Origin of the sequence: Dietzia cinnamea NBRC 102147 (assembly GCF_001571065.1) — a bacterium.
Lineage (GTDB): Bacteria > Actinomycetota > Actinomycetes > Mycobacteriales > Mycobacteriaceae > Dietzia > Dietzia cinnamea.
This window is the reverse complement of record NZ_BCSW01000004.1, coordinates 57672-114128: the sequence shown is the minus strand read 5'-3', so window position 1 is coordinate 114128 and position 56457 is coordinate 57672. Positions and strand designations below refer to the sequence as shown.

The following is a 56457-nucleotide window of genomic DNA, read 5'->3' as shown; positions in this document are numbered from 1 at the left end:
GGGATTCTGTTGATCCGGTACTCGGCGAATGAGAATGCGTTCACCAGGTTGGACCATCGCCGCTCGGGGGTCAACGGGGCGGAGTACGACTCGATCAGCGCCTGCGTCGCCGGACACTGGAGCGCCACCTCGGCCTGGTTGACCCAGTTGACGTCGATCCACCGCGGGAAGTTGACCGGGTTCTCGATCACCTGCCTCTGCGCGAGCACCCAGTCGTACGGCAAGAACTTGTCGTGCCCGATCCGCCCGTCCTCCATCCGATCCGTGTGCGCGGCGAGCGGCGAGGCCAGGCCGACCGTGTCGTACACGCCCACGTCGAGGGGCAGGTTCATGCTGGTCATGCCCAGGTTGAGGAACACGACGGTCTTGACGGGGTCCTCGGGCAGTTCGAACGGCGCCAACCCGGGCATCGGGTGGTCGTAGGCGACGACGTCCCAGCGGTCCTGAAAACCCGGCACCGGCAGGAACACCGCCCCCGTCTCGTTGCGGGAGACGTCGCGCACGAGCGCGCGCATGCGCGGGAAGTCGAGGTAGTCGTCGGCGAGGAGCGGGTGTCTGTGCCCCGTGCGCTGGATGTAGAACTGCCGCTCGTCGACGATGCCGGCCGACGTGATGGACTCCGGCTCCTCGCGGAAGGGGTCCTCGACGACCTGGACGGTGACCGCCCATCCGATGACGACGAGCCACGCGGCCGCGGTCACGGGTACCGCCACCCGCCGCACGGAGGCGTCCGCGGACCCGCGGGCGGGCCCTACGGGCAGGGGCACCACCGAGACGGGCAGGAGGATCAGGAACAGGGACGGCAGCAGCACGCGGCCGTGCATGAAGTCACCGCCGACGCGGGTGACGTACAGCAGCATCACCAGGGCCACGACGAGGAACGCGACCGTGACGACCGGGGTGGAGCGGACCCGCCCCCGCAGGCGGAGCAGCCGGCCGCCCTCGTCGTCGTCACCCTCTCCTGACCCGGAATCCGATACCGCCGGACCGGATTCGCTACCCCTGTGAAGGGAGCGGATCCCGAGTCGGAGTAGCGGATGTCCGGACGACGCACCGGCCGCGCGACGTGGGGCCGTGCGGGCCCACAGGGCCACGAGGCCCGCGACGAGGACGGCGACGAGCGGCAGCAGCAGCACGTACGGCGCGAGCAGATCCCACAGGTACTCGGCGCCCTTGTCCCACTTCGCCCCGCCGGCGTCCTTGGCCACGGCCGTGAGCGGGTACGGCAGCGCGTAGTAGGACATCCGCCAGAGCTGGTAGACGACCGGCACCGTGCCCGCGATGACCACGAGCCAACCCAGGTGCCGCCACGACTGGCGGGACGCCGCCATCATCGCGAGGAACACCGCCGCCGCCAGCGCCATCTCGGGCCGCACGAGGGGCCCGAGGCCGGCGATGAACGCGATCGCCGCCGTCCCCGGCGCGGGCAGGCCGAAGCGGCCCTCGCGATGCGGGGACCGGGCCCAGAGCTGCAGGCCCAGCCACATGACGCCGATCCAGCAGATCACCAGCCCGGTCTCGAGTCCGGAACTGGCGAAGTCGCGGGCCGGCGGCAGCATGACATAGACGAGGACGCCGAACGGCAGGAGCAGCATCGGCCCGCCCGCCGGGGCGCGTCGGGTCCCGCGGTACATGACGCGGGCGCCCAGCATCGCGCACGCCACCGCCAGCATGCTCAGCGTGAGCGCCAGGCCCAGCGAGACCAGCTCGAGGCGGTAGCCGACGACCTCATGGGTGCCGTAGATGAGATAGGTCCACAACGTGGAGGTGTTGGACTCGACCCGCTCCCCCGCGTTGAACACCGGGCCGTTGCCGGCCACGAGGTTGCGGACCGTCCGCAGCACGATGAGACCGTCGTCGGCGATCCACCGCCGCTGCCATGCGCCGGCGAAGAAGATCGCCACCACCACGGCGAGCCCGGTCCAGAAGACCGCGTCGCCCCGCCCGCGTCCGACCACGTCGCGGTGCTCGGCCCGCGGCTCGCCGGATCCGGCCCCGCGCTGGTCGCGACGACCGTCACGGCGCTCCGCCGTCACCTCCGACATCGTGTGCCCGCCGAGATCAGGCCAGCGACGGGACGATGTAGACCCCGATCACCACGGTCAGGACCCACAGCGCGGCGAGGACCTGCAGGACCCGGTCGCCCAGCGCGATGTCCTCGGGCTCGCCCGCCTGCGCGGCGTCGACGTCGACCGCATAGCGCAGGACGGCGATGGTGAACGGCACGATCGAGATCTGCAGCCAGATCGCCGCACCGCTCGGCTGGGTGGGGTCCGAGCCCCGGTCGTACGCCCACAGCGCGTAGCAGAGCACGAGCACGGTGGCCGACAGCGTCCACACGAACCGCAGGTAGGTGGGCGTGTAGCTCTCCAGCGCCTTGCGGATCTTCGCGCCCGTCTTCAGGTGCAGGCTCAGTTCCGCGTACCGCTTGCCCGCCGCCATGAACAGCGAACCGAACGCCATGACGAGCAGGAACCACTGCGAGATCTCGACCTCGGCGGCCGCACCGCCGGCGACCGCGCGCAACAGGAAGCCGGAGGAGACGAACGCGATGTCGAGCACCGGCTGGTGCTTGAGCCCGAAGCAGTACATGAGCTGCAGCACGATGTACACGGCCACGACGATCGCCAGGGCCGGGTGCGCGAACAACACCGAGATGACGAGCGCGGCGACGATGAGCACCACCGCCATCGCGTAGGCGAGCCCGACCGGCAACACGCCCGCCGCGATGGGCCGGAAGCGCTTGGTCGGGTGCGCGCGGTCCGCCTCGACGTCCATCGCGTCGTTGATGAGGTACACGCTCGAGGCGGCCATGCAGAACGCCACGAACGCGATGAAGACGGAGAACAGGACGCTGCCGTCGGTGAGTGTCTGCGACCCCGCCGCGGCGGGCGCCGCGATGACGAGGACGTTCTTGACCCACTGACGCGGCCGGAGGGCCTTGATCATGCCGTCGAGCAGGTTCTTCGGGGGCGCGCCCCCGGACTCCTCGGCGGCCTCCTCGATGTCGTCGATCTCGTTGGCCGTGTGCGGTTCGGCGCCCAGGAGATGGTGTTCCGTCCCGCCCCGGGCGGCCGGCACTCCGGTCTGATCGGTCATCGCTTCTCCTCGGGAATCTGGGTGGCGCGCGGACCCGCCGCGCCGTCGCGCAGTGCCCCGGGCAGGACCTGCTGGACCGCGTCCGAGGGCCAGACCGCGCGGGTGAGGGCAGCGCAGCCCGCACCGACGGCGGCACCGGCGACCACATCCGAAGGGTAATGGACTCCGAGCACCAACCTGGACGCCAGCATCAGCGGCACGAGCGCCGGCGCGACCGGGACGCCGGACACCGACCCCGCGAGCAGGGCGAACGCGGTGGTGGAGGTGGCGTGGGACGAGGGGAAGCTCAGCTTGGAGGGGGTGCCCACCCCCACGGCGACGGAGGGGTGGTCCGGTCGGCGCCGACGCACGACGCGCTTGACGACGACGGACGTGGCGTGGGCGCCGAAGCTGCCGACACCGACCATGGCCCAGCGGCCACGGCGATCGGGGTCGACGACCATGCCGGCCGCCGCGATCGCCATCCACCCGAGGGCGTGCTCGCCGACGTGCGACAGCGTCACGGCCGCCTGACGCGACCCGGGCACGGCGAGCAGGCGCTTCTGCACCGCCGCCAGGAGCCGGACCTCGCCGGTGGGTACGGGGATCTCGACCGAACCCGCGGGATCAGGCATCGAAGACACGGCTCCAGGCCTCCTTGGTCACGAGTTCGCTGTGGGCGTCACGGTAGCGGCGCCGCATCTCGGGGAACCGTCGGAACAGCTCGCGGTGCAGGGCCGCCGACTCCTTGAACAGCGCGGCGGCCAGCTCGCGGTCGCGCTTGCGGTAGACCACCCCGCGGCCGTCGGCGGTGGTGACCGTGGCGCCGTCGACCCGGCTGAGCGAGTACCAGCGCGCCTCGATCGGCGGGAAGTTCGCCTGCGGCACCTCGTGGTGCCGCTTGTCGTCCTTGCTCAGGGTGTGCGCGAGACCCCTGGCCAGCGCGACGGCCTTGCGGACCGGGCCGCGGGGCTCGGAGTGGATCCCGGCCGGGCCGCCCGACGGCGCGGGCAGGTCGACGGCCGACGGGATGACCACGGCGTCCGGGAACTCCGCGCGCATCGCCCGCACCTTGGGCAGGGCGGTGGGCAACAACTCGTACAGGGCCTCGGGGCCGCGGAGGAAGTCGCGGATCGCCTCGATCTGGATGGCCACCGTCGAGTACTCGAGGCAGACCAGGTGCTTGACCAGCGCCTTGAGGCTGGACTGCATGATCCCCTTGTGGTCGCCGTCGTGGTAGAGCGACGCCACCACGAGGCGGTTGCGCAGGTGGAAGTAGGCCTGCCAGTCGATCGCGTCGTCCTTGTCCGACCACGCCATGTGCCAGATCGCCACACCGGGCATGGTGACCGTGGGGTGGCCGGCGCGTCGCGCGCGCAGCCCGTACTCCGCGTCGTCCCACTTGATGAAGAGCGGCAGCGGTTGGCCGATCTTCTCTGCCACGACGCGCGGGATGAGGCACATCCACCAGCCGTTGTAGTCCACGTCGATGCGGCGGTGCAGCGGCTTGGGGTTGTCGCGGTCCGTGAGCTGGTACGTGGAGAAGTCGTAGTCGTAGTCCGCGTGCGGGGCGGCGGTCCACATGAAGTCGTGGGCGCCCACCACCTCGCCCATCGTGTGCAAATGGCTGCGCTCCTGCAGGTTGAGCATCTGCCCGCCGACCAGCATCGGGACGGTGGCGAAACGCCCGAAAGCCAGCGCCCGCAGGATCGAGTCGGGTTCGATCTCGATGTCGTCGTCCATGTACAGGATGTACGGCGAGTCCGTCAGCCTGCGGGCCTCGTACATGATGCGGCTGTAGCCGCCCGACCCGCCGAGGTTCGGCTGGTCGAAGATGTGCAGCCGGTCGCCCAGGAACTCCGCCGCCTCCGCGAACCCGGGCTCGTCGCGGACCTTCCTGTCGCCCTGGTCCGGCATGAGGACCGCGTCGATCACCGCGTCGACCTCGGGGTCGGACGTCAGCGCGCGCAGCGCGGCCACCGCGTCACCGGGGCGGTTGAACGTGGGGATGCCGACGGTCACGCGGCGGTCGTTGGGTACCTGCACGGCCGGGTCGGGTCGACCGTCCGGGCCGGCGTCGGGGCGCGTGGCCGGGGCGTCGACGGCGGAGTACCAGCCGCCCGAGAGCAGCTCGACGTCCGTGTCGGAGGTGAGGTCGAACCAGATCCAGCCGCCGTCCTCGAACGGACCGAGGTCGCACACGAACTCGACCGTGGTGACCTGCCCGGCGCGACCCGGCTCGCCGACGACGTCCCCGGTGATCGCGATGCGGGAGCCGTCGATCTTCGAGCGGTACAGGTCGACGCGGCCCGCGCCGCGGACGGTCAGCCGCAGGACGACCTCGTCCAGGACCGTCCACCGGCGCCAGTAGGCCGCGGCGAACGCGTTGAAGTAGGTGGCGAAGGAGACCTCGGAGTCCGCGCCGATGCCGAGCGACGTCCGGGTGGACGAGTGGGCGCGGCGGGAGTTGGTGGGGGCCTCGTCGAGGTAGAGCGAGCGCACGTCGAGCGGCTCGCCGGCCCGCGGCAGGATGATCCGCTGGAGGCATTCCCGGCCACGTGGATCGGCGAGCGCGGCGACCGATCGCTCGACCTCGTCGACCAACTCGTGGTGGCCGTGATGTTCCATGTGTGCGTGTCCCCGTCCCGACGGCCGGGGCCGCCCTCGTTCACATTGCTGTGCCCTGTCGCACCTCCGCGCCCGCTGCGCCGCCGCCGGGGAGGCGCGGCTGCGGGACGAAAGCCGGGTCGATCGTACCCGTCGGGGCCGACACACCCCGCCCACCACGCGCCGGGGCCCCACCCGCGCGCCCAGGTGATTGACGCGGTCGACGCGGGTGATCACCTACTCCAGCGTCAGATGGTGGTTCGCACGGACCTCTTCCAGAATGCGCTCAACAGCGTCGACCAGCTGGGTCGCTGCGATGGACATGTCGGCCGTAGGAACCGGGGCACCACATTTGATGACGTCCTCGGCCAGAATGTGGGCGCGACGGGCCACCGACCCCTTCCCGGACTCGGCCCACGCCGCGTCCCAGGCGTCCATTCGGTCGAGGATGATCTGCTTATCGGCAAGCCCGACGACTTTGTCTGTCAATGCCAGCGCGATCGTGTCGACGACCTCACTCCGCTCGTCCTCGGACACGGACTGTCCCTGCCAGCGCACGGGGTTCTGCAGCATCGCGTAAAGGACACTCTGCAGTGCCCGCCGTAAGTCGCCGGCCGGCTTGAGGTCGCGGTATTCGAAGTCGGTCCGCCCGACTATCCGCCGGTTGAGCGCCTTTATCCTCGCCCAGTGTTCGGCTCGGAGGTCAGCTCCGGGCGCCGGCCTCTCCACGCCCAACCGGACGAGCCATTCCTCCTGAAATCGGGCCGTGGCTTTCTCGACGGCGATGACCACCCCCTTGCGGGCGATGACGATCTCGGCGTCCCCATGATCGCGTACCGGCTCGTCCCCCTCCAGCTCCTCACGCAAGCGCAAGAACTCCGTGGCCCCCTTGCGTCCAAAGATGTCCTTGGCGGTAAGGACCCGATCGAGCCGCCCCGCATAGTAAACGGAAGTGTCCAAGCGCCGACGCAGAGCTCGCGCGGCAGCGGCCCCGGCCGCGGACTCGATACTCGAGAGCGCGTTCTCCACCGATTCCCGGACGTGCCCGGTCCGAGCAGCGTAGCCGGTGAGGTTGGCCCCCTTTACCGCGTCGAGGTGGGTGAACAGGAGATGGAGCTTCGCCACACTCCCGGATTCGACTATTTGGGTCAACGCCGCCAGCGGCCCGGCCTGCATCGGCTGTTGCGCGTTGTCAACCACAAGAACCGAGTCGCTCTGTCCCACCTTCTTCACGAGCGAAGATGACAGCGACGAGATGGACGAAGGGGTGTGTCCGAGCCCCTCACTGTCGATGATCACCAGGCGGAGTGGTCGGTCGGACCAAGTCGGGACGAACGGGCCGCTCACGCGGATCCCGTTGACCACCGGGGTGAGAAGACGCCCGAATCCGGTCGCGGAGTTACCGTAGAACGTAGACAGTTCCGCCAGGAACTGGACCCGGTCGGCAGAGGTCTGGGTCCACATGAGCGGCCAGCCCTCGTCGTCCCACGTCAGGTACCCAAACGACAGTGCGGAGAAGCGGCTGGTCACCTCGCGGACCAGCATCGAGATCACCTCGCCGGTGATCGCCGAGTCCGCGACCGCGTCCTGAAGCGCCTCGTAAAAGGCGTCTTCGCCTTCCTCGGAGGCCTCTGACATTCCGATCCTTGGGAGGATCGACTGGACCATTGTCTGAACCCTGGCCACGGCGAGATCCACCACTTCTCGTGACTGAGAAACGTCGACCTCCACGAGCCCGGTGCCCGCCGCGATGGACATCTCCGTGCTCTCGTCCCCGGTTTCGCGGTTCGCCTCGTCCTCGATGACGTCATCATCGATTGCGTCATCGATGATGTCGTCGTCGTCCTCCACGATCGGACGGCCGAGTAGGTAGCTCAGGCGAAACCGTTGCCCCTCGTGATCGAGGAGCTTCATGTAGACGACGTCGTTAGCCGCACCCTCGTATACGGCTTGCGCTGCAGCCACGACATTGTCGAGCAGATGGTCCTCGACTTCGTCGCGGGGCATGAAGGTGACAGCCGCTCGGAAGAAGGGTTCGTCGCACGGGACGATCTCCGTGTCGGCGACCGTTGTCTTTGCGGTCGACGTGGACGGAAACCGTTCGGTGCGTGGGTTCGTCCCGAGCAGTTGCCTGACAACGGTCGTCTTGCCCGCGCCGGTGGTCCCCAACATGAGTACTCGGCGATACCCCGATTTGACCGTGGGGAGGGGCAAGACTTCTTCACGGAGGGCAGCGTGATCCATTCGTATAGATTATCTCGACATGTGTCAGGGTGGTGAACATTGCCTGCCACAGAGTTCTCGCGGGCCCTATGGCCGGTCGTCGACGCCACTGCACCCGCCACCGCCGACCGATCGCGAACAAGGCCATTGACCTAGTCTCGTCCCATGCACCTCACCGCTTCACCCCGCCGCCGCCCGACCGTCCGCACCGCCCTCGGGGTGCTCGCCCTCGCCACGCCCCTCGCGCTCGCCGGCTGCGCCTCCGACGACGCGGCCTCCGACGAGCAGGCGACCGGCGGCACCACCAGCGCGGCGCAGTCCGAGGGTCGCGAGTCCGGCGGCGAGGTCGAGTGCCCGCCCGCCGAGGGAACGGACGAGCGCACGACCTCGTTCGACTCGGCCCCGCCGATGTGCCTGACCCCCGGGGTCGACTACTCGGCCGTCATCACCACCGACGCCGGGCCCGTCACCGTGGACCTGCTCGAGGAGAAGGCACCGGAGACGGTCAACAACTTCGTCTTCCTCGCCCGCCACAACTACTACGACGGCATCACCTTCCACCGCGTGATCCCCGGCTTCATGATCCAGGGCGGCGACCCGCAGGGCACCGGCAGCGGCGGCCCGGGCTACGAGTTCGCCGACGAACTGCCCGCCGAGGGCGAGTACGAGATCGGGTCGGTGGCCATGGCCAACGCCGGCCCCGACACCAACGGTTCCCAGTTCTTCATCGTCACCGGTGACTCCGGCGTCTCGCTGCCGCCGGACTACAGCCTCTTCGGCACCGTCACCGAGGGAATGGAGGCCGTCACCGCGATCGAGTCCGACGGCAGCCCGCAGGGTCGGCCCCAGACCACGCACACCATCGAGTCGGTGGAGATCGTCGAGGGCTGACCCGGCGGGGCGGCGGGGCGGCGGGGCGGCGGGTCAGTACCCGCTCGACCCGCCGCCGCCCGAGAACGATGCGTTGGAGTAGCTCGTGTTGGTCGAGCTCGCCGACTGCGCCGCCTGCACGTCGTGGGCGTGCCAGCTCGACACGACGTAGTACGGGACGAAGCCGTTGTAGCCGTAGCCGGCGCGCCAGTCGCGGTCGTACAGCCGGGGCGCGTGGCGGTCCCCCGCATCCTTGGCCGTCTTCACATCCGACATCTCCCGCTCGCGGATCGCCTCCACGACGAGGCGGTAGTCCACCACCAGCCGCGCGTACCGGTCCATAAAGTCGGGTGCCTGCGTGTCGCGGGCCAGCTCGTCCGCCCGGGCGTCCAGCGCCCGGGCCTCCGCGGCCAACCGCTCGTCCTTTGTCCCCAGCGCGGCGGCGGTCATGTCCTCGTGCAGTTCGCCGAGCTGGCGGCGGCGCACGTCGGCGTCACCCTGCTCCATGCGGAACAGCTGGTCGATGTTCTTCTCCGCCGTCTCCATCTGGTCGACCGTCGTGTGCGCGAGCTCGATGTCGGTGGCCTTGGCCCGGAACTCGGCGTCGGTCGAGTCGGGCCGCAGGTCGCCGATCCGCCCCATCACGGTGTCCAGCGAGAGGAACCGGTCCCGGACGTCCGCCCAGTGGGACCGCAGCTCGTCGTCGGCCAGTGGGGAGGTGAGCGAGTTGGCGCGGACGTCCAACCCGGTGAGCTCCTGCGCGACCCGCCCGTATTCGCGGGAGACCCGGTCGTAACGCTCCCTCGCCGTCGTCGCCTTCTTCTTCCGGCTCGCCGCCACGCCCGCACCGATCGCGCCCGCGCCCACGACGCCCGCACCGCCCAGCGCCCACGGAAGCCAGGCCGGCGCCTCCTCGGGCTCCGGGCCCGTCACTGTCGGGTCGTTCGCGGCCTGCGCGCCCGCGAGCAGACCCATCGCGTGGTTCTCCCGCCGCATCGGGTCCTTCATCGCCTCCAGCGCGCCGTCGAGGTGCGGGCCCTCGAAGATGTCGAGGGCGCCGCAGACGTCGTCGCCGCAGTAGATGCCCACGTCACGCGCCTCGGTGTCGTTGGCCACGATGAGCGTGCCCGGCGCCCACTTTTCGCGGTCCTCGGCGACGAGGTCGGGCCGCTCGGACTGGGCGAAGCGCTCGACGGTGTCGTTGAGGTTGTCGCCGTCGTCGTCGAAGACCAGGTATTCGACACGCGTGACCTGCGGCGGGAATGCGATCCGCGCGGTCTCGGTGCGCAAGAGGTCCTGGTCGCCGGACGACAGGACGCCGGCCCGGTCGGTGACGCCCACGGCCACCTCGGCGGGCGCGGGTGCCTGGGCGGGCGCGGGTGCCTGGGCGCGGGCCGGCGCGAACGGCAGGAGGAACAGCGCCAGCAACAGCGCGGCCGCGACGCCGCACAGGACCGCCGCCCGGCCCGGGGCGGGGTCGACGGCGGGAGCGGACACCGTGCGGGGCAGGGGCCGGGCGATCGTGCGGGTCATGCCAGAAGCCTAGGCCCGCCCGGGAGGTCGCGCCGCCACTTCGCGGCAGGTGTCCGAGGCGACAGATACGCTCATGCGCGTGTTCCTCCTCGAGACGCTCATCGCCATCACGGTCGCGTTGACCACCGCGTTCGGCGGGCTTGTCGCCGAGGACCTCATCGCCCGCGACGCGTCGTGCACGATCTCCACGGTGTCCGACCTGTGGTCCGACACCTGCACCTCACCGTCCCGGCTGGGCTGGTTCTTCGGCACCCTGCTCGTGCTGGTGGTGGCGATGGCTCTGCGCGCGTGGCTCATGGCACAAAACGGCACCCTGTACTACCTGCGCCTGCTGCCGGCCGAGAGCGCGGATCGGATGCGTGCCGCCGTGGACGTCGCCAACGCCCGCAGTCTCGGTTTCCGGTCGGCGACGGGCTGGTTCGGCACCGCGAACGCCGTGGTGGATCTGCGCCGCGAGGTCGACCACATCTCCGACGAGCTCGAGCGGGCGATGAACGACGACGACGACGCGACCGGGTTCCTCCTGGCGCCCAACCTCGCGTTCCCGGCGGCGCTGGCGGTCGGCTACGACATCCTCCTGCGCGAGCGCACCCACCTGGCCGAGCTACCCGTGGCGGCCCGGAAGCGGCGCCTCCCGGGCGGGGACACCGGCGTGCGCACCGTGTATTTCGACGACGGCGACGACGAGTGGACCGAGCGCCGGTGGCGGTCCCGCCGCAGCCAAGCCGGCGCGGAACTGGCGATGGTGACCCTGCCCGCCGGGTCGGCGGTCGAGGCGCCGGCGGACCGGACCTCCGTGCGGCGGGTCTGGCTCTCGCTCCAGCTGGAAGGGGGCGGACCGGTCTCCGAGGTGGACGCGGGTCATCCGCTTCGGGAGGCGGCGGACCTCGTCGTCGTCGTGGGTCCCACCGAGGGCGCGAGCGGCGCCGAGGGAACCGGGCCCACCACCGCGAACGGCGTCGGCGCGGTCACGGACACCAGCGCGGCCACCGACGCCATCCTCCGCCCGTGGACGCTGCCCGCCGGGCGCTGGTACCCGGGCGCGAGCGGCCGGCAGGTGGACCGGCGGGCGTTCGCGCGGCTCGTGGAGGAGCTGTCCGGGGCGGTGGAGCAGGTGCTCGACGACTACCCGGAGGCGCACGTGCTGCTGTCCGGGCGGATGCCGCGGAGCGTGGCGTTCGCGCTGGGGTACGTCATCTCGCAGCGCAAGGACGACCGGATCGAGGGCAAGCGCGCCGCGCTGCACCCCACGCGCGCTGACGACACGCGGGCCGAACGCGCACAGGCACGGGCCGAGAACGAGGGCCTGAGCTCGCTGAGCCGCTTCTGGACGTCGGTCACGCCCGTGCTGGAGCACCTCGGCGAGGCCAAGCCGACGATCGTGCACGCGGCGCAGCGGGACGCCGCCGTCCACGAGCTCGTCGCCGACGCGCCCGCCGACACCGCACCCTCAGGCACCGCACCCGCGGGCACCGCGCCCGAATCCGCTACCCCGACGACGGATCCGCTACCCCGGTAGGAGTAGCGGATCCCGCCGGGGAGTAGCGGATTTCGCGCGGGCGCGCGGTTGCGCGTGGCGCGTGGGGCGGGGGGATCAGCCGTCGGCGAGCGGCGCGCCGTCGCGCAGGTGCGGCGCCAGCGTGTTGTCGAACATTGTCAGCGCGGACGCGATGGCCATGTGCATGTCCAGGTACTGGTACGTGCCCAGTCGGCCACCGAACAGCACCTTGTTGGCGGCGGTCTCGGCCTTGGCGCGGTCGCGGTAGGCGGCGAGCTTCTCGCGGTCCGTGGACTCGTTGATCGGGTAGTACGGCTCGTCCTCGCGCTCGGCGAAGCGGCTGTACTCACGCATGATCACTGTCTTGTCCGTGGGGTAGTTCTTGCGCTCGGGGTGGAAGTGCCGGAACTCGTGGATGCGGGTGTAGTCGTACTCCGCGTCGTTGTAGTTCATCACCGGGGTGCCCTGGAAGTCGCCGGTCGGCAGGACCTCGGTCTCGAAGTCCAGGGTGCGCCAGCCCAGCTCCCCGTCGGCGTAGTCGAAGTAGCGGTCCAGCGGGCCGGTGTAGACGACCGGGGCGTCGGGGCTGGCGGCACGGACGTCGTCGCGGACGTCGAACCAGTCGGTGTCCAGCGCCACGTCGATGTTCTCGTGCGCCGCCATGTTCTCCAGCCACGCGGTGTAGCCGTCGACGGGCAGGCCCTCGTACGTGTCGTTGAAGTAGCGGTTGTCGAACGTGTACCGCACGGGCAGGCGGGTGATGTTGCCGGCGGGCAGGTTCTTGGGGTCGGTCTGCCACTGCTTGGCCGTGTAGTCCTTGATGAACGCCTCGTACAGCGGGCGGCCGATGAGGGAGATGGCCTTCTCTTCGAAGTTGGCCGCCTCCTCGGAGGAGAACTCGGAGGCCTGCTCGGCGATGAGCGCGCGGGCCTCGTCGGGCGAGTAGTAGCGGCCGAAGAACTGGCAGATCAGGCCCAGGCCCATGGGGAACTGGTACGCGGTGCCCTTGTGCATGGCGAACACGCGGTGCTGGTAGCCGGTGAAGGACGTGAAGCGGTTGACGTACTCCCACACGCGCTCGTTGGAGGTGTGGAACAGGTGCGCGCCGTACTTGTGGATCTCGATGCCGGTCTCGGGCTCGGGCTCGGAGTAGGCGTTGCCGCCGATGTGGTGACGCCGCTCGAGCACCAGCACGCGCTTGCCGAGCTCGCTCGCCGCCCGCTCGGCAACCGTCAGACCGTAGAAACCCGACCCCACCACGATGAGGTCATAGGTGCCCCACTGCCGTTCGCCTGCCATAAGTCTCGAGCCTTCCCGTAGTCCGTGGCGGTGGTCCGTCGCTGGATCGCGCGCGGCGTCCGCCCGCCTGGCCACGCGCCGGTCGGCGCGGGTCCGCGTCCAAGGGTATCCGGCGGGTCGGGGGTGGGTTCAGGGCACGCCGACGACGACGAGGAGGACGACTTCCCGGCGCGACTGCAGTGGCCCACGGTGCTGGTCGGGCGTTCTCGTCGTCGTACGTCGGTTCGAAACTACATCCCTGTAGTCCCGATATTCACAGTTTTACCACTTGGTTTCAGTCGTTTCTTGGCTAACATTGACCCCGTTCGTCACACACGTCCCTGTGGTCTCGCTCCGGCGGGGCCCCGAGGGCAGCAGTGCCACGCGGCCCGCGCAGCCGCGTGTCACAGACCCTGATCTGGAGAAGCCCTTGAGAACACGACGCCGCCCCCTGTACGTCAGCGGTCGACGCCGGACCCTCGCCCTGGCGGTGGCGGTCGCGGCGTCCGTCGTCACGCCCCTCGCCGTGTACGGGGCGGACCAGGTCGTCCAGTCCGGCGACGACATCACCGCCACCGCCGGTGGCGGCCTGCCGACCGGCGAGACCGCGGTCCCGCTGGCCGAGGCACCGCCCGCCGCGGGCGTGGACAGCGACGTCGCCTCCGGCGGCTCCCCCGTCCGCGAGGTCACGTCCGACACGCCGTTCTCGATGGTCGGCGTCACGTGGAAGGGCCACAACCCGGCCGCCGTCGCGCAGGTCCGCGCCAAGAACCCCGACGGCACGTGGGGCCCCTGGTACGAGGCCGAGTCCACCGACGGCAAGGGCGAGAGCGTGACCGGCACCGGCGGCACCGAGCCCGTCTACCTGGGGCTCGACACCACGGCGGTCCAGATCTCGCTGTCCGGCATCGATATCGAGGACACCTCCCTGGCCGACGCGCCCGAGGCGACCCCCGACGAGCCCGCGAAGGCCGACACCCGGTCCGCCGACGAGGCCGAGGCCCCAACCGATGAGGACGTGGCCGCCGCCCGCACCGCCGACCCGGCCCCCACGCCGTCGTCGGCGCCGACCCCGGCCACCCCCGCGGGCCCGACCTCCGCGCCGGCCCGGCCCGCGTCGGACGGCACCCCGCCCGCGCCGACCCGCTACGCCGACATCAAGCCCGTCGCCGAGACCACCGACCTCGACCCCGACTCGGTGCAGGCCGTCCTGCTCTCCCCCGACGACACCCCGACGCCCGACCCCGAGGCGTTCGCCGACGTCACCGCCTCCGGCGGCACGGGCGCGCACGGTGACATCGCGGCCAGGCAGCCGTCCATCATCACCCGCGCCGGCTGGGGCGCCGACGAGTCGATCCGCTGCGGCGGCACCTCCTACGACCCCACGCTCGCCGCGGCGGTCGTCCACCACACGGCCGGCAGCAACAACTACACCCGCGAGGGCTCGGCCGGCGTCATGCGCGGCATCTACACGTACCACGCCCGCACGCTCGGCTGGTGCGACGTGGGCTACAACGTGCTGGTCGACAAGTACGGGCAGGCCTTCGAGGGCCGCCGCGGCGGACTCGACCGCAACGTCCAGGGCGCCCACGCCGGCGGCTTCAACGGCAACACCTGGGGCATCTCGATGATGGGCGACTACTCGACCGTCTCCCCGCCCGACGCCACGATCCGCAAGGTCGGCGAGATCATCGGCTGGCGTCTGTCGGTCGCGGGCGTCGACCCCAAGGGCTCGGACACCCACTACTCCGAGGGCACCTCGTACACCAAGTACTCGTACGGCACCGCCGTGCGACTGCCCAACATCTTCGCCCACCGCGACGTCGGCCTCACCACCTGCCCGGGCGAGGCCGGCTACGCCAAGATGGGCCAGATCCGCGACATCGCCGCCTCCTACGCCAAGAGCGGCGGCGGGGGCTCGTCCCCGGCCCCGTCCAACCCGGGCACCGGCGGCGGCGGTGGCGGCGCCGGCGGCGGTGGCGGCGCCGGCGGTGGTGGTGGCACCGGCGGTGGTGGTGGCACCGGAAGTGCCGGCCTGCCCGCGATCACCCAGTCGGGCATCCAGGACGCCGTCGTCTCCGCGCTGCGGACCGTGCTCACCGGCGGCCGGCTCGACCCCGCGGCCCTGACCCGCGCCCTGCTCGGCGGCAAGACCCTCGCGGACCTGCCGGTCGACGCCGGCTCGGTGGGCGACGCCGTCGGCGTGGACCTCGGATCGGTGGAGAACCTGGCCGGCGGCGATTTCCGCGGACTCGGCAAACAGCTCGGCGCCCAGCTCGGCAAGGCGCTGTCCGGCGTGCAGCGATTCGGCAACGTCTCGCTGGTCAAGCACGAGAACGGCGCGCTGTACTCGTCCCCCGAGACCGGCACGCACCCGGTGTGGGGCGTGATCGGCGACGCGTGGGCGGCACAGGGCTTCGAGCACGGCCCGCTCGGGCTGCCGGTCTCCGCGGAGGCCGAGCGCGAGGACGGCACGATCGCCCAGCGGTTCGTCGGCGGCACGCTCGTCTACGACCCGGAGACCAAGCAGCTCAGCGTCGAGCCCAACCCCTGACCGACGTCCGGGTCACCCGCCGCGCACGCGGCGGGTGACCCGCGCGGTCTCCGGCACGGCGCCTCGGGGCTTTCGGCGCGACGGCCATCTCAGACCTGCGGACCGGCTCCCACCAGGTGTGCCCCTCCCCCACCGGGGCGAGGGGTACACCGGGGAAGTGGTGGGGACCGGTCCGCGACCTATTTCGGAGCACAGGCTCCCCGGCAGGTCAGACCCACCAGCGCCGCAGGACGTGCGCGAAGCCGGCCTGGTCGTTGGTCAGCGTGACCTCGTCGGCGGCGGCGTGGACCGCGGGGATGGCGTTGCCCATCGCCACGCCGTGATCGGCCCAGCGCAGCATCTCCAGGTCGTTGGGCATGTCGCCGAACGCGACCGTCACGGGCACCTCCGCCGACGGGGTGGCGGTCGCGGCCGCCGTGGACGCCGCGATCCGCGCCAACCCGCTCGCCTTGGTCACCCCGCGGGCGGCGAACTCGATCAGCCCGTTGGTCGTGGAGTACGTGACGTCGGCCAGGTGATCGACTTCGCCGCGCAGGGCGGCCAGCATGTCGGCGCTGGGCATGCCCGGCACACGCGCGAGCAACTTCAGCACGGGCTCGGAGAGGACCTCGGCGTGCCCCACCTCGAGATGCTCGGGGTGGATCCAGGCGTGCTCGTAGTCCGGGCTGGCCACGAAGTCGGCATCGGCGGCGTCGGCCCCGAGCCGCTCGGCGGCGATCCCGCTGCCCGGCAGCCGCTCCCGCAAGACCTCGTCGATCGCCGCGAGCGTGTCGGGGTCGAGCAGGCTGGTCTCGAGGAACTCGCCGCTGCCGGAGTCCATGATAACGGCGCCGTTCGCGCACACCGCCAGGGGCGCGACGGGCAACTGGTCGACCACCTGCGCAAGCCAGCGCGGAGGTCGACCAGTGGCCAGGACGAAGGTCGCACCATCGGCGACGAGATCCTCCACGACCGCCAGGTTGGCGGCGGGCACGAGGTCGTCCGAGCCGATCAGTGTCCCGTCGACGTCCGTGGCGACGAGGATCGGCCTCGCCCGGCTCACGGAGCGTCCGGGCCCGCCGGCCCCTTCGGGGTGTCGACATCGGCCACCGACGTGCCCTCGGCGGCCGCGTTCTCGGCGCGACGACGCAGACGCTCCGCGTGCTCGGCCTCGTCCAGGGCCGTCGCCTGCTCGAGCGTGGGTGCCGACCCTCCGAGGCGGGCCGGCACCCAGTTGGCGCCGGCCGGGTACGGCCCGTAGCGCTCCGCGTACTCGTCCTGGAGCCGCTCGAGATCGGCCTGCATCCGCGAGCGGACCTCCCGGGTGCACTCGTCGATCGGTTCGTACGCCTGCATCGGCGCGCCGACCTGCATCATGATCGGCATCTTGGGACGCAGGAGCTTCTTGGGCAGCCCCTTGGTCCACACGCGCTGGGACCCCCACACCGTGACGGTGATGATCGGGACGTCCGCCGCGAGCGCCATCCGCACCGCACCGGACTTGAAGCCCTTGATCTCGAAGCTGCGGCTGATGGTCGCCTCGGGGAAGACGCCCACCAGCTCACCGGCCCTGAGGCGCTCGACGGCCTCGTCGAACGACGCCTTGCCGGCAGTGCGGTCCACGGGGATGTGCTTGAGCTCGCGCATGATCGGCCCGGCCACGGGGTGCTCGAACACCTCGTGCTTGGCCATGTAGCGGATGAACCGCTTGTGCACACGGGCGGGCAGGCCGGCGTAGACGAAGTCGAAGTACCCGGTGTGGTTGATCACCACGACCGCCCCGCCGACCGCCGGGAAGTGGTGTTCCCCGCGCACGGTGATGTCCAGTCCCTGGACCTTGAACATCGTCCGGGCGACCCCGATGATCCCTGTATAGAGCAGCTCCACGGGCCCCAGGGTAGCGGCCCGCGGCGGAGGGTGTCCGCGACCGCCGGTAGGTTCGGCGGGGTGGACCACGACGCCCCCTTCGATTCGGTCGATCCCGTGACGCGCAGCCGTCACTACTCCTGGCCCCCGCTCCCGGACGCCGCGGATCGCTCGCCGCACGCCGGTCTCGACGCTCTGCGGGCGATCATCGCCGGGGAGCGCCACCTCTCCCCCGGCGCCTACTCGCTCGGGGTCCGGCTGACCGCCGCCGAGGAGGGCGCGGTGACCATGACGGCCGAGCCCGCGGAGTGGGCGCTGAACAACGGCGGCACGGTCCACGGCGGGATCGTCTCCGGCTGGGTGGACTCGGCGCTCGGCTACGCCACCGCGACCGTCGTCGAGCCTGGCACCGGGTACAGCACGCTGGACCTCACCGTCCGCTACATCCGGGCGCTGCGCCTGGAGAAGACCCCGGCCACGATCCGCGCGGAGGTCGAGCACGCCGGCCGGTCGACGTGCGTGGTCCGGGTGCGGGTCACTGACACCGACGGCCGCACGTGCGCCAGCGCGAGCGGTGTGATGATGCTGTTCCGCCCGTGACGGTCCGGACAACGACGACGACGACGAGGTCGGCGATCCCTCAGCGGATCGGCTCGAGCACGTCCTTTCCGACAAACGGCCGCAGCGCCTCGGGCACGACGACCGACCCGTCGGCCTGCTGGTGGTTCTCGAGGATCGCCACGAGCCACCGCGTGGTGGCCAGCGTGCCGTTGAGGGTGGCGGCGGTCTGCGTCCGGCCCTCGTCGTCGCGGTAGCGCACCCCGAGCCGGCGGGCCTGGAACGTCGTGCAGTTGGACGTCGACGTGAGCTCCCGGTAGGTCCCCTGCGTGGGCACCCACGCCTCGCAGTCGTACTTACGCGCGGCCGAGGAGCCGAGGTCGCCGCCGGCGATGTCGATGACGCGGAACGGCAGGCCCATGGCCTCGAGCATCTCCTTCTCGAAGCCCAGCAGGCGCTTGTGCTCCTCGTGCGCCTCCTCGGGCTTGCACCAGGAGAACATCTCGACCTTGTCGAACTGGTGGACGCGGATGATGCCGCGGGTGTCCTTGCCGTGGCTGCCGGCCTCGCGGCGGAAGCACGAGGACCAGCCGCAGTAGCGCTTGGGACCGGCGGAGAGGTCGAGGATCTCGCCCTGGTGGTAGCCGGCCAACGCGACCTCGGAGGTGCCGACCAGGTAGAGGTCGTCGTCCTCGAGCCGGTAGACCTCGTCGGCGTGCTGGCCGAGGAACCCGGTGCCCTGCATGATCTCGGGCCGCACGAGCACGGGCGGGATCATCATGGTGAAGCCGTTGGCGGTGGCCTTCTGCGCGGCGAGCTGCAGCATGCCCAGCTGGAGCAGGGCGCCGTAGCCGGTGAGGAAGTAGAAGCGGGCGCCGGAGACCTTCGCGCCCCGCTCCATGTCGAGCAGCCCGAGGCTCTCGCCCAGCTCGAGGTGGTCCTTGGGCTCGAAGTCGAAGGTGGGGATCTCGCCGATCCGCTCGATCTCCACGAAGTCGTCCTCGCCGCCGGCGGGCGTGCCCTCCTCGACGACGTTCGACAGCAGACGCTGGAGCCGGTCGACCTCGGCCGCCGCGGCCTTCTCGGCCTCCTCGGCGTCCTTGACCGCCTGCTTGAGGGCGCCCGCGGCCTCGAGCAGCGCCGGGCGCTCCTCGGGCGAGGCCTTACCGACCTTCTTGCCGTGGGCCTTCTGCTCGGCGCGGGCGGAGTCCGCGGCCGCGATGGAGGAGCGGCGGGCCTCGTCGGCGGCCAGCAGCTGGTCGACCAGCGACGGATCCTCGCCACGGGTGCGCTGGGAGTCGCGGACGAGGTCGGGGTTCTCGCGGAGCAGCTTGAGATCGATCACGCATCTCAGCCTAGCGGCCCGCGCGAATCCTCCCAGCGGCCAGTCGCGGCCGGGCGCCGCGGCCCCCTCAGACGCCGAACAGTTCCAGGAAGGCGTCCTTCTCGAACATGCGCGCGGTGTCGACGGCCGTGGGCGTGCCGCCGTACGGGTCGGCCCCGGCTTCGTAGAGCACGCGGACGACCTCGCCGTACCCCTTGAAGACCGCGCCGGCCAGCGGGGTCTGACCCCGGTCGTTGGCGCGGTCGACCTCGGCACCCCGCTCGAGCAGTGCGCGGACGGTGTCCGGGTGGCCGTTGTAGGCGGCGAGCATGAGCAGGGCGTCGCCCCGCTCGTTGGTCAGGTCAGGGCTCACGCCGGCGTCGACATACGCCGCGAGCCGTTCCGTCTCGCCGTCCCGGGCCAGCTGGAACAGCATCTGGGCGAACTCGAGGACCTCCGGGTCCACACCCTCCCGTGGCGAGCGCACGTCACCGTCCGCGCCGGGTCGCTCGTCGTGGTTCTGTCCGCTCATGCTCCGAATCCTATCGGGACGGCGCGGTTGCGGCATCATGGAAGGCGATGACCACTACCACCCGATCGTCACGCCGTGGTCGGACCCTGCTCCGCACGCGGGGCGCGGTCATGGCCTCCCTCCTCGCGATCCTGTCCGGCGGGGCGGTCACCGGCGCGCTCATGGCCTCGGCGATCAACGACCCGAACTCGTCGAGCGCCGGGCGGATCGCGGCGGTCGTCCCGCAGGTCGACCCGCGGACCCTGTCGGGTCCGGCGTACGCCAACGCCGCCCCGGGCACCTGCCTGACCTGGTCCATCGACGCCGCGGACCGCGTGGCCTCCTTCGACACGGTCGACTGCGCCGAGCCCCACCGGTTCGAGGTGGCGGGGCGGATCGACCTGTCCGAGGTCCCCGGGTTCGGCGAGGGGACCCCGCTCCCGGACAGCGACGACCTGGCCCCGGTGGGCACGGACCGGTGCCTGCCGCTGATCTCCCGGTACGCGGGCGGCCGCGAGGTCGATCCGCAGGGCCGCTTCACCGGACTGGTGGTGCCGCCGTCCGAGGAGGGCTGGGCCAAGGGCGACCGCAGTGTCCTGTGCGGGATCGCGGCCGCCGAGCTCGACGGCCGGTCCGCCCTGTCCACGGGCACGTTCGCCGAGGCGGACCAGCACCGCCGCTGGGAGCCGGGGACGTGCCTGGGATTCACCGCCGAGGGCCTGCCCGGCGCACCGGTGCCGTGCTCGGACGACCACTCGATCGAGATCGTCGCCGACGTCGACGTGACGGGGACCTTCCCCGAGGGGCCGGTCCCGCCGGATCCGCGGCAGCAGTCCGAGCTCACCGCCGACGCCTGCCGAGAGGCCGGCATCGCCTATCTCGGCGACCCCGAGACGCTGCGCCGCACGACGCTCATCTCGACGCTGGTCAATCCCATCTCCGAGATCTCGTGGCGCACGGGCAGTCGCACCGTCAACTGCGGACTGATGAGGGCCGCCGAGCCCGGGCCGTTCGCGGTGCTGCGCGGCTCCGCGCGGCAGGGTGTGCTCATCGACGGGAACACCCCGGTCGCGCCCACCACCACAGAGATCCCGCCGCCCGGCCAGCAGCCCGGTGGCGACACCGGCGCCACGACCGACACCGGCCAGGGCACGGTCGCCGTCCCGGTGCCCGGCGGCGGGGCGCCGTGACCATCCGGGTCGACGAGGCGCGGTTCGAGGAGCTGGTCGACGACGCGCTGGACTCGGTACCGGACGCGCTGTTCGAGGCCATGGACAACGTGGTGGTGCTCATCGCCGACCGGAATCCGGACGAGCCCGGCCTGTTGGGTCTCTACGAGGGCGTCGCACTGACCGAGCGGGACACCACCTACTCCGGGTTCCTGCCCGACACCATCACGATCTACCGGGGCGCGCTGTGTGACTTCTGCTCGACCGAGGAGGAGTTGGTCCACGAGGTGGCGGTGACGGTGATCCACGAGATCGCCCACCACTTCGGGATCGGCGAGGAGACCCTGCACGCCCTCGGCTGGGGCTGAGCGGAGCAGCCGACGCGCGGCCGCGGGAGCCACTCCGCAGCCGTCAGTACCCGGGCCGCCCCAGGTGGTCGCCCCACCGCTCGCACGCCCAGCCGCCGCCGTCCGGGGCCAGCTCGATGACGCCGCAGTTGGGGATCCGGTTGTCGAGCGCCCACTGCGAGGGCACGGCCCCGGCGAACACGGCGATCATCCGCATGAGCGTGCCGTGGACGACGAGCACCACGTCGACGGCGTTGTCGAGGTAGGACTCGCGTAGCTCGGCGATGAGCGGCATGGCGCGCCGCCGCACGTCGAGCGCGCTCTCGCCGCCGGGGAGCCGGGAGTCCAGCTCGCCGTTCTCGAGCCAGTCGCGGACCACCCGGTTGTAGGCCAGCAGCGCGTCGGGCCCGGTCTGCATCTCGTACTCGCCGGCCTGCACCTCATGGACACCGGGCACGGCCTGGGTGGGCAGGCCCATCTCCCCGGCGATGAGGCCGGCGGTCTCGCGGGCGCGGGCGGCCTCCGAGCTCAGGATGACCGAGGGGCGGATGCCCGACCCGGCGAGCTCCTCACCCACCAGCCGCGCCTGCTCGCGGCCGAGGTCGGTCAGTGGGGCGCCGGGCAACGCGGTGTCGAGGGCGCCGGCGACGTTGGAAGGGGTCTGCCCGTGGCGGACGAGGTGGAGTCGGGCGCTCACCCCGCGCCCTCCCCTCGACGCAGTCCGTCGATCCAGCGCAGCGCCTCGGCGCGGTCGGGCGGCGGCGCGCCGGCCTCGCCGCCGTCGGCGACGGGCCACGACCCGAGGAAGCGCAGGTCGGAGGTGCGGTGGCGCAGCGCGACGAGCGCCTCGGACACCGCGGGGTCGTCGATGTGACCGACGAGGTCCACGTGGAACAGGTAGGTGAACCGCTCGACGCGGGTGGGTCGGGAACCGATGCGGGTGAGGTCGATGTCGCGGATCGACAGCTCGGTCAGCGCCTGGACGAGCGCGTTGGGCTGGTGCGGCAGGCCGAACACGACGCTGGTGCGGTCGCTGCCCGTGCGCGGCGGCGGCGGGGCCGGCCGGCCGGCCAGGACGAAGCGGGTGCGGGCGCCGCCGACGTCGGCGACGCGCTCGGCCAGAGGGACCAGCCCGTTGATCTCGCCGGCGCGGGCGGGCGCCGCGGTGGCGTCGGCGGTGCCCGCGGCGACCTCCTCGGCGCCGGCGGCGGTGGAGGACGTGGTCTCGATGTGCGCCTGCGGCAGGTGGACGCCCACCCACCGACGGACCTGGGCGGCGGCGACAGGGTGGGTCCGCAGCACGCGCACGTCGGCGGCGGCGGTACCGGGCCGCACGAGGATGGAGAACGCCACGTCGAGTTCGGTCTCGGCGAAGATCTGGAGCCGCTCCCCCACGGCGAGCGCGTCGCCGGTGGGGTTGACGGTGCCGTCGACGGAGTTCTCGAACGGGACGCACGCGTAGTCGGCGGCGCCCGAACGGACCATGGCCAGCGCCTCGTCGGGGGTGGGGGCCGGGACGGCCTCGGCGTCGGCGAGCAAGTCGGAGGTCCGCGCGTCCGCGCGGAGCCGGTGCAGGGCGGCGTCGGTGAAGGTGCCGGGCGGGCCGAGGTAGGCGACGGTGACCACGACGACGAGACTAGTCAGCGACGGTCGGGATCGGCGGACGCGAGGTCCGCGGACACGGCGTCGACCCGCCCGTCGGGCACGAGGGTGCACGTCACGACATCACGGATGGCCTCCCGGGCCGATCGCGACAGGCCCAGGATGCGGGCCGGGTCCGGCGCGGCGATCGCGGCGCGCACGTCCGCCCCGGTCATCGCGGCCACGGCGCCCGCGAGCAGCGCCCACACCTGGTCCGCGTCGGCGCACCGGGGCACGAGGCCCGAGCCGAAGCCGACCCCGGAGTGCGCGGCCACGGCGAGCAGGTCCGCGAGGTGGTCGGCGGCGGGACCGGGACCGGTCAGGCCGCGCGCGACGTCGACGATCGCGGGGGTGTCTGCGGCGAGCACCGCGGACACCTCCTCCAACGGCGGGAGGCCGAGGTCGGCGGCGGGCGCGACCACGACCGGGGCGGGGGCCGACCAGCGGGCGAGCGTGCCCGCCAGGGTGGCCTCGTCGGCCACGAGGTCCTCCAGGAGGTCGGGCCGCGAGGGACCCCGACTCAGCAGTTCGAGCGACACCGTCATGCACTCAGGTGTACACCCCGCCCGTTGCTACGCTGACGACCGATGGGTACCGACGACGCCCCCGTGCCCGAATACGCGGCCGACTACTCCCCCGCCCCGGATGACGCGCCGGACGCCTCCCACCTCACCCCGGAGGAGAAACGCGGCCCGCGGACCGTGCATGTCGCGCTCGGACTCCTGGCGTTTCTGCTGATCGTCGCGGTGGCCACCAATCCCGCCTCGGTGCTGCCGAGGGACTCGACGCTGCACGGGGAGCACCACCTCGACGTGGACTCGGGGCTGGAGCTCGCCGTGCCCGTGGGATGGCGCGTGGTGAGCGACGCGGAGCTCGGATCGCTGCAGATCGTGCCCGTCGGGACGGGGCACGCGCTGGAGACCCGCATCCTCGCGGGCGCCCTCGAACCCGGTATCGCCGCCGCCGCGATCGCCGACGACCAGGGGGCGGCGACCGCGCTCGCCGAGACCATCCAGCTCTACATCCTGGGCGTGTCCGGCATCCGCGACGAGCGGCGGGTCACACGCGTGGACAACGAGGCCGGCACGGGCGCCGCCGTCTCCTACGTGGTGGTGCCCGACGAGTTCGCCGACCTCGACTCCGGCGGGCTCGTCTACACCGCCGTGTTCGGCTCGGAGGGGCGGCGGTGGTGGGTGGCGTACGTGACGACCGCGCAACAGTCCGCCCCCGGCGTCAAGTGGATGGACGGGATCGTCGACAGCGTCCGGCTCGCCGAGTGAGCGGGTCCTCGCACTCCGCGTCCGACGCCGGACGGGTCCGTCGCGCACTCTCCCCCCGCGCCGCGGTCGCCCGGTACGCCTCCCGGTTCGACCCGGTCACCGACCCGCGCGTCCGCCGGCTGCTGGTGGCCGAGCTCGTCATCGTCCTGGCCGTCACCTTCGGCCTGTCCGGCGCCTACGCCGTCCTCGACCTGGTCTCCGCACTGCTCGCGCCGGCCGACCTCGCCGACCAGACCGCCGCACTCAACGTCTCCCGCTCGGAACATCCGTGGCTCGACCTGGCCTACCAGGCGCTCGGCGTGCTGCGGTTGCTCGCGTGGGCCCTGCTGCCGCTGGTGCTGCTCGCGCACTCCGGGATCCGCGCGCGGGCGCTCGGTCTCGTGCGCGACAGGCCCGGGCGGCAGGTGGCGTGGGCGCTCGCCCTGACCGCGGTGATCGGCGTGCCCGGCCTGGCGCTGTACCTGGGGGCCGTCGCCGCCGGGTACAATCTGCAGGTCGCGGCGTCCGGATTGGGCGAGACGTGGTGGCGGCCGGTCGTGCTGGTGCTGTCCGCGGCGGGCAACGGCGCAGCCGAGGAGATCCTCGTCGTGGGCTACCTGCTCGTGCGGCTGCGGCAGCTCGGCGTGCCGCCGTGGCTGGCGCTGGCCGCCAGCGCCCTGCTGCGCGGGTCGTACCACCTCTACCAGGGTTTCGGCGGCGGGCTGGGCAATCTCGCGATGGGCGTGGTGTTCGCGCTGTGGTGGATGCGGACCCGCCGGCTGTGGCCGTTGGTGCTGGCGCACACGCTGCTGGACGTGATCGCGTTCCTCGGCTACGCGCTGCTGGCGCCGCACGTGTCGTGGTTGTGACACTGGTCCCGCCGGCGCGACGGGACCAGCCGACCTCGCCGGCGGGCAAGTAGAGTCCGATCCCATGACCGACGACCCCAGGCGCCGGCACCTCACCCCCGAGGAGGCCGCCGAGCTCCGGCGACGCGCCCGCGAGCGACGCGGCTACGCCGACCCCGGTGCGCCGCGCGATCCGGCGGCCCGCCCGGGTTCGGCCGGTCGCGATCCCGGCGCCCGGCGCGATACGGCGGCCCGTCGTGACCAGTCCGCCCGGCGTGATCCGGCGGCGTCCCGCGATGCCGCGGCGCGGCGGGACCCGGGCGCGAGGGCCGCCGACGCCGGCCGTGAGCATCCGCTCGGTCGCACCGGCTACCAGCCGCGGCAGGAGCCCCAACCGCTGACGCCCGAGGAACGGGCCCGCTACCTGCGGGAGGACCCGCGCGATCCCCGCGACCCACGCGATCCCCGCGACCCACGCGACCCACGCGATCCCCGCGATCCGCGCGATCCGCGCGATCCGCGACGGTCTTCTCGGGCGCGCGCCGGCGGGCGCGACCCCTATCGACAGGCGACCGACCGTCGCGGCGGGCGGCCTGATCGTCGTTCCGCGCGGGCGGCCTCGGCCGCCCGACCCCGCCGGCGCCCGGGCCGGGCTCCCCTGTGGCGGCGGATCGGGCCGCTGCGCATTGTCGGCCTCGTGCTGGTCCTCGTGCTCACGTTGGGTGTGGTCACGGCCCTGTGGGCGGACTCGAAGCTGCAACGGATTGACGCGCTCACCGACTACCCGGGGCGGGGCGGCAACACGCCCGGCACCGTGACCCTGCTCGTGGGCACCGACTCCCGCGAGGGGCTCACCCCCGAGCAGCAGGCGCAGCTGTCGACCGGGTCCGAGTCCGACGCCGGCGGCAAGCGGACCGACACGATGATGCTCGTCTACACCCCGCGCGGCGGCGACCGCACGATGCTCATCTCGCTGCCCCGCGACCTGCTCGTGACCATCCCCGGTTACGGCGAGAACAAGCTCAACGCGGCCTACACGTTCGGTGGACCGCCGCTGCTCACCCAGACGCTCGAGCAGCAGACGGGCGTGCGGATCGACCACTACGCGGAGATCGGATTCGGCGGCTTCGCCGGGATCGTCGACGCCGTGGGCGGAGTGGACATCTGCATCGAGGAGCCCATCGTCGACCCGCTCGCCGGCCTCGATCTGGCCGCCGGATGCCAGACGCTCGCCGGACCGCAGGCCCTGGGATTCGTCCGCACCCGCTACGGGTTCGCCGAGCAGGACCTCCAGCGGGTGCGTAACCAGCGGCAGTTCCTCGGCGCGCTCATGCGCAAGACCCTGTCCCCCGGGAACCTGCTCAACCCGTTCACCGCGGTACCGCTGCTGAACTCCGGGGCCGAGGCCGTCACCGTCGACACCGGCGACCACATCTGGACCCTCGCGCGTGTCATGTGGCGCCTCAGCGACGACCCGCTGACCGTGACCGCCCCCCACGACGGGATGGCGTCGGGATCGGTGGGCTCGTATCTGACGTGGGGGCCCACCACCACCGGGTTCTTCGACGCGGTCGCCGCCGGGCGGACCCCCGGCCCGGAGTACATCGACGCCGGGCCCTGATCGGCGCGCGCTCAGCCGGCAGGGGTGATGGAGACGATCCCCCACGTGCCGTCGGGGTTCTCCGCGAGTCGCACCCGCTGACGGATCAGGACCGGATCGGCCTCCGGCGGGTACTCGGTGAGGTCGACCTCGAGCAGCGTGGGCGTCAGCTCCCGCGCCTCGACGCAGTGGGTGGTGCCCTCGGCGACCCGCTCGACGCCCTCGACGCGCAGCCGCTCCTCGGTCATCCGACTGGACGGCGCGACCGCCTCGAATGCCTTCTCCGCCGACCGCTCCGCGTAGTAGGCGTGATCGAACGCCAGGACCGCGCCGGCGGGCGTGTCGAGCGATCCGGGGCCGGCGCCGACCACGCGGCCGGGCTCCGAGACCTCCGCGCACCCGGTGACCGCCTCCTCGGAGGGACTGACGGCCCCGCGGGCGACGATGAATCCGAGCACCGCGGAACCGCCCAGCACCGCCACACCGGCGGCGGCCAGCAGGACGATCCGCACCGGGCGGCGGTCGAGCACCGCAGGCGACTGCGGCGGCTCGTCGATCGGCCTACGCACCTCGGCCGCGGCGGTGCCCAGCGGGAGGGTCGACAGGTCGTCGACGTCGGCGCCCGCCGTCCGGCCGGGGCCCGATCCCGCACCCGCACCCGCACCCGCACCCGCACCCGCACCGAGTGTGATCCGGGTCGGCGGGGATTCACGCGCGGGCTCGTCAGCGCGGCAGTCCGCCGGCGACGCACCCGCACCACCGGCCACACCCGCGACCCGGTCGACCGCGGGCACGCCCGGGAGCGACGAGTCCGGGCCGGGCCCGGTCCGCAGCCACGGCGGGACCGTCACCTCGGGGAGACGGGGCGACTCGTCGTCGTCCCCCCTGGTCGGTCGGTCGGCCACGCGCCCCACTCCCTCGGATCGTCCCGGGTCGACACATCGCGTCGTGGGCGACCCTCGACGTCGCCCGAAGGGATCCTAGAACGCACGGCGCCCCGTCGGGGGTCCGTGCCGCGCGGACCTTCTAGCGGAGGGTCACCTGCCGGGCGCGCAGCCCGTCGCGGGACGACCGCTCCTCGGAGGTGAGCGGGGCGTCGTTCGTGAGCGCCTCGCGCAACCGCGCGTCGAGCTCCTGCAGACCCGGCGCCCACTCCTGGTGATGCATCTCGCGGTCCAGGTCGAACACCGGCACCAGCAGCCCGTGCGTGCGGAAGGACCCGGCGAAACGGGACCCCTCGCCCAGGTGCAGCCCACCCGCCGCGTGGACCCGGGCCAGCGCCTCGAACAGCGCGTCCTCCTCCTCGGGCCGGACCCAGCGGATGTGCGCCTTCTCGCCGGCGTCGACCCACCACGCGGCCTCGATACCGTCCGCCTCCACGCGCGCCGAGGGCATCATGACCTCATTGGCGTTGCGGACCGCCTGCTCGATCTCGGGGGCGACCTGCACTCCCTCGGCCACCCACCACGAGAAGTCGTGGTGGACGACGATCTCCAGCGGGGCGTCCCGGACCATGACGTCCGCCAGCGACGGCGTCGACCCGGTCGGGTGCGATGAGGTGAGCGTCTCCCCGCCGCCGGCGCGGCCCGCCCAGTCGAGCGCGTACGCCAGATCGGCGGCCGGGTCGGGGCCGTGGACCTGCACCTGCAGCCCGACCATCGCCTCGCCGCCGAGCTCGGAGTCGCGGACCAGGGCTGCGATCGCGCCGGGCAGGACCGTCGCCAGCGTCACGTCGCGCCCGCCTCCGACCGTCGTGAGTTTCGCGGTGGCCGACGGCACGAACTCGCGCATCGCCACCATGTCGCATTCGCCGGCGAACCCGGCGAACGGCCGCGGCTCGACGCTCAGGTCCTCCCGCTCGGCCGCGCGTGCGGCGATCTTGGCCTGGCGGTTGCCGCCGGCCTTGGGCTCGTTGTGCCTGTTCCGTCTACCCACGGCCCCCACGATACGGTGCGACTTCGTCAGGTGCCCGCCGGACCGGCGAGTCGGCCGGTCGGTGCCGGCCCCTATGCCCCCGGATCACCCGGCAGGCCCCGCGTCGCCTCACTCGGCACGCCGGCGCCGGCCCCGTCCGCGGGCCCCTCGGTCGGCGGCGTCGCGCCGTCGAGGACGGTCAGCGCCCGCGCCGGCACGTTGGTGCCCACCCAGTCCACGCCGAGGTCGCGACACAGGAGGAGATCGGCGGGGTCGTCGACGGTCCAGCAGTACGTCCCCATGCCCCGTGACCGCCAGTACTCGACCAGCCACGGCCGGGCGCGCAGCGCGCTGATGCTCGGCCCCATCAGTTGGGCGCCGAACCCCTCGGCGGGCCAGGACTTGAAGACGTTGCGCCGTTCGCGCAGCTGCACGGTCGGCACGTCCGGCGCCAGCTGCCGGAACCGGCGGACGGCGGAGACGGAGAAGCTCATCATCACTGCGCGTGACTCGGCGAAGGACGCGGCCCGGTCCAGCCCGAAGTACTGGAGTTCGTCGCGCAGCGCGGTCTCGACGCGCCCGCCGGTGGGCACGGGGTGCTTGGTCTCGAGGAACAGGCGGACGCGGGGATACGCCTCGGCCATCACGAGGAAACTGCGCAGGGTCATGACCGGCTCCGGCCTGCGGTGGACCGGGTGCCAGGAGCCCACGTCGAGGGCCGCGACCTGGTCGAGGGTGGCGGAGTGGACCCACAGGTCCCTGTCACCGACGCGGGTGGTGCGCGGGTCGTGGAGCAGCACCGGGACGCCGTCGGCGGTGAGGCGGATGTCCACCTCGAGCGCCTCGGCGCCCTGGTCGAGGGCCTGCTGGTAGGCGACGCGGGTGAGTTCGGGATATTCGGCCGAGGCGCCGCGGTGGGCGACGACGCCGCTTCGGGTGGAGACGGGTGAGGGCAGGTGGGTGGTCGCGGGGACCGTCACGTCTCACTCCTTCCGGGTCGCGGACGCCTCCACGATCCCCGCCGGGAGGAACCTGCGGGTGAACCGCGGGGAAGGGTCGGTGAAACTCCGCATGACGGACCGGGTCTCGCGGGCGGTCCACACGGCGGCGAGGGCGGCCAGGGCGGTGAGCAGGACGGTGTCGGCGGCGGCCTGGGAGCCCTCGCCGCTGCCGCGCCACAGCGCCAGGGCGACGGCCAGGGCGTTGACGCCCCACGCCGCCCACCAGCGCCTCAGGTCGGATCGGGAGGGGGCTCGGTCCGACGCCCGGCGCAGTTCCTCCAGGTAGACGGGTAGGCGGAAGAAGTTGACGACGACGAGGAGAGCCCCAGCCCACAGGCCCGCCCGTGACCGCGGATCCGGGACCGGCGCGTAGGCCCGTCGTCGGGTCTCCACGAGCCAGGCGGTCGCGGTGATGGCAGCGGCGACGCCCACGGCGATGGCGACGATCCCGGTCACCCAGACGAGCGCGGTGGTGACGGCCTCGATCCACCACGGCGCGAGCCGGTCGGCGTACCAGGCGAGTGCGGCGTAGCGCAGGCCGTGGGCGACGGCGGTCGCGGCGAACCAGGCGCCGGCGGCGCGCATGATGCCGGGGGCGGCCGAGGCGAGGCGGGCCGGCCGGGGCGCGGCGGGCGGCTCGAGTCGGTGCGGGATCGCGACCGGGGGCAGGCCCCACCTCGGGGTGGCCGGATAGGCGGGTGTCCGCGGGCCCCACGCGGGTCCGGTGCGGTAGCGCGGCAGGGGCGGTCGCGGGGTCGGTACTGGCGACCGCCACGGCGGGTGCGCGACCCAGCGCCACTGCCCCTGCCGCCGCGGTGTGGTCATGGCGACCATGCTGGCACAGCCCGGGTGGCGCGGGCGCGCGGTGCAGGTGGCCCGGTCTCGCGTCCGCGGATGGCGCGGGCGCGCGGTGTGGCACATGCTGGGGTCATGTCCGTGAGCTGTGTGCGCGTCCACGATCTCGTCTCAGGCCGCGCCGATCCCGGGGACGCGTACGTGGTGCTCGTGGACCGGCTGTGGCCGCGGGGCGTGCGCAAGGACGCGTTCCGCCACGACGAGTGGTGTACCGACGTGGCGCCGTCGACCGAGCTGCGGCGCGAGTTCCACGGCGGCGATCTGGACTTCGCCGACTTCGCCGAGCGGTACCGCGCCGAGTTGGCCCGCCCTTCCGCGGCCGGGGCTGTGGAGCGCCTCGCGGCCCGGGCGGCCGACGGGAAGCTGGTGCTCACGTATGCGTCACGGGACACCGAGCACAATCACGCAACGGTCCTCGCGGACCTCGTCCTCGCCGCCTCCTGCTGACCGGACCGGACCTGCGCCACGCGCCGTTCATGTATCCGTCATCACAGAGGGGGTGACGGACCGCGCAGCCGTGTGTATGGTCTGTCTCAGTAGTTGAAATCGTTCGTTGTATTTCTGTAGATCCACCGCCCTTGCGAGAGGGCAGTGCGGCACCGCAGGGAAACACACAGCACGCTCTCTGCTGCAGCACCCGGTACTCCGACAAGCGGAGCACCGACTCTCGAAAGGCATCATTATGGCTACCGGTACCGTGAAGTGGTTCAACGCTGACAAGGGCTTCGGCTTCATCGCCCCCGACGACGGCTCGGCCGACGTCTTCGCCCACTTCTCCGCCATCAACGGCTCGGGCTACCGCTCGCTCGAGGAGAACCAGCAGGTCTCCTTCGACGTCGCGCAGGGCGCCAAGGGCCTGCAGGCGGAGAACATCACCCCGATGTGATCTGACGTCAGAGTGATCTGACGTTCCCAGACTGCACGAGAGGGCCCCGCGGGAGAGATCCTGGGGGCCCTTTCGCATGTCCGGGTCCGCGCACAGCCGCTCCCGGCGATGGCGTCTCGCTCCCCTGCCTGGCGTCTCGCTCCCGCGGCCCGCGCACAGCCGCTCCCGGCGATGGCGTCTCGCTCTTCTGCCTGGCGTCTCGCTCCCGCGGCCCCGCACAGCCGCTCCCGGCGATGGCGTCTCGCGCGCACCGAAGAGCGGGCGAGACGCCATCGCGAGGGGCGGCTGCGTTCGGGGCTACGGCTGCGAAGGCCGCGACGCCTGCGGAGGTCGTGGGTCGCGGCGTCCGCGGAGGCCGGAGCCGCGACGGCCGCGATCAGATGGGGCAGGCGACCCCGCTGCGCACGTGGCAGTCGTAGCCACCGGGATTCTTGACCAGGTACTGCTGGTGGTAGTCCTCAGCGTAGGTGTACTTTCCGGAGCGGACCTCGTCGAGCATTCCGATCTCCGTGGTCAGCGGCCCGTAGCCCGCGGCGTCGAGCTCCTTCTGGTAGCCCTCGGCGATGCGGCGCGCCGCCTCCAGCTGCTCCGGCGTGGTCGTGTAGATCGCCGAGCGGTACTGGGTGCCCATGTCGTTGCCCTGACGCATCCCCTGAGTGGGGTCATGCCATTCGAAGAACTCCGCGAGCAGCTTCTCCACGGGCAGCACCTCGGGATCGAAGACCACGAGAACCGCCTCGGTGTGGCCGGTCAATCCCGTACACGTCTCCTCGTAGGTCGGGTTGGGCGTCCACCCACCGGCGTAGACGGCCGCCGTGGTCCAGACGCCGTCGAGCTGCCAGAGCACCTTCTCCGCACCCCAGAAGCAGCCCATACCCAGCACGATCGACTCGTGCCCCTCCGGGAACGGCGGCACCATCGGATTGCCCGTGACGATGTTCTTCGGCGCCACGACCACCGGTTCCGCCCGGCCCAGCAGCGCCGAGTCGGCGTCGACGACCTCGGTCGCCCGTCGCATCGCGGATTGTCTGATCGCGTCCTGTAGCCAGCCCATGTAGCCAGGGTAACCGCGTCGCGGGATCGAGATCCGGCCGTGATGTGACCGATCCCATAGTCCGCGTTACAGTGGTCGCCAGTACGACCGAGGGGGATCTGGACGTGACCGCCACACAGCCTGCAGTCCAACGACTTCGCGCCATCTTCGACGCCGATCAGCCGCAGCCGTTCGACGGGACCGGCTGTAGCGATCACGTCCGCCGCCGCAATATCGCGGTGCCCGTCGCGCTCGCCGTCATCCTTCTGGTCGTGCTCATCGCCCTGCTCGTCCTCTGACCGGCCAGCGCGCGGTCGGGGCCCCGGCACGCGGCGAGGTCAGCTCGCCGACGGGCCTCCGAGGCGCTCGCGCGCGACCCGCACCAGCAGCGGCGCCCACGGCGCGCAGTCGTCCTCGGGCAGGGCCGCGATCTCCCTCAGTTCGCCCACCGTCACCCACCGTGCCTCGGCGATCTCGGCCCGCGGCTCGGGATCGCCGTCCATCCGGGCGGAGAACACCTCAGAGACCAGCAGGAACCCGGGCTCGTTGGCGGTGGCCGTGTCGAACCGGCCGAGCGACTCCAACGCGTCAGGCGTGAGGGGCACCCCCAGCTCCTCGTCGATCTCCCGCACCGCGCACTCGAGCGGCGACTCCCCCGTCTCCCACTTGCCTCCCGGCAGCATGAAGCGGTCCGTGCCGACCTTGCGCACCGTCACCACGGCGCCGTCGGGCCGACTCAGGATGACGGCCGAGACCGAGATGGTGCGCACGGCCGCCGTATCGGAGTGATCCACGGTTCTGATCATGGCAGGACACCGCGGCCGCCCGCGAGCCCACCGCGGCGCCGGACGACGCGCTCGCCCGCAGATCACTATGGTGGAGACGGACGCCGTGACAGGCGCCACGGGTCGACCCCGCGCGCTGCCCGTCACCCAACTGAAAGGACACTCCACTATGGCCGAGTACGTTCTTCCCGATCTCGACTACGACTACGGCGCTCTCGAGCCGCACATCTCCGGCGAGATCATGGAGCTGCACCACTCCAAGCACCACGCCACCTACGTGAAGGGCGCCAACGACGCCCTCGAGCAGCTCGCCGCGGCCCGCGAGGACGGCAGCATCTCCGGCAAGGCCCCGCTGCTGAGCAAGAACCTGGCCTTTCACCTCGGTGGCCACACGAACCACTCCATCTTCTGGAAGAACCTCTCTCCGGAGGGTGGCGACCGCCCCGAGGGTGAGCTCGCCGCCGCGATCGACGCCGAGTTCGGCTCGTTCGACAAGTTCCAGGCGCACTTCAACGCCGTCGCGACCACCCTGCAGGGCTCCGGCTGGTCCGTCCTCGGCTGGGACCACATCGGTCAGCGCATGGTCATCCAGCAGCTCACCGACCAGCAGGGCAACATCTCGGTGAACATCACCCCGCTGCTCATGCTGGACATGTGGGAGCACGCCTTCTACCTCCAGTACAAGAACGTCAAGGCCGACTACGTCAAGGCCTTCTGGAACGTCGTCAACTGGAAGGACGTGGCCGAGCGCTACGCCGCCGCCAAGGGCTGACGGAATCGGACCCGTCACGGCTCTCCTGAGCTGACAGCGGCCCGGGTGGGGATCACCCCGCCCGGGCCGCGTCCTGTCCGCCGCCGGGGTCCGCGACCGTGGAACCGGCCGGGCCCCGGAACGTGGAACCGACCCGGCCGGTGGTGCGCACCCGGCCCGTGGTGCGCACCCGGACGGTCGTCCGAGACGCTACTGTGACTCACGCAACCGCCCCGGCGTCCGCCGCAGCGGCGCACCCGCGCGAGAAGTGAGGTCCCTTCGGTGTCCAACGGCGAGCGACAGGTCGACCACTCCCAGACCGGCACTCCGACCGGCATGAGTCGCCGCACCGTCCTGGGCGGAGCCGCCGCCCTCGGCGGGATCGCGGCCCTGCAGTCGGTCCTGCCCGCCGTCGCCTCAGCGCAGTCCACGGCCCTGTACGTCGGCCGCGGCATCGGGGACATGACCGGAGAGCCGCTGGGCGCGGGCATGAACGGGTACGCGGACACCGAGCAGCTCTCCGTCGGGCTGCACCTGCGGCAGAGGGCCCGCGCCTTCGTGTTCGCCGACTCGCCGTCGTCGCCCCGGTTCCTCCACGTCACCGCCGAGATCGGCCTGATCTTCCAGTCCATCCACCAGGAGGTCCTCCGACGCCTGGCGGCGGAGTTCGGCGGCACCTACCACGAGGGCAACGTGGTCATCACCGCCACGCACACCCACGTCGCCCCGGGCGGCACCTCCGGCCACCCGATGGTCGACCTGTCGATGCTCGGCTTCCGCCCGGTCACGTTCGAGGCCAACGTCGCCGGCATCGTCGACGCCGTCCGGATGGCGCATCACGACCTCGCACCCTCGGAGGTCGGCGTGACCACCGGCACCCTCCGCGACGCCGGCGTCCAGCGTTCCCGCGGCTCGTTCGAGCGCGACACCCCTGAGGAGCGCGCCCACTTCCCCGAGGGGATCGACCCGCGGTCGCAGTCGCTGCAGATCACCCGCGGCGGCCGGCTGGTGGGCGTCCTCAACTGGTTCGCCACACACGCCACGTCCATGACCTCGCACAACCGCATCGCCTCGTCGGACAACAAGGGGTACGCCGCCTGGCACTGGGAGCGGGAGGTCGCGGGCCAGGACTACCTCGCCGGCGTGACGCCGCACCTGGTCACCGCCTTCGCGCAGACCAACCCCGGAGACGTCAGCCCCAACCTGGACCTCGAACCCGGCCGCGGGCCGACGCCGGACGAGTGGCTCAACACCCGCATCAACGGCGAACGACAGTTCGCGGCCGCCCGCGACCAGGTGGGCAGGGACGTACGCCCCCTCGGCGGCGGGATCGACGTGCGACACGTGTGGGTCGACATGTCCGCCGTCGAGGTGGGCCCTCAGTTCACCGGCGACGGGCGCACCCACCGCACCGCCGTCGCGGCACTGGGAGCATCGTTCGCCTCGGGGAGCCAGGAGGACGGCGGCGGCGGGGACGAGCTGCCGTTCGCCGAGGGCGACCGCGGCGGCAACCCCGCGGTCAAAGCCCTCACCGACGTGGTGATCCCCGGGTGGCTGCGCGAGGCCCACGCGCCCAAGGACGTCCTCCTCCCGGTGGGGCTCGTGCCGAACGCCGTGCAGCGCGTGTACCCGTTCCACCTGGTCCGCCTCGGCACGCACTACCTGTTCACCCTGGGCTTCGAGCCCACCGTGGTGGCGGGTCTGCGGCTGCGGCGCACGCTCGCGGCCGAACTGGGCGTGGCGGAGGACCACGTGACCGTCCAGGGATACTCCAACGCGTACGGCCACTACGTGACCACGCCCGAGGAGTACTCGGCCCAGAACTACGAGGGCGGCGCGACGATCTTCGGGCCGTGGACCCTGCCCGCGATCCAGCAGATCGCCGCCGACCTGGCCCGCTCGATTCGGGCGGGGACGCCGCTGGATCCCGGAACCTCCGAGCGGGACCTCACCGGACAGATCCCCGTCTCCCCGCTCGGTAACCCGCTCGTCGACACCCCGGCCCCCCTGCGGAACTTCGGCGACGTCCTGGACCAGCCACTGCCGGAGTACCGGGTCGGGCAGCGCGTCCTGGTGAGGTTCTGCGGCACCCACCCCAACTCGGATCTGCGCCGCGGCGGCACCTACCTGACGATCGAACGCCGCGACGGCCGGCGCTGGGTTCGGGTCCACGACGACGGCGACTGGTCCACGATGATCGTGTTCGAGGGGCTGCTCACCGTGACCAACGCAGTCATCACGTGGGACATCCCGCCGCGCACCCCGGCCGGGGAGTACCGGGTCGTGTACACCGCGTCGGGCCGCGGGTTCGACGGCCGCCTGTTCCCGGTTCGGGGGCAGAGCCGGGGCTTCGCGGTCCGCTGAGGCGTGGTCTGGGACACTGGAACCGACATTCGTTGCAGTCCCAAGTGAAAGGACAACACCCGTGGACATCAAGGGTGCTTCCGTCATCGTCACCGGTGCCGCCTCCGGCCTGGGTAACGCCACCGCGCGTTCCTTCGCCGAGAAGGGCGCCGTCGTGTTCGGCCTCGACCTCCAGCAGTCCATCGACAAGGCCGTCGAGCAGGGTATCGACGAGGGCATCACCCTCATCGCCGCCGACGTGACCAGCGAGGACGACGTCAAGGCCGCCATCGCCCGCGCCACCGAGGCCGCGCCGCTGCGCGTCGTGGTCAACTGCGCCGGCATCGCGCCGGCCGCCCGCATCGTCTCCAAGAAGGGCGTCCACGCGCTCGACCTGTTCGAGACCTGCATCTCCGTGAACCTCGTGGGCACCTTCAACGTGCTGCGGCTGGCCGCCGAGGCCATGTCCACCCAGGACACCGTCGACGAGGACGGCCAGCGCGGCGTCATCATCAACACCGCATCCGTCGCCGCGTACGAGGGCCAGGTCGGGCAGATCGCCTACGCCGCCTCCAAGGGTGGCGTCTACTCGATGGGCATCTGCGCCGCCCGCGACCTCGCGCAGTTCGGCATCCGGGTCAACACCATCGCCCCGGGCACCATCGAGACCCCGATGCTCAAGGGCCTGACCGAGGAGTTCCAGAAGTCGCTCGAGGCCGCGATCCCGTTCCCGTCGCGCCTCGGCCGCCCGTCGGACTACGCGCAGCTGGCCAACGCGATCGTCGAGCACGACTACCTCAACGGCGAGTCGATCCGCATGGACGGCGCCCTGCGCATGGCGCCACGCTAGTCAGCGCGCCGCGCACGGCAGCGCGGCGCTCCCCCTCGAGCGCCGCGCTGGATTGCGCCGCGCTGCAGCGTCGCAGACGACTGAGGCCCGCCCCCCTGATCGGGGCGGGCCTCGGTGCTGTTCGAGCCGGTGTCAGCCGCGACCGTTGTCGATGGCGGGGCCCGGAGCCGGGGCCGGAGCCGGGGCCGGAGCGGCACCCTGGGCCGGGGCCCACGGCAGCGGCGGCAGCGGCGGGAGGGCGATGCCGGCGGCGGTGAGCGCGGCGTGGATCTCCGGCGCGAAGTAGATGCCCGCACCGATGGCGGCGACGGAACCCAGCCCCAGGGTGGCGGGAACGAGCGAGCCGGTGCCGCCGGGGAGCGAGCCGGCACCGAGGGACCCCTCCATCGAACCGAGAACGGTGGTGGCTCCCTCGCCGATGCCGAGCGAGCCCGCGATAGGAGCGTAGATTGGGGCCAGCGAACCGGTGGTGGGCTCCCCCAGAAGCGAATCAGTGGTGGTGATGGAGCCCGTGCCGGGTGCCGGGCTGAGCGAGTTGACGCCGGAGGAGGCGATCGCCTCGGACAAGGAGCCCGAGAGCGAGCCGGTGGTCGGCTCGCCGATCAGGGAACCCTCGGTATCGAGGGAGCCGTTGCCGGTGGCATTGCCGTCCAGGATAAGCGAGCCCAGGTCCTCCGGGACCGAACCGTTGCCGGCCGAGTCGCCGGAGCCCTCGCTGCCGGAGCTCAGCTCGCCTGAGCCGCCGGTCAGGCTGCCGGCGTCCAGGCTGCCCTCGCTCTGCGCGTTGGCGACGCCGGTGGCGCCCGAGATGGCCAGAGCGGTGGCGGCAGCGACGGCGGCCACCTTGCGGGTCGTGAACGTCATTTCTTCGTCTCCTCGTGTGGAAAAGGTCCCCAGGCGCGGAGGCTCGTGGCCGAACCACCCCGGGCGGGGTTTGACGGCGTCAAAACAGTGTTATGGAGAAACCGCTTCGACCGCCCTGCCCGCAGGTCGGTGCACTCAGGACGTCAACGGAGAAAACTTAGTTAATTCTTAGTTATAATCTGGCCCGAGAACTATTCTCGGCCTGCGATTCTGGCCTCGTCCGGGCGGATCCGGTCACGCTTCTTCCCGTGATTACACCACCGCCGATGCCTCGAGGCCCACCCCCGGCGTCGGGAGCGGGCCTCGAGAGCGGAAACAGTACGGGGCGGAGGAGGCCCCGGAGGATCAGAACTGGGGCAGCGGCGGCAGCACGATTCCCGCGTCCGTCAGAGCCTGCTCGATCTGCGGCGCGAAGTAGATTCCCGCCCCGATGACAGCGGCGGAGCCGCCGACCAGCAGCACCGGCCCGAGCGAACCGGATCCACCAAGCGAATCCGTACCGCCATCGGAGCCGATGACGATTGCCGGACCCCCATCGGAGCCCAGTGCGTCACCGACCGACGCCACGGCCGGCACCAGGGAGCCTGAGGTGGGCTCGCCGAGGAGGGAACCGGCGGTGTCCACGGAGCCGGTACCCGGCGCGGGACTCACGGCGTCGGAACCCGCTGCCGCGTTGACCGAGCCCACGCCCTGCGACACGACCGGGGCGAGGCTGCCGAAGGTCGGCTCGCCGAGCAATGCGGAGCCCGAGGTGTCGATCGATCCGGGGCCGACCTCCCCCGTCCCCTCCTCGGCCGAGCCGAGGGCGGAGGACTGAGCGTGTGCCAGACCCACTCCGCCGGTCAGGGCGAGAGCAGAGACGGCGAGGGCTGCAGCGGCGCGGATGTGACTCGTCATGGGTCAGTATTCCTTTCGGGCGGGATGCGCCGGCACTCGGCGAGATTTAACAATTCTAATCATTCCGCCGAGAACACACTGCGCGGCCACCGCGAAATACCCGCGCATGAGGGGTCCAAAATCCGAAGTGGACGAACGTTCAGAGCTAGTAGCCATCCCGGCTCGAGCGGGAGATCCACTCGCGCACAGCGCGAGTGGCCCGGACATCGTCCTCGTTGTACTCCAGGATCCGTTGCCTTCCCGCCTCACGCTCGACACCCCGGGCCGCCTGCGCGTCCCGGTACCACCCGAGCGAGGCCTCACCGCCCGCTTCCGGATCGCGCCAGGTGAACCCGGCGACCGGCGCGACCACCTTCAGGCCCAGGCCGGACGTGGACACGAACTGGGTGGCGACGGCCTCGTGAACGTCCACCCACAGCGGAGAGGAGATGAATCGCCGCACCTCGGCGACGCCGGGGACCCCCTTGACGACGGCGAGGGTGCCTTCCGGGCCGAACCTGCTCGCCGAGGAGAGGAGCCAGCCGTTCTCGGCGGCCCGTGAGTAGCAGTACGCGCGGAACGAGCGCCCCTGCCCTGCCGCCCGGTCCCGTATCCCGGTGAGCCAGCGCCAGAATTCCGCGAACGCCCGCCCCTCGTCGGCGCCCGGAAGTCGCGACCACGTCACGAACGGCCGATAGCCCTCGTCCTCGAGCGGCCGCCCGTCCCTCAGGGTGAGCAGCGTGCCCCACAGGTAGGCGCCGTCGTCGAGGTGGCTCTCGAGGTCGACGTCGACCTCCACGTCCGCCCGGGAGATCTTCGGCCGCGCCACCTTGGGCACCACGACCTCGCCGTCGCGGTGCGCCCGCGCGCGCAGGACCGCGTCGGAGTACGGCTCGCCGTTCCAGTCGGTCGGCCGGTCCGGCCCGGCCTCCGCGAGTTCCGCCACGGTGCGGATCCCCCGTGCCCTCAGAGCCCCCACCTGTCCGCCGCCGACGACGAGGCTGACGTCATCGGACAGGACCAGCCGGTCGCGACACCCCTCGACGGGCCCGTCCCGGTCGTCCCACCCCTCCCACCACGGGCAGGTGCGGCATTCGCCGATCCGGCTGGGGGCGGTGTCCAGCTCACCGCGCACCACCGCCAGTCGCGTGGCGTGGGTGCGGTCGGCCGGGTCGAGCACGGGCTCGAGGTCGTGCACGACCGCCCTCGCCGAGCCCAGCCCGAGCACCGCACCCACCGGACTCGACGCCGCGTGCCCCGCGGTCTCGAGCAGACGCCAGGCGTGGACGAGCCGGTCGAGGTCCGCCGGATGGCGCCGTACCCGCAGGGAAGGATCGGGCTCCGGCGCCCAGTCGAGGAGCCGCGTCACCGTCGCCGTCGCCGACCCCTTGCCCCGCCTCGGATCGACCACCTTGTGGTTGACCACCAACACCGGCGCGTACCCGCCCCCTGGCACGGCCGCCAACGTGCACCTCAGGCCCGCCCGACCACTGCCCTCATCGGCGGGGAGGGCGGCGCCCCACACCAGAGTCGCCCCATCGGCCAACGCCCGGAGGGTCTCCTCCTCGTCGTCGTCACCCGGTACGTCCCCCGGCAGATCCGTCCAGTGGTCCCCCACCACGTCCACCACCGCGGCGTCGGGGCGAGCGCCCGCGAGCGCGCGCTCCCTCAGTCCCGCGCGGCGATCCGCCGCAGCCATGGCGCGCAGCCTGACGCCCTCGTCGATCGGCGCGGTCCGCCACCACCCCGGCCGGGCGTCGCGCTCCCGGGCCACTCGGTGCAGACATCTGGCCCCCGACGCCGGTCCCACCACCGCCGCGTCGGGGACCCGGCCCGTGGTGCGCTCGGCGTCCTCCATCGCCGTCCATCATGGCCCAGCCGCCCAGTGCACGACGGTCCGGTCCTCAGTGCCCGGCAATTCGCCTAGGCTGGTGGCCTGATGTTCGCGACGAGAGAAGGATCGACGCCCATGGGCAAGCTGACGACCTACCGCGACAAGCGTGCCGGACTCCGGGCCCATGCCGCGGCGCTCAAGTCCACCGCCATGACCGAAGCCAAGCTCGCGGCCAAGGAGGCCCGCAAGCAGGCCAGGGAGGCTCACCGCGTGGAGCTGGCGGAGGCCAAGAAGCGCGCCAAGCTCGAGGGCAAGAACGCCGACCGCAGGGCAAAGCGGGAGGAGAAGCGCGCCGAGAAGCAGAACAAGCTCGGCCGCAAGGCCGCCAAGCGGGACCGGAAGGCCGAGAAGGTCCACGCCAAGGAGGAGCGCAAGACCATCAAGCGCGAGGCCAAGATCCTGGCCAAGGACCGGAAGCTCGCCGAGAAGATCGACGCCGCCGGCCGCAAGCACGAGTACCAGCTGGCCGAGATGGAGCTCGACAAGCTCAAGGGCACCAAGCTCAACAAGGACGACGTCCAGCGCTGGCTGAACATAGCCCAGGTCGCCACCCCGGTGCTGCTGCCACTGCTCTACAAGGTCGTGTCCAACGTGCAGAGCTCCGACAATACCGCCGGGGCCGGCGGCGTCGATCTCAAGGCCGCCGGCATCAACGCCACCGGCCCCGGTGCCGCCCTGGGTGCGCGGATCGTCCGCCTCGAGCGCACCCTCGACCAGCTCGAGACCAGCCGCGGTGGCGAGCGGGAGGTCAAGGACTTCGTCGCCTCCACCCGCAAACGCCTGACCGACCTGCGTACGGCCGTCGAGACCGCCGAGACCACGCCCACCGCCCAGCGGCGCGAGATCCACTCCTCGATCTCCGGCGAGCTCGACCGCGTGAACAAGGACGTCCTGGCCCGCCTGGGGGTCAAGGCGTGACCCAGCTCCGCTGTCGTCCGGTGCAGCGTGGTGGTCGGGCGCTGGGTGGGCGTCCGGCGCTTGGTGGGCGTCCGGCGCTTGGTGGGCGTCTGGCCTCCGTCGCGGTGGCGGCCGCGCTGCTCGGCGGCGTCACCGCCCCCGCCGTGCTGCTCGCGCCCGTCGCGGCCGCGCACTCCGTGCTGATCTCCGTAGACCCGGAGGACGGCTCGCAGCTCGACGCGGCGCCCGAGCAGATCGTGTTGACCTTCAACGAGGAGGTCAACCAGAACTTCGCCTCCGTCGCCGTGACCGCCGGGGATGACCGGACGAACCGCGTGACCGGCGAGCCGATGGTCGATGGCGAGACCGTCACCGCCCGCGTCGACGACCTCGCGCCCGGCGCCTACACCGTCGGCTATCGCGTCACCTCGGCCGACGGGCACGTCGTGAGCGGGTCCTCGGTGTTCACCGTGGCCGGTGCCGAGGGTGGCGCCGGTGCTGGCGAGGCCGGTGGTGAGGGCGGTGCAGCCGGCGGCGAGGGCGGTGCCGGGGCTGAGGGTTCCGCTGCCGGCGGGGCCACGGCTGCCGACGCCGGTGGCGAGTCCGCGGACGCCGATGCGACCGAGGCCGATGTCGCCGACGAGACCTCCGGCGAGAGCTCCGGGGTCAATCCCGTGATCTGGGCGGTCGGCGGCCTGGCCGTCCTGCTCATCGGCGGGGCGTTCGTGCTGCTGCGCCGGGGTCGCGGCAGCGGCAGCTGACTGACCGGCTGACTGACTGACTGACCCGGGGCAACGGGCCGGCGCGCGCTCCGGACCTCGGCCCGCCCCCGGGCAGCCGCACGCCTCCTTGGCGTCTCGCTCCCGAGCCTGGCGTCTCGCTCCCGCAGATGGCGTCCCGCTCCTGGGCCGGGCGTCTCGCTCCCGCGAAATCCTGGCCAGCCGCACGCCTCCCTGGCGTCTCGCTCCTCCGGATGTACGTGAGACACACAGCCGCTCCTCGCCATGGCGTCTCGCCCACACTTCGGGGCGGGCGAGACGCCATGTTGGCGAGCGGCTGTGGTCGGGTGAGCGACCTACGCAGCTCCGGCCCGTAGTCGGGCTACCGCCCCGGCAGGAACCGCATCGCGTTGGTCGCGGGCGCGAGCACCTGCTGCCACCGCTTACGCGGCAGGAACGACGGCCCGCCCATGTGCATCACTCGCTGCGTGGCGATCGTCTGGGCCTCGGTGTACTTGAGCAGGCCCTCGTCACCGTGCCGGCGGCCGACCCCGGAGGCGCCCATGCCGCCCATCGGCCCGGCGACCGAACCCCAGCCCGCGACGTACCCCTCGCCGACGTTGACGGTGCCCGTCCGCAGGCGCGCCGCGATCGCCTCGCCCTCCGCGTCCGTGGCGGCGAACACCGAGGAGTTGAGCCCGTATTCGGTCTTGTTGGCCTCGGCGATCGCCTCCTCGACGGAGTCGACCGGGTAGATCGACACCACCGGGCCGAAGGTCTCGTCGCCGAAGCAGGTCGCGTCCTCGGGCACGTCGGCCAGCAGGGTGGGCTCGTAGAACAGGGGGCCCAGGTCGGGCCGGGCCCGCCCGCCGGCCAGGACGCGGGCCCCCTTGGACACGGCGTCGTCGACGTGCGCGCTCACGGTGTCCAGCTGGTCCTGCGAGATGAGGCTGCCCATCTCGGCCTCGAAGTCGTACCCCGGGCCGACGCTCATGGCCTTGACGCGGGCGGTGAGCTTCTCCGTCAGCTGCGCCGCCACGGACTTCTCCACGTAGAGGCGCTCAACCGAGATGCACAGCTGGCCGGAGTTGGAGAAGAAGGCGCGCGTGGCGACCTCGGCGACGCGGTCGAGGTCGGCGCCCGCGGTGACGATCATGGCGTTCTTGCCACCGAGTTCGGCGGAGAATCCGATCAGACGCTCGCCGCACTGGCGCCCGAGCGTGCGGCCGGTCGCGGTGGAACCGGTGAACATGAGGTAGTCCACGTTGTCGACGATCGCGCCGCCGACGGTCCCGCCCGCACCGGGGACCACCTGGAACAGCTCGCGTGGCAGGCCGGCGCGGTAGAACATGTCGGCCGCCGCGAGCGCGCAGAACGGGGTGATCGACGCCGGCTTGATCACGACGGCGTTGCCGGCGATCAGCGCGGCGAGTGCGTCGGTGGCGGCGAGGTTGAGCGGGTAGTTCCACGGCGCGATCACGCCCACGACGCCCTTGGGCTGGCGGCGGACCACGGCTTTGGTCAACCCGGGCAGCATGCCCTGGACCCGCTTGGGCGCGAGCAGGCCGGGAGCGGTGCGAGCGTAGTGGCGGGCGGTGATGAGGCAGTCGAGGACCTCTTCCTGCGCCGACGAACGGCTCTTGCCGGTCTCGGCCTGGACGATGTCCATGAGCTCGGCCCGGTTGCGCATGACCTCCTTGGCGAACCGGGTGATCACGGCGACGCGGTCGGCTACGTCGCGGTCGGCCCACGCCACCTGGGCGGCGCGGGCCCGCTCCACCGCGGCGACCACGTCGTCGGCGGTGCCGGCGGGGATCTCCGCGAGCGGCTCGCCGGTGAAGACCTCGTTGATGGTCGACGACGGGCGACTCGACGGGTCGGCGCGGAATTCGGGGATCGCGACGAGGTCGCGGAGGCGGTCGTACACGCGGGGCGCAGGTCGGCTCATGCCCGCCAAGGTTACCGGCGAGTACGCGCCGCTGTACACCCCGGCATGATTTGTCAATCCACGCACCCGATGCTTGACCCTGACGCGGCGTCAGGCCCCACGCTCGTCGGTGTGAGAGATGCTGGATCGATGACGACGCACGAAGGTGACGGCACGCCCGCTCCGGACGGGACTCGCGGGTCGGCCGGGCTCACAGTGGGCGCGGCCGCCGCGTTGGTCGGCGTGAGCGTGCGGACCCTGCACCACTGGGACCGGATCGGGCTGGCGCGGGCGAGCGGGCGGACGTGGTCGGACTACCGCGTGTATGACGACAACGACATCGCGCGGCTCCACCGCGTGCTGGTCTATCGGGAGCTGGGTTTCCCGCTCGCGGAGATCGGCGCACTGCTCGACGACCCCGAGGTCAACGAGCGCGCCCACCTGAACCGCCAGCGTCGGCTGCTGGTCGAGCGCATCTCTCACCTGCAGGAGATGGTCTCCGCAGTGGACCGCCTGAAGGAGGCGATCGACGTGAACGCACCCCTGACCCCGGAGGACCGGGCCGAGATCTTCGGCACCGACTGGGATCCGAACTGGCAGGACGAAGCCGCCGAGCGCTGGGGCGACACCCCGCAGTGGGAGCAGTCGCAGCAGCGCACGGCGAAGATGAGCAAGGAGGAGTGGAAGCGGGTCAAGGCCGAGACGGAGTCGCTGAACGCCGACCTGGCCGCCGCGAACGCCGGGGTGGATCCCGGCTCGGCGGAGGCGGCCGCGTTGGTCGAGCGACACCGGGCGTCGATCTCGCAGTTCTACGACTGCTCCCGGTCGATGCAGGTGCTGCTGGCGCGCATGTACCGGCAGGACGAGCGGTTCGCGGCGACGTACGAGGCCCTCGAGCCCGGCCTGACGGACTGGCTCGTCGCGGCGGTCGAGGCGGGTGCCCGCGCCCACGGCGTCGACCCCGACACCGCGACGTGGGACTGAATCGCCGCCGCGCGCCGTGAGCGGGGCGGTCGGCGGCCGTACGCTGGCCCGCATGAGCCGATGGACCACTGCTGACATCCCCGACCAGACCGGCCGGACGTTCGTCATCACCGGGGCGAACTCCGGCCTGGGCCTGCAGGCGACCCGGGCGCTGACCGAGGTGGGCGCCCGGGTCGTCATGGCCTGCCGCGACACGACACGCGCCGAGGCCGTCCGCGCCGGGCTCGCGCACCCGGAGCGCGCCGAGGTCGTCGAGCTCGACCTGGCCGACCTCGACTCGGTGCGGGCGGCGGGCGAGGTCCTGGGTGGCCGGGCGCCGGACGCGCTCATCAACAACGCCGGCCTGATGAACATCCCGCGGTCGCGCACCGCACAGGGGCACGAGATGCAGTTCGGCGTCAACGTGCTGGGCCACTTCGCGCTCACCGAGCTGCTCGCGCCGGCGCTCACCGACCGGGTCGTGTGGCTGGGGTCGATCATGCACCGCTTCGGTTCCGTCGACCCGGACGACCTGGACTGGACCCGCCGCCGCTACTCGCCGATGACGGCGTACGCCGCCTCCAAGCTGGCCTGCGTCATGCTGGCGTACGAGCAGCAACGCCGGCTCGAGCTGGCGGGGTCGTCGCTCAAGGCGGTGGTCGCGCACCCGGGGTACTCGGCGACCAACCTGCAGTACCGCAGCGGCAGCCGCGTGCAGGACCTGGTCATGAAGGGCGTGGAGAAGATCCCGTACCTGGTGCAGCCGGCCGAGCGGGGCGCGCTGCCGCAGCTGTACGCGGCGACGGTCGAGTCCGTGCGGCGCGGCGCGTACATCGGCCCCGACGGCCCCGGTGAGCTCACCGGGTACCCGACGACAGTGCGGTCCACGCGCGCCTCGCGGGACCCGGACGTCGCGGCCGCCCTGTGGGAGCGGTGCGCGCAGATGACCGCCGCCTGAGTCCCGCCGCGCCGCCGGATACCGCCGCGCGCGCCGGCGCCCAGATGCCCACCGCCGCGCACCGGCGCCGCGATGTCGACCGCCGCCGCGCGGGGAGGCCCACCGGGGGGGGCGACGACGACGAGGTGCGCCCTACGCCCGCCGGCGGGACGCGGCCAGCAGCAGCACGCCCAGCAGAACGGTCCCGGCCGCCAGACCCGCCACCGTGGCCGTCCGCACGCCGGTCACCGCCAACGCGGCGGTAGCCGACTGCCCGGCCGGGCCGGAGGTGGTGTCCGCCGCCGCGGCGTGAGCGGGCGCCGGAGCGGCGGCGGCGTCCAGGGTGCGGCCCCCGGCACCGGTTCCGACCCCCGCCTCAGCCGCGGGCCCGTTCGCGCCGGCCGGGGTGGCGGGGAGCTCGTCGTCGTCGTCGCCCCCGGTCGTGGCCCCGGGCGCACCGTCCGCGGCACCGGACGCGTCCTCGTCCTCCTGCGTCTGCCCGGCGGCCTCCGCCTCCGCGGCCGCCTGCGCCTCGGCGCGGCGGCGCTCGTTGTCCTCGTACGGGTCCTGCAGCGCGGCGATCTGCACCGCCTCGATGCTCCCCGCCAGCCCGCCGGGCAGCTCGGTGCCCGCCGCGGCCGCCGCGTCCGTGAGCAGCGCACCACCCTCGGCGGACCCCTCGACCAGGCCGTGCCAGAAGTCCAACTCGTGCGGGTAGAGCTCGCCCGCGTCCTGACGCTCGTCCAGCGCGGCGAAGTATCCGCCCGCGAACTGCAGGCTCAGAACGGGGAAGATGTACTCGGGGATCGCGATCGACCCCAACCCGATCGTGCCCGAGCCGACCGACCCGGTGGGGTTGACGTACACCGATCCCGGCAGGCTGCCCGACGACGCGACCGACGCCGCCGCCGACCCGCCCGCCACGCCCACGGCCTCGAGCGGCGCCACCGAACCCACGACCTCGCCGACCGACTGCGCGCCGTCGACCACCGGGGCGCTGCCCGTGTCCCGCAGGGCCTCCGAGCCCAGGCCCCCGCCGCCGATGACGATCTCGTCCGGCAGCTGGCCGATCAGCTGGTCCACGCTCGACACGCCCGTCTCGGGCAGCGTCGACCCCGCCCCCGGGGTGGGATCGTCCTGGGCCAGTGCCACGGCGGGCACGGAGACGGCCGCCACCACGGCGGCGGTGACGGCGGCGCCGAGGCGCCAGGTCCGGGCTCCGGGACCACTGGGCTGGGACATCACGACTAGGCCTCTCGTCACACGGCGGGCCCGTCGACCCGCGCACGGGTGAGCGTACTACTGCGGGATCGTGCTACTGCAGAGCCGAGGTCAGTCGGGCGACGTTGTCCACGTACCGACCCGCCCACGGCCGACTCATCCAGGCCTCCAACCCCAGGGTCGTGCACTCCTGGAGGTAGTCGTCCACGACGTCGTTGAGCTCCGACACCGCCTCCCCGCCGAGCACCAGCATGCTCACCTCGAAGTTGAGGTTGAACGACCGCTGGTCCATGTTGCTCGAGCCCACGACGCCCGCGTAGTCGTCGATGAGCACCGTCTTGGTGTGCAGCACGGCCGGCGAACGGAAGCGATGGATCACCACCCCGGCCTCCAACAACGCCCGGAAGTACGACCGCTGCGCGTGGTGCACGAGGAACTGGTCGGCGTGCTCCGGCACGAACACCTCCACCGACACCCCGCGGAACGACGCGGACGTGAGCACGTGCAGCAGCGCCTCGTCCGGCACGAAGTACGGGCTGACGATCCGGATCCGCTCCTGCGCGTGCGAGATGAGCTGGGTGAACATCCGCAGTCCCGGCTGCGTGCGGTACCCCGGTCCCGACGGCACCAGCTGGAACGCGCTGACCGGGTCCCCCGCCGTCGGGTCGCCGCCCTTACGGCCCGGGGCCAGCGGGGCGCCGAGCGCCAACTGCTCGAGCGTCCCGATGACCTCCCCCGACTCGGTGAACCAGTCCACCGCGAACACGCCGTCCATCGCCTGCACGATCTCCCCGCGGACCTCCATCATGAGGTCGACCCACTCGCGACCGAGCCGGGCGTTGCGGCTGCTCCCGTAGTGGCGCTCGATGAGGTTCTGCGAGCCGATGAAGCCGTGCTCGCCGTCCACGATGAGCATCTTGCGGTGATTGCGCAGGTCCGGGCGGCGGAAGCGGCCCCGGAACGGGTTGACCGGGAGCATGAGATGGAACTCCACGGGCGTCTTGCGCAGCTTCTTCCGCAGCCTGGTGAACCCCCGGTAGCGCAGGGACCCCAGGTGGTCCACCAGGACCCGCACCGCGACGCCCCGCTCCGCCGCCTCGACCGCGGCCGTGAAGAACTCGTCGGTCTCGCCGTCCCACGACTGCGCGTAGAACTCGATGTGCACGTGGTCGCGGGCCGCGCGCACCGCCTCAGTCATCGCCGCGAGCGACCGGCTGTAGTCCGAGTGCAGGGCCACGAAATCCCCGGACATCGCGGGGATCGCGGTGAGGGTCCGGTTCATCTCCAGGATGGTGCGCACGCCCGGCGCGACGCCCACGCCATCGGGGACGGTGGGCCGCTGCCTCAGCGCGTCGGCGTACAGCCGGTTGGCCTCGGCCTGGATGACGTGACGCCGGCCGGTGATGTACGGGTTGCCCAGGAGCAGGAACAGCGGCACGCCGACGACCGGGATGAACAGGATCGCCAGCAGCCAAGCCTGCGACGAGGACGGCTGCCGGTTCTCCGGCACCATCCCCAGCGCGAGGATCTTGATGACGTACTCGGTGATGAGCAGCGCGGAGGTGACACCCTCGGGGAAGGGGAGGAACGCGAGGCGATCGACGGCGGGGTTCACGCCGTCGGACGGGTCAGGACCGTGCCGAACGCCAGGGCTCGGGGGTCGATGACCGCGCCCCCGCGCATCGTCCACCGCACCACGCCCGCCAACGCACGCTGCGCGTACACCGAGTCCGCGGAACCCAGCTCGCGGGCCCCGGGCAGCACGACGAACGCCTCGTCGTCGGCGACCGCGGCGAAGTCCGCCCGCAATCCCTCCCGGATCTCCCCGCGATCGCTCAGCCCCACCACCGCGGCCGTGCTCCCGGCCATCCAGCGCGCGACGTCCGCCAGATCGAACCCGCGGCGCCGCGCCTCGGTCCACACCACCGACAACCCCAGGCGGGCCGAGGCCACGGCGTCGATGGTGCCGTCCCGCAGCGCGCCCCACAGCAGCTCGCGGTTGGCGGCGTCGCGGATAGGCGGATCGAGCCGCGCGACCTCCGATCCGCCGTGGGTGACCTCCGAGACCAGCGCCAGCATGTGGGGACTCGTCGAGGCCGTCACGGCCAGGCCCTCCGCCCGGGCGTCGCGCAGCAGGGGCAGCTCCTCGTGGTCGGCGACCGCGCGCACGTGCAAGCGACCGCCGGTCCGGCGGCAGACCCCCAGCAGCCCGGACAGATCGTCCACGCTGGCGTCCACCGCGAAGAGCCCGCCGTGTGCGGCGACCTCCTCCGCGGCCGCGACCAGTTGCGCGTGGTCCAGCGTCGGCGTGCCCTCCACGCCCTTCCCGGCGGCCACGGCGGACACCCCGAACACCCCGCGGTCCAGCAGGTCGCCGAGCCGGCCCAGGTTGTCCGGCACCGCCGCGCCCCACAGCCCGACGTCGACGGTCGACTCTCCGGTGACCTCGTCGCGCCAGCGATCCACGTCCTCCGGGCGGATGGCGACCGGGTCGCCGTCGGTGCCGTAGTCCACGACCGTGGTGATCCCGCCCTGCGCTGCGGAGCGCGTGCCGACCGCGACGTCCTCGGTACTCACGTGCGGGTCGACGAGACCAGGCATGAGGACGACGTCATCCCCCAGGTCGATCGTGTGGTCACCGGCCAGGCCGATGTCCCGTGCTTCCGAGCCCGTCCGCACCGACGTGATGACGCCCCCGTCCACCGTCACCGCCGCCTGCTGGATGCGGCCGTCGACCACCGCGCGGCGGGCGTGGATCAGGAGTTCGTACTGAGCCACGGAAGGCTCCTTCCGGTTTCTCGGACGTTGACGGGCACCCTCGATGTGGCCATTGTCCCCTACCGCGTGCTCCCACGCGGCGGCGCGGCCGGATAGCGTTAACCCGACAGACCACCGCCCAGGAGGACCCCCATGACCGACACCCCCGCCGGATTCATCCCCACCGCGGACCTCGTCGACGAGATCGGCGAGGACGTCCGCAGCTGCGACCTCCAGTTCCGCGACCTCGGCGGACGCACGGAGTTCTCCGGACGAATCTCGACCGTGCGCTGCTTCCAGGACAACGCACTGCTCAAGAGCATCCTGGGCGAGCCCGGCGAGGGGCGCGTCCTCGTGATCGACGGCGGCGCGAGTCTGCACACCGCGCTGGTGGGCGACATCATCGCCGAGCTCGGCCGCTCGAGCGGCTGGGCCGGCGTCGTGGTGAACGGCGCCATCCGCGACTCGGCGGTCATCGCCGGGATGGAGTTCGGCTGCAAGGCCCTGGGCACGAACCCGCGCAAATCCACCAAGACCGGCGAGGGCGAGCGGGACGTGACCGTCAGCTTCGGCGGGGTCGACTTCGTCCCCGGCGAGATGCTCTACGCCGACTCCGACGGGATCGTGGTGCGCTGACGGCGGATTCAGGAGGCGCCCGCGAGGCTCCCGATGGGGATCAGGAAGATCTCGCCCAGCGACGCCTCCGGTCCGTAGCTCCCGAGCGACCCCGGTGCGTACGAGCCCGTCGCGTTGGGCACGTCCACCGACAGGGCGACCGACCCGGTGTTGATGAGTCCGGAGAGCAGGTCCATGAGGGACCCCGTGCCCAGCGAGCCGTAACCGATGCTCCCGATCGCTTCACTCACGGCGGGCGACAGAAGCGCGCTGCGGATCGTTCCAGAGCCCTCTGAATCCTCGGGCTCCTGCGCCGTGGCGGCGCCCGCTCCCGTCAGCAGGGCTGCCGCGGCGAGCGCCGAAACGGTGGCGGCGAGGGTGGTGGCGCGCATGGGGTTCCTCCGAGGTCATCGCCCCGCCCTCGGCGGGTGCGTTCGCGGGTCATGATATCGGCGGTGACACCGACCGTGTGCGCGCCGGGCGTGTGCCGCGGTGATCGCCGGTCAGGCCTCGCGGCGGATCCAGCGCAGCAACGGCCCGAGCGAGACCCGATCGGTGAGGTCCAGACCGCCCAGTTCGAGCATGGACTCCTCCTCCGGGGTGCGGTCGGTCTTGCGCCGCAGGGCGGCCAGCGCGGTCTTGATCCCGAGCCGCTGCCGGAAGCCGAGCTGGTCCGGCGTGACCACGCCGCGGAGCTGGAAGAGCTTGAGGTCGCGCAGCTGATCGGACGAGAACTCGCTCGACATCAGCTCGATCCGGGCGTCGTCGGTGACCGGGGTGGGCCCGACCATGACGACGGCGACGCGGCGTCCGGCCTCGACGAGGGCCTCCCAGTTGTCGCGGATGAACGCCGAACCGCCCAGCCCACCACCGGGGCGCATCCCCGTGACGAGGACGACCGTCCCGGCGACCACCAGCTCGGCCGGATCGGCCGCGTCGTGATGGGTCGCCCGGGTGTCGAACTCCTCGGCCAGCCACGTGGCGTACCGGGTGGCACCGGGGTCGTCGTCGTGCAGCACCACTGGGGCCTGCACGGGCCCCCGTGAGTCCTCAGCCATCAGGTCGCGTCCCGTCCCTCGCGGGCGACGACGCGCGCCGCCCGGCCACCGATCTCCACCACGTCACCGTGAACCAGGCCGCGGCCGCGCCGGGTGTCGACCTCCCCGTTGACGCTCACCGCACCGGAGGCGACCGCGTCCTTGGCCTCGGCCCCGGAGTCCAGCAGCGAGGCCAGTTTGAGGAACTGGCCGAGCGTCAGCTTGCTGCTCAGGTCACAGTCGACGTCGTCGACGGGCGGACCGGCCGGAGGAGGGGTCGCCCGGGCGACCCGTCCCCGTCCTGCGATGTGGCGACTCATACCGCCGAGCCTATCGGGCGCGGCGTCACGCCACCGGATCCGTCCTCGGTGGCTGCTCGTCGAGCGGTTCGCCACGGCCGCGGCGGGTGACCAACGCCAGTCCCGTCCCGCCCGCCACGAGCACCGACGCCGCCAACACGAGCGCGACCGTCTGCACCCCGGACATGCCGAAGACCCCGGTGCCCTCCGGCTCGTCCACGACGGGCTGCCCGCCCTCGGTGGGCAGCGGCGGCAACTCGCTGAGGACCGGCAGTTCCGTGACGACCCCCCGGACCGCCGGGCCCGGCGGCTGCGCCGACGCCGCCGGCACGCCGACCAGCGCGACCGTCGCGCTGAGCGCGGCGATGACACTGGCGGGGCGACGGCTGACCATTGGTGCCTTCCATGACGGAGGCCGGACGGCCTGGAGACATAGTAGACCTGATCTTAGGTTCCATTAAGGTCAGGCGCCACGGTTGACCTTCAGCGCTGGGCCACATCCGTCGGCCGGACCGGCGCCGGCAGGGCCGTCTCCCCCATGAGGAACCGGTCCACCGAGGCGGCGGCCGCACGTCCCTCCGCGATGGCCCACACGATGAGCGACTGGCCGCGCCCCATGTCGCCGGCGACGAACACGCCCTCGACGTTGGTGGCGAAGGCGTCGTCACGACCGACGTTGCCGCGGTCGGTGAACTCCACCCCGAGGTCCGAGCACAGCCCGGACTTCTGCGCGCCGGTGAAGCCCATCGCGAGCAGGACCAGGTCAGCCGGGTACTCGAAGTCCGTACCGGGCACGGGCTCGAAGCGGCCGTCGACCATCCGCACCTCGGAGCCCTTCAGCGCGGTGACGTGTCCGCCCTCGCCGACGAACTCCGCGGTGGACACGCCGTAGACGCGCTCGCCGTTCTCCTCGTGGGCCGAGGCCGTGCGGAACATCAGCGGGTACATCGGCCACGGAGTCGACGCCGCGCGGGTGGCCGGCGGCCGGGGCATGATCTCGAACGACTTGACCGATTTCGCGCCCTGACGGGTCGCGGTGCCGAGGCAGTCCGCACCCGTGTCGCCGCCGCCGATGATGATGACGTGCTTGTCGCGCGCGTGGATGGCGGGCAGGCCGTCGGCGTCCACGACCGGGTCGCCGACCGCGGCCTTGTTGGCCAGCGGCAGGTACTCCATGGCCTGGTGGATGCCGTCGAGCTCACGACCGGGCACCGGCAGGTCGCGCCGCATGGTCGCGCCACCGCACAGGACGACAGCGTCGAACTGGGCGCGCAGCTGCGACGCGGTGATGTCCTTGCCGACGTTGACGCCGGGACGGAAGACCGTCCCCTCCGCCTCCATCTGCGCCAGGCGACGATCGATGACCGCCTTCTCCATCTTGAACTCCGGGATGCCGTAACGCATGAGCCCGCCGATGCGGTCGTCGCGCTCGAAGACGGTGACGGAGTGCCCGGCGCGGGTGAGCTGCTGGGCCGCCGCGAGGCCCGCGGGGCCCGATCCCACGACCGCGACGGTCTGCCCGGTGCGGAACGACGGGATGACCGGCTCCATGCCGCCGTCGGCCCACGCGGCCTCGGCGATCTCCACCTCGACCTGCTTGATCGTCACCGGCGGCTGGTTGATGCCGAGGACACAGGACCCCTCGCAGGGGGCCGGGCAGAGCCGACCGGTGAACTCCGGGAAGTTGTTGGTCGCGTGGAGTCGGTCCACCGCGTCGTCCCACTTGCCCCGGTGCACCAGGTCGTTCCACTCGGGGATGATGTTGCCCAGCGGGCAGCCCTGGTGGCAGAACGGGATACCGCAGCCCATGCAGCGGGACGCCTGGGTGCGGATCGAATCCTCGGGCAGGACCGTGGACTCGTAGACCTCTTTCCAGTCCATGATCCGTAGGTCGACGGGGCGGCGCCGGGGCAGCTCCCGCTCGGTGTGCTTGAGAAAGCCCTTCGGGTCAGCCATTTGCGGCCTCCATGATCGCCTCGTCCACGTTGCGTCCGTCCTTCTCCGCCTGCTCGATGGCCAGCAGCACGCGCTTGTAGTCGCGCGGCATGACCTTGGCGAAGTGATTCACGTTCTGGGCCCAGCCACCGAGGATCTCCCGGCCCCGGGCCGAATCGGTCTCCTCCACGTGGCGCTCCACGATCCCGTGGAGGAACTCCACGTCCTCGCTGGTGAGTTCCTCGGTGTCGACGAGCTCGGCGTTGAGGTTCTCCGCGAGGACACCGCGGGGATCGTAGAAGTAGGCGACGCCACCGGACATCCCGGCCGCGACGTTGCGGCCGGTCGGGCCCAGCACGACCACCCGTCCACCGGTCATGTACTCGCAGGCGTGGTCGCCCACGCCCTCCACCACCGCGGTGACGCCGGAGTTGCGCACGCAGAAGCGCTCCCCCACCATCCCGCGCAGGAACACCTCACCTGCGGTCGCGCCGTAGCAGATCACGTTGCCGGCGATGATGTTGTCCTCGGCCACGAAGTCGGGGGCCGCGTCCTCGGCCGGACGCACCACGATGCGTCCACCGGACAGTCCCTTACCCACGTAGTCATTGGCGTCGCCGAACACGCGCACCGTCACGCCCCGGGCGAGGAACGCCCCGAGCGAGTTACCGGCGGACCCGGTGAAGCTCAGGTCGATCGACCCGTCCGGCAGGCCGGCGGCACCGTGGGCCTTGGAGATCTCGTGACTGAGCATCGTGCCGACCGAGCGGTTGACGTTGCAGATCGGGTAGCTGCCCGTGAACGGTCCCGTCGCCGCGTCGGCGATCACGGCGCGCGCGTCCTCGATCAGCGTGCGGTCCACGACGCCGTCGAGCTTGTGGTCCTGCGACTTGGTGCGACGCAGGTCCTGGTGCATGAAGGGCGACTCGGCCTGGGCGAAGATCGGCTCCAGGTCGAGCTTGGCCGCCCGCTTGTTGTGGGCGAAGGCCCGCGACTTGTCGAGGCACTCGGTGTGCCCGATCGCCTCGTCGAGCGAGCGGAAGCCCAGCTCGGCCAGGTACTCGCGCACCTCTTCGGCGATGAACTCCATGAAGTTCACGACGTACTCGGCCTTACCGTTGAACCGCTCGCGCAGCACGGGATTCTGGGTGGCCACGCCGACGGGGCAGGTGTCGAGGTGACACACGCGCATCATGACGCAGCCGGCCACGACGAGCGGCGCGGTGGCGAAGCCGAACTCCTCGCCGCCGAGCAACGCGGCGACGATGACGTCACGCCCCGTCTTGAGCTGGCCGTCGACCTGGACGACGATCCGGTCGCGCAGACCGTTGACGAGGAGCGTCTGCTGGGTCTCGGCCAGGCCGAGCTCCCACGGGCCGCCCGCGTGCTTGAGCGAGGTCAGCGGCGACGCTCCGGTGCCGCCGTCGTGGCCCGAGATGAGGACGACGTCGGCGTGCGTCTTGGACACGCCCGTCGCGACCGTCCCCACGCCCTGCTCGGCCACGAGCTTGACGTGGATCCGCGCCTCCGGGTTGGCGTTCTTCAGGTCGTAGATGAGCTGAGCCAGGTCCTCGATCGAATAGATGTCGTGGTGGGGCGGGGGCGAGATGAGTCCGACGCCCGGCGTCGAGCCGCGGACCTCGGCCACCCACGGGTAGACCTTGCCCGGCGGGAGCTGCCCGCCCTCACCCGGCTTGGCGCCCTGCGCCATCTTGATCTGGATGTCGGTGCAGTTGGCCAGGTAGTGGCTGGTCACGCCGAACCGGCCGGAGGCCACCTGCTTGATGGCGGAGCGACGCCAGTCCCCGTTCGGGTCGGGGTCGAAGCGGTCGACAGCCTCCCCGCCCTCGCCGGAGTTGGAGCGCGCCTGCAGGCGGTTCATCGCGATCGCCAGCGTCTCGTGCGCCTCGGCCGAGATGGAGCCGTAGCTCATCGCGCCAGTGGAGAACCGCTTGACGATCTCGGAGACCGGCTCGACTTCCTCGATCGGCACGGGCGGGCGGTTGCTCTTGATCTCGAACAACCCGCGCAGCGTCGCCAGCCGCTCCGACTGGTCGTCGACCAGGCGGGTGTACTCCTTGAAGATCTCGTAGCGGCCCGTGCGCGTGGAGTGCTGGAGCTTGAACACCGTGTCCGGGTTGAACAGGTGGTACTCGCCCTCGCGGCGCCACTGGTACTCGCCGCCGATCTCGAGCTTGCGGTGCGCGGCCTCCTCTGGCCGCGGCAGGAACGCGAAGCGATGCCGGAGGGCCACGTCCTCGGCGATCTCGTCCAGGCCGATGCCGTCGATGGGGCTGACGGAGCCGGTGAAGTACTCGTCGCACAGCTCCTGAGACAGGCCGGTGACGTCGAACA

At 72.0% G+C, this 56457-nt stretch carries 53 protein-coding genes (2 of these 53 running past the window's edge); 20 read left to right on the top strand and 33 right to left on the bottom strand.

The window, feature by feature from the left end; translation table 11 throughout:
• The 5 genes from DCI01S_RS03080 to DCI01S_RS03060 all read right to left on the bottom strand — a co-directional run.
• On the bottom strand, positions 1 to 2045 hold the 5' portion of the coding sequence (locus DCI01S_RS03080) for an arabinofuranosyltransferase AftB family protein (protein WP_156482534.1). It extends 70 nt beyond the left edge of the window; 2045 of the gene's 2115 nt are visible here — the first part of the coding sequence; the start codon lies at positions 2043 to 2045; the stop codon falls past the left edge of the window.
• Between the two features lie 16 nt (positions 2046 to 2061).
• Positions 2062 to 3099 (bottom strand): decaprenyl-phosphate phosphoribosyltransferase, encoded by a 1038-nt coding sequence (locus DCI01S_RS03075; protein WP_061227880.1) that lies wholly within the window; start codon positions 3097 to 3099, stop codon positions 2062 to 2064.
• Complete coding sequence (locus DCI01S_RS03070) at positions 3096 to 3713, bottom strand: phosphatase PAP2 family protein (protein WP_061227879.1); 618 nt, start codon at positions 3711 to 3713, stop codon at positions 3096 to 3098. Before DCI01S_RS03070 ends, DCI01S_RS03075 begins: the two co-directional genes overlap by 4 nt.
• Positions 3706 to 5706: a glycosyltransferase gene (locus DCI01S_RS03065; RefSeq protein ID WP_061227878.1), complete on the bottom strand. Its 2001-nt coding sequence runs from the start codon at positions 5704 to 5706 to the stop codon at positions 3706 to 3708. Before DCI01S_RS03065 ends, DCI01S_RS03070 begins: the two co-directional genes overlap by 8 nt.
• Before the next feature lie 216 nt (positions 5707 to 5922).
• A complete protein-coding gene (locus DCI01S_RS03060; protein WP_156482533.1) occupies positions 5923 to 7929 on the bottom strand; it encodes a hypothetical protein in 2007 nt (668 codons plus the stop codon).
• A 144-nt stretch (positions 7930 to 8073) separates the two neighbouring features.
• On the opposite strand from DCI01S_RS03060, the gene DCI01S_RS03055 reads away from it, so the two are divergent.
• Positions 8074 to 8799, top strand: coding sequence for a peptidylprolyl isomerase (locus DCI01S_RS03055; protein WP_061227876.1), 726 nt, complete (start codon positions 8074 to 8076; stop codon positions 8797 to 8799).
• Between the two features lie 33 nt (positions 8800 to 8832).
• Here DCI01S_RS03055 and DCI01S_RS03050 read toward each other — a convergent pair whose 3' ends face one another.
• A complete protein-coding gene (locus tag DCI01S_RS03050) occupies positions 8833 to 10311 on the bottom strand; it encodes a DUF5129 domain-containing protein (RefSeq protein ID WP_061227875.1) in 1479 nt (492 codons plus the stop codon).
• A gap of 73 nt (positions 10312 to 10384) precedes the next feature.
• Here DCI01S_RS03050 and DCI01S_RS03045 point away from each other — a divergent pair, with 73 nt between their 5' ends.
• Positions 10385 to 11830 (top strand): hypothetical protein, encoded by a 1446-nt coding sequence (locus DCI01S_RS03045; RefSeq protein WP_061227874.1) that lies wholly within the window; start codon positions 10385 to 10387, stop codon positions 11828 to 11830.
• A gap of 75 nt (positions 11831 to 11905) precedes the next feature.
• Here the strand turns inward: DCI01S_RS03045 and glf are convergent, their stop codons facing one another.
• A complete protein-coding gene (gene glf / locus DCI01S_RS03040; protein ID WP_061227873.1) occupies positions 11906 to 13108 on the bottom strand; it encodes a UDP-galactopyranose mutase in 1203 nt (400 codons plus the stop codon).
• 409 nt (positions 13109 to 13517) lie between these two features.
• Between glf and DCI01S_RS03035 the strand changes: the two genes are divergently transcribed.
• Complete coding sequence (locus DCI01S_RS03035) at positions 13518 to 15641, top strand: N-acetylmuramoyl-L-alanine amidase (RefSeq protein ID WP_232302998.1); 2124 nt, start codon at positions 13518 to 13520, stop codon at positions 15639 to 15641.
• Between the two features lie 208 nt (positions 15642 to 15849).
• On the opposite strand, the gene DCI01S_RS03030 is transcribed toward DCI01S_RS03035, so the two are convergent.
• Complete coding sequence (locus DCI01S_RS03030; RefSeq protein ID WP_061227871.1) at positions 15850 to 16683, bottom strand: HAD family hydrolase; 834 nt, start codon at positions 16681 to 16683, stop codon at positions 15850 to 15852.
• Positions 16680 to 17507 (bottom strand): lysophospholipid acyltransferase family protein, encoded by an 828-nt coding sequence (locus tag DCI01S_RS03025; RefSeq protein ID WP_061227870.1) that lies wholly within the window; start codon positions 17505 to 17507, stop codon positions 16680 to 16682. The genes DCI01S_RS03030 and DCI01S_RS03025 overlap by 4 nt, the downstream gene beginning before the upstream one ends.
• Positions 17508 to 17567: 60 nt before the next feature.
• On the opposite strand from DCI01S_RS03025, the gene DCI01S_RS03020 reads away from it, so the two are divergent.
• The gene (locus DCI01S_RS03020) at positions 17568 to 18086 is read left to right on the top strand and encodes a PaaI family thioesterase (protein ID WP_063935229.1); all 519 of its coding nucleotides are present in this window, start codon (positions 17568 to 17570) and stop codon (positions 18084 to 18086) included.
• 40 nt (positions 18087 to 18126) lie between these two features.
• On the opposite strand, the gene serS is transcribed toward DCI01S_RS03020, so the two are convergent.
• Both serS and DCI01S_RS03010 read right to left on the bottom strand, forming a co-directional pair.
• Positions 18127 to 19389, bottom strand: coding sequence for a serine--tRNA ligase (serS, locus tag DCI01S_RS03015; protein ID WP_007631882.1), 1263 nt, complete (start codon positions 19387 to 19389; stop codon positions 18127 to 18129).
• A gap of 67 nt (positions 19390 to 19456) precedes the next feature.
• A complete protein-coding gene (locus DCI01S_RS03010) occupies positions 19457 to 19900 on the bottom strand; it encodes an ankyrin repeat domain-containing protein (protein ID WP_061227868.1) in 444 nt (147 codons plus the stop codon).
• A 47-nt stretch (positions 19901 to 19947) separates the two neighbouring features.
• Between DCI01S_RS03010 and DCI01S_RS03005 the strand changes: the two genes are divergently transcribed.
• Both DCI01S_RS03005 and DCI01S_RS03000 read left to right on the top strand, forming a co-directional pair.
• Complete coding sequence (locus DCI01S_RS03005) at positions 19948 to 21069, top strand: septum formation family protein (RefSeq protein WP_232302999.1); 1122 nt, start codon at positions 19948 to 19950, stop codon at positions 21067 to 21069.
• A complete protein-coding gene (locus DCI01S_RS03000; RefSeq protein WP_061227867.1) occupies positions 21066 to 21416 on the top strand; it encodes a metallopeptidase family protein in 351 nt (116 codons plus the stop codon). The genes DCI01S_RS03005 and DCI01S_RS03000 overlap by 4 nt, the downstream gene beginning before the upstream one ends.
• Before the next feature lie 43 nt (positions 21417 to 21459).
• Here DCI01S_RS03000 and DCI01S_RS02995 read toward each other — a convergent pair whose 3' ends face one another.
• From DCI01S_RS02995 to DCI01S_RS02985, 3 genes are read right to left on the bottom strand one after another with little or no spacing between them, the layout of a single operon-like run.
• Positions 21460 to 22092: a histidine phosphatase family protein gene (locus DCI01S_RS02995; RefSeq protein WP_061227866.1), complete on the bottom strand. Its 633-nt coding sequence runs from the start codon at positions 22090 to 22092 to the stop codon at positions 21460 to 21462.
• The gene (pheA, locus tag DCI01S_RS02990) at positions 22089 to 23021 is read right to left on the bottom strand and encodes a prephenate dehydratase (protein WP_061227865.1); all 933 of its coding nucleotides are present in this window, start codon (positions 23019 to 23021) and stop codon (positions 22089 to 22091) included. Before pheA ends, DCI01S_RS02995 begins: the two co-directional genes overlap by 4 nt.
• Positions 23022 to 23035: 14 nt before the next feature.
• Positions 23036 to 23581, bottom strand: coding sequence for a hypothetical protein (locus DCI01S_RS02985; protein ID WP_061227864.1), 546 nt, complete (start codon positions 23579 to 23581; stop codon positions 23036 to 23038).
• Between the two features lie 42 nt (positions 23582 to 23623).
• Between DCI01S_RS02985 and DCI01S_RS02980 the strand changes: the two genes are divergently transcribed.
• The 3 genes from DCI01S_RS02980 (at position 23624) to DCI01S_RS17795 (ending at position 26764) form a co-directional block, all read left to right on the top strand.
• Positions 23624 to 24316: an APA family fibronectin-binding glycoprotein gene (locus tag DCI01S_RS02980; protein WP_061227863.1), complete on the top strand. Its 693-nt coding sequence runs from the start codon at positions 23624 to 23626 to the stop codon at positions 24314 to 24316.
• Positions 24313 to 25164 (top strand): CPBP family intramembrane glutamic endopeptidase, encoded by an 852-nt coding sequence (locus tag DCI01S_RS02975; protein WP_061227862.1) that lies wholly within the window; start codon positions 24313 to 24315, stop codon positions 25162 to 25164. Before DCI01S_RS02980 ends, DCI01S_RS02975 begins: the two co-directional genes overlap by 4 nt.
• A 64-nt stretch (positions 25165 to 25228) precedes the next feature.
• Positions 25229 to 26764 carry an LCP family protein gene (locus DCI01S_RS17795; protein WP_244881631.1) on the top strand — a complete coding sequence of 512 codons (1536 nt, stop codon included), beginning with the start codon at positions 25229 to 25231 and terminating at the stop codon, positions 26762 to 26764.
• An 11-nt stretch (positions 26765 to 26775) separates the two neighbouring features.
• On the opposite strand, the gene DCI01S_RS02965 is transcribed toward DCI01S_RS17795, so the two are convergent.
• The 4 genes from DCI01S_RS02965 to DCI01S_RS02950 form a co-directional block, all read right to left on the bottom strand.
• Positions 26776 to 27648 carry a DUF8176 domain-containing protein gene (locus tag DCI01S_RS02965; protein WP_061227903.1) on the bottom strand — a complete coding sequence of 291 codons (873 nt, stop codon included), beginning with the start codon at positions 27646 to 27648 and terminating at the stop codon, positions 26776 to 26778.
• 121 nt (positions 27649 to 27769) lie between these two features.
• A complete protein-coding gene (locus tag DCI01S_RS02960; protein WP_061227861.1) occupies positions 27770 to 28678 on the bottom strand; it encodes a DUF5926 family protein in 909 nt (302 codons plus the stop codon).
• A gap of 71 nt (positions 28679 to 28749) precedes the next feature.
• Positions 28750 to 29637, bottom strand: a complete 888-nt coding sequence (locus DCI01S_RS02955; protein ID WP_061227860.1) for a glycerophosphodiester phosphodiesterase family protein — start codon at positions 29635 to 29637, stop codon at positions 28750 to 28752.
• A 3-nt stretch (positions 29638 to 29640) separates the two neighbouring features.
• Complete coding sequence (locus DCI01S_RS02950) at positions 29641 to 30483, bottom strand: DUF4328 domain-containing protein (RefSeq protein ID WP_232303001.1); 843 nt, start codon at positions 30481 to 30483, stop codon at positions 29641 to 29643.
• Positions 30484 to 30588: 105 nt separating this feature from the next.
• Between DCI01S_RS02950 and DCI01S_RS02945 the strand changes: the two genes are divergently transcribed.
• Complete coding sequence (locus DCI01S_RS02945) at positions 30589 to 30960, top strand: DUF488 domain-containing protein (protein WP_061227859.1); 372 nt, start codon at positions 30589 to 30591, stop codon at positions 30958 to 30960.
• A 235-nt stretch (positions 30961 to 31195) separates the two neighbouring features.
• A complete protein-coding gene (locus tag DCI01S_RS02940; RefSeq protein ID WP_017837502.1) occupies positions 31196 to 31399 on the top strand; it encodes a cold-shock protein in 204 nt (67 codons plus the stop codon).
• A 376-nt stretch (positions 31400 to 31775) separates the two neighbouring features.
• On the opposite strand, the gene msrA is transcribed toward DCI01S_RS02940, so the two are convergent.
• Positions 31776 to 32453, bottom strand: a complete 678-nt coding sequence (gene msrA / locus DCI01S_RS02935) for a peptide-methionine (S)-S-oxide reductase MsrA (protein WP_061227858.1) — start codon at positions 32451 to 32453, stop codon at positions 31776 to 31778.
• A 104-nt stretch (positions 32454 to 32557) separates the two neighbouring features.
• Here msrA and DCI01S_RS02930 point away from each other — a divergent pair, with 104 nt between their 5' ends.
• On the top strand, positions 32558 to 32731 hold the full coding sequence (locus DCI01S_RS02930; protein WP_156482532.1) for a hypothetical protein: 174 nt from the start codon (positions 32558 to 32560) through the stop codon (positions 32729 to 32731).
• 39 nt (positions 32732 to 32770) lie between these two features.
• On the opposite strand, the gene DCI01S_RS02925 is transcribed toward DCI01S_RS02930, so the two are convergent.
• Positions 32771 to 33226, bottom strand: coding sequence for an NUDIX hydrolase (locus DCI01S_RS02925; RefSeq protein ID WP_232303002.1), 456 nt, complete (start codon positions 33224 to 33226; stop codon positions 32771 to 32773).
• Between the two features lie 160 nt (positions 33227 to 33386).
• Here DCI01S_RS02925 and DCI01S_RS02920 point away from each other — a divergent pair, with 160 nt between their 5' ends.
• The 3 genes from DCI01S_RS02920 (at position 33387) to DCI01S_RS02910 (ending at position 37161) form a co-directional block, all read left to right on the top strand.
• Entirely contained in the window at positions 33387 to 33989 is a 603-nt protein-coding gene (locus DCI01S_RS02920; RefSeq protein ID WP_007629669.1) for a superoxide dismutase, read from the top strand.
• Positions 33990 to 34250: 261 nt separating this feature from the next.
• Complete coding sequence (locus DCI01S_RS02915; RefSeq protein WP_061227855.1) at positions 34251 to 36332, top strand: neutral/alkaline ceramidase; 2082 nt, start codon at positions 34251 to 34253, stop codon at positions 36330 to 36332.
• A gap of 61 nt (positions 36333 to 36393) precedes the next feature.
• Complete coding sequence (locus DCI01S_RS02910) at positions 36394 to 37161, top strand: SDR family NAD(P)-dependent oxidoreductase (protein ID WP_007629673.1); 768 nt, start codon at positions 36394 to 36396, stop codon at positions 37159 to 37161.
• A 132-nt stretch (positions 37162 to 37293) separates the two neighbouring features.
• On the opposite strand, the gene DCI01S_RS02905 is transcribed toward DCI01S_RS02910, so the two are convergent.
• The 3 genes from DCI01S_RS02905 to DCI01S_RS02895 all read right to left on the bottom strand — a co-directional run bounded on the left by DCI01S_RS02905 (position 37294) and on the right by DCI01S_RS02895 (position 40759).
• Positions 37294 to 38025, bottom strand: coding sequence for a hypothetical protein (locus DCI01S_RS02905; RefSeq protein WP_061227854.1), 732 nt, complete (start codon positions 38023 to 38025; stop codon positions 37294 to 37296).
• Positions 38026 to 38370: 345 nt separating this feature from the next.
• Positions 38371 to 38922: a hypothetical protein gene (locus DCI01S_RS17105; RefSeq protein ID WP_061227853.1), complete on the bottom strand. Its 552-nt coding sequence runs from the start codon at positions 38920 to 38922 to the stop codon at positions 38371 to 38373.
• Between the two features lie 145 nt (positions 38923 to 39067).
• Positions 39068 to 40759, bottom strand: a complete 1692-nt coding sequence (locus DCI01S_RS02895) for a TM0106 family RecB-like putative nuclease (RefSeq protein ID WP_061227852.1) — start codon at positions 40757 to 40759, stop codon at positions 39068 to 39070.
• 111 nt (positions 40760 to 40870) lie between these two features.
• Between DCI01S_RS02895 and DCI01S_RS02890 the strand changes: the two genes are divergently transcribed.
• Entirely contained in the window at positions 40871 to 41713 is an 843-nt protein-coding gene (locus tag DCI01S_RS02890) for a DUF6474 family protein (protein ID WP_061227851.1), read from the top strand.
• A gap of 104 nt (positions 41714 to 41817) precedes the next feature.
• Positions 41818 to 42453, top strand: coding sequence for a copper resistance CopC family protein (locus DCI01S_RS02885; protein ID WP_244881630.1), 636 nt, complete (start codon positions 41818 to 41820; stop codon positions 42451 to 42453).
• A 340-nt stretch (positions 42454 to 42793) separates the two neighbouring features.
• Here DCI01S_RS02885 and DCI01S_RS02880 read toward each other — a convergent pair whose 3' ends face one another.
• Positions 42794 to 44359, bottom strand: a complete 1566-nt coding sequence (locus DCI01S_RS02880) for a succinic semialdehyde dehydrogenase (protein WP_061227850.1) — start codon at positions 44357 to 44359, stop codon at positions 42794 to 42796.
• Between the two features lie 129 nt (positions 44360 to 44488).
• Here DCI01S_RS02880 and DCI01S_RS02875 point away from each other — a divergent pair, with 129 nt between their 5' ends.
• Positions 44489 to 45322 carry a MerR family transcriptional regulator gene (locus tag DCI01S_RS02875; RefSeq protein ID WP_061227849.1) on the top strand — a complete coding sequence of 278 codons (834 nt, stop codon included), beginning with the start codon at positions 44489 to 44491 and terminating at the stop codon, positions 45320 to 45322.
• 52 nt (positions 45323 to 45374) lie between these two features.
• Positions 45375 to 46259: an oxidoreductase gene (locus tag DCI01S_RS02870; RefSeq protein WP_061227900.1), complete on the top strand. Its 885-nt coding sequence runs from the start codon at positions 45375 to 45377 to the stop codon at positions 46257 to 46259.
• Between the two features lie 132 nt (positions 46260 to 46391).
• Here the strand turns inward: DCI01S_RS02870 and DCI01S_RS02865 are convergent, their stop codons facing one another.
• From DCI01S_RS02865 to DCI01S_RS02855, 3 genes are all read right to left on the bottom strand, one after another.
• Positions 46392 to 47480, bottom strand: a complete 1089-nt coding sequence (locus DCI01S_RS02865; RefSeq protein ID WP_061227848.1) for a hypothetical protein — start codon at positions 47478 to 47480, stop codon at positions 46392 to 46394.
• Positions 47481 to 47553: 73 nt separating this feature from the next.
• Positions 47554 to 49074, bottom strand: a complete 1521-nt coding sequence (locus DCI01S_RS02860; protein WP_082767614.1) for a phospholipase D-like domain-containing protein — start codon at positions 49072 to 49074, stop codon at positions 47554 to 47556.
• Positions 49071 to 50237, bottom strand: coding sequence for an amidohydrolase family protein (locus DCI01S_RS02855; RefSeq protein WP_061227847.1), 1167 nt, complete (start codon positions 50235 to 50237; stop codon positions 49071 to 49073). Before DCI01S_RS02855 ends, DCI01S_RS02860 begins: the two co-directional genes overlap by 4 nt.
• 132 nt (positions 50238 to 50369) lie before the next feature.
• On the opposite strand from DCI01S_RS02855, the gene rraA reads away from it, so the two are divergent.
• Positions 50370 to 50852, top strand: a complete 483-nt coding sequence (gene rraA, locus DCI01S_RS02850; RefSeq protein WP_061227846.1) for a ribonuclease E activity regulator RraA — start codon at positions 50370 to 50372, stop codon at positions 50850 to 50852.
• 8 nt (positions 50853 to 50860) lie between these two features.
• Here the strand turns inward: rraA and DCI01S_RS02845 are convergent, their stop codons facing one another.
• The 6 genes from DCI01S_RS02845 to gltB all read right to left on the bottom strand — a co-directional run.
• Complete coding sequence (locus DCI01S_RS02845) at positions 50861 to 51223, bottom strand: hypothetical protein (protein ID WP_061227845.1); 363 nt, start codon at positions 51221 to 51223, stop codon at positions 50861 to 50863.
• A 111-nt stretch (positions 51224 to 51334) separates the two neighbouring features.
• Positions 51335 to 51865, bottom strand: coding sequence for a hypothetical protein (locus DCI01S_RS02840; RefSeq protein WP_232303004.1), 531 nt, complete (start codon positions 51863 to 51865; stop codon positions 51335 to 51337).
• Between the two features lie 23 nt (positions 51866 to 51888).
• Positions 51889 to 52188, bottom strand: a complete 300-nt coding sequence (locus tag DCI01S_RS02835) for an RNA-binding S4 domain-containing protein (RefSeq protein ID WP_231889028.1) — start codon at positions 52186 to 52188, stop codon at positions 51889 to 51891.
• A 25-nt stretch (positions 52189 to 52213) separates the two neighbouring features.
• Positions 52214 to 52561, bottom strand: a complete 348-nt coding sequence (locus DCI01S_RS02830; protein WP_007627346.1) for a hypothetical protein — start codon at positions 52559 to 52561, stop codon at positions 52214 to 52216.
• An 89-nt stretch (positions 52562 to 52650) separates the two neighbouring features.
• Complete coding sequence (locus DCI01S_RS02825) at positions 52651 to 54123, bottom strand: glutamate synthase subunit beta (protein WP_007627348.1); 1473 nt, start codon at positions 54121 to 54123, stop codon at positions 52651 to 52653.
• Positions 54116 to 56457: the 3' portion of a glutamate synthase large subunit gene (gene gltB / locus DCI01S_RS02820; RefSeq protein ID WP_061227843.1), read on the bottom strand. It continues 2260 nt past the right edge of the window; the window shows 2342 of its 4602 coding nt (coding positions 2261-4602); its start codon lies off the right edge, out of view; it ends in the stop codon at positions 54116 to 54118. Before gltB ends, DCI01S_RS02825 begins: the two co-directional genes overlap by 8 nt.

What these genes read in the sequence shown, in the direction of transcription:
- DCI01S_RS02870 (WP_061227900.1), top strand. Translation starts at nt 45,375, where the DNA reads ATGAGCCGATGGACCACTGCTGACATCCCCGACCAGACCGGCCGGACG.
- DCI01S_RS02920 (WP_007629669.1), top strand. Translation starts at nt 33,387, where the DNA reads ATGGCCGAGTACGTTCTTCCCGATCTCGACTACGACTACGGCGCTCTC.
- DCI01S_RS03065 (WP_061227878.1), bottom strand. Translation starts at nt 5,706, where the DNA reads ATGGAACATCACGGCCACCACGAGTTGGTCGACGAGGTCGAGCGATCG.
- DCI01S_RS03005 (WP_232302999.1), top strand. Translation starts at nt 19,948, where the DNA reads ATGACCACTACCACCCGATCGTCACGCCGTGGTCGGACCCTGCTCCGC.
- DCI01S_RS02830 (WP_007627346.1), bottom strand. Translation starts at nt 52,561, where the DNA reads ATGGTCAGCCGTCGCCCCGCCAGTGTCATCGCCGCGCTCAGCGCGACG.
- DCI01S_RS02875 (WP_061227849.1), top strand. Translation starts at nt 44,489, where the DNA reads ATGACGACGCACGAAGGTGACGGCACGCCCGCTCCGGACGGGACTCGC.
- rraA (WP_061227846.1), top strand. Translation starts at nt 50,370, where the DNA reads ATGACCGACACCCCCGCCGGATTCATCCCCACCGCGGACCTCGTCGAC.
- DCI01S_RS02945 (WP_061227859.1), top strand. Translation starts at nt 30,589, where the DNA reads ATGTCCGTGAGCTGTGTGCGCGTCCACGATCTCGTCTCAGGCCGCGCC.
- DCI01S_RS02845 (WP_061227845.1), bottom strand. Translation starts at nt 51,223, where the DNA reads ATGCGCGCCACCACCCTCGCCGCCACCGTTTCGGCGCTCGCCGCGGCA.
- DCI01S_RS02890 (WP_061227851.1), top strand. Translation starts at nt 40,871, where the DNA reads ATGGGCAAGCTGACGACCTACCGCGACAAGCGTGCCGGACTCCGGGCC.
- DCI01S_RS03060 (WP_156482533.1), bottom strand. Translation starts at nt 7,929, where the DNA reads ATGGATCACGCTGCCCTCCGTGAAGAAGTCTTGCCCCTCCCCACGGTC.
- DCI01S_RS02835 (WP_231889028.1), bottom strand. Translation starts at nt 52,188, where the DNA reads ATGAGTCGCCACATCGCAGGACGGGGACGGGTCGCCCGGGCGACCCCT.
- DCI01S_RS03075 (WP_061227880.1), bottom strand. Translation starts at nt 3,099, where the DNA reads ATGACCGATCAGACCGGAGTGCCGGCCGCCCGGGGCGGGACGGAACAC.
- DCI01S_RS02865 (WP_061227848.1), bottom strand. Translation starts at nt 47,480, where the DNA reads ATGTCCCAGCCCAGTGGTCCCGGAGCCCGGACCTGGCGCCTCGGCGCC.
- DCI01S_RS17795 (WP_244881631.1), top strand. Translation starts at nt 25,229, where the DNA reads ATGACCGACGACCCCAGGCGCCGGCACCTCACCCCCGAGGAGGCCGCC.
- DCI01S_RS02895 (WP_061227852.1), bottom strand. Translation starts at nt 40,759, where the DNA reads ATGGAGGACGCCGAGCGCACCACGGGCCGGGTCCCCGACGCGGCGGTG.
- DCI01S_RS02905 (WP_061227854.1), bottom strand. Translation starts at nt 38,025, where the DNA reads ATGACGTTCACGACCCGCAAGGTGGCCGCCGTCGCTGCCGCCACCGCT.
- DCI01S_RS02950 (WP_232303001.1), bottom strand. Translation starts at nt 30,483, where the DNA reads ATGACCACACCGCGGCGGCAGGGGCAGTGGCGCTGGGTCGCGCACCCG.
- DCI01S_RS03010 (WP_061227868.1), bottom strand. Translation starts at nt 19,900, where the DNA reads ATGAGCGGACAGAACCACGACGAGCGACCCGGCGCGGACGGTGACGTG.
- DCI01S_RS03045 (WP_061227874.1), top strand. Translation starts at nt 10,385, where the DNA reads ATGCGCGTGTTCCTCCTCGAGACGCTCATCGCCATCACGGTCGCGTTG.
- DCI01S_RS03070 (WP_061227879.1), bottom strand. Translation starts at nt 3,713, where the DNA reads ATGCCTGATCCCGCGGGTTCGGTCGAGATCCCCGTACCCACCGGCGAG.
- DCI01S_RS02985 (WP_061227864.1), bottom strand. Translation starts at nt 23,581, where the DNA reads ATGACGGTGTCGCTCGAACTGCTGAGTCGGGGTCCCTCGCGGCCCGAC.
- DCI01S_RS02825 (WP_007627348.1), bottom strand. Translation starts at nt 54,123, where the DNA reads ATGGCTGACCCGAAGGGCTTTCTCAAGCACACCGAGCGGGAGCTGCCC.
- DCI01S_RS03055 (WP_061227876.1), top strand. Translation starts at nt 8,074, where the DNA reads ATGCACCTCACCGCTTCACCCCGCCGCCGCCCGACCGTCCGCACCGCC.
- msrA (WP_061227858.1), bottom strand. Translation starts at nt 32,453, where the DNA reads ATGGGCTGGCTACAGGACGCGATCAGACAATCCGCGATGCGACGGGCG.
- DCI01S_RS02880 (WP_061227850.1), bottom strand. Translation starts at nt 44,359, where the DNA reads ATGAGCCGACCTGCGCCCCGCGTGTACGACCGCCTCCGCGACCTCGTC.
- DCI01S_RS03050 (WP_061227875.1), bottom strand. Translation starts at nt 10,311, where the DNA reads ATGACCCGCACGATCGCCCGGCCCCTGCCCCGCACGGTGTCCGCTCCC.
- DCI01S_RS17105 (WP_061227853.1), bottom strand. Translation starts at nt 38,922, where the DNA reads ATGACGAGTCACATCCGCGCCGCTGCAGCCCTCGCCGTCTCTGCTCTC.
- DCI01S_RS02980 (WP_061227863.1), top strand. Translation starts at nt 23,624, where the DNA reads ATGGGTACCGACGACGCCCCCGTGCCCGAATACGCGGCCGACTACTCC.
- DCI01S_RS02940 (WP_017837502.1), top strand. Translation starts at nt 31,196, where the DNA reads ATGGCTACCGGTACCGTGAAGTGGTTCAACGCTGACAAGGGCTTCGGC.
- glf (WP_061227873.1), bottom strand. Translation starts at nt 13,108, where the DNA reads ATGGCAGGCGAACGGCAGTGGGGCACCTATGACCTCATCGTGGTGGGG.